The organism is Acinetobacter sp. YH12039 (assembly GCF_013420015.1).
Classification (GTDB): Bacteria; Pseudomonadota; Gammaproteobacteria; order Pseudomonadales; family Moraxellaceae; genus Acinetobacter; species Acinetobacter amyesii.
In genome coordinates this window covers 1-50,741 of the sequence record NZ_VOZA01000025.1, presented here as the reverse complement: position 1 = coordinate 50,741, position 50,741 = coordinate 1, and the positions used below count along the sequence as shown (strand labels likewise).

The 50,741-nt window shown below is 41.0% G+C and carries 41 protein-coding genes and 1 pseudogene; 26 read left to right on the top strand and 16 right to left on the bottom strand.

The genetic code is table 11. The features are described from left to right. Positions 1–191 (top strand): annotated as a pseudogene (locus FTT98_RS17975) (DDE transposase); the annotation flags it as partial. Positions 192–238: 47 nt separating this feature from the next. Here FTT98_RS17975 and lysS read toward each other — a convergent pair. Then, positions 239–1,765, bottom strand: coding sequence for a lysine--tRNA ligase (gene lysS, locus FTT98_RS11335; RefSeq protein WP_078193012.1), 1,527 nt, complete (start codon positions 1,763–1,765; stop codon positions 239–241). Positions 1,766–2,225: 460 nt separating this feature from the next. Here lysS and FTT98_RS11330 point away from each other — a divergent pair, with 460 nt between their 5' ends. Then, positions 2,226–2,738 carry a YqiA/YcfP family alpha/beta fold hydrolase gene (locus FTT98_RS11330; RefSeq protein ID WP_180177387.1) on the top strand — a complete coding sequence of 171 codons (513 nt, stop codon included), beginning with the start codon at positions 2,226–2,228 and terminating at the stop codon, positions 2,736–2,738. Between the two features lie 80 nt (positions 2,739–2,818). Here FTT98_RS11330 and FTT98_RS11325 read toward each other — a convergent pair whose 3' ends face one another. Next, entirely contained in the window at positions 2,819–3,364 is a 546-nt protein-coding gene (locus FTT98_RS11325) for an adenine phosphoribosyltransferase (protein WP_078189930.1), read from the bottom strand. A gap of 527 nt (positions 3,365–3,891) precedes the next feature. Between FTT98_RS11325 and rubA the strand changes: the two genes are divergently transcribed. The 5 genes from rubA to FTT98_RS11300 all read left to right on the top strand — a co-directional run bounded on the left by rubA (position 3,892) and on the right by FTT98_RS11300 (position 8,596). Next, positions 3,892–4,056, top strand: a complete 165-nt coding sequence (gene rubA / locus FTT98_RS11320; protein ID WP_005179369.1) for a rubredoxin RubA — start codon at positions 3,892–3,894, stop codon at positions 4,054–4,056. Positions 4,057–4,134: 78 nt separating this feature from the next. Beyond that, complete coding sequence (locus tag FTT98_RS11315) at positions 4,135–5,313, top strand: NAD(P)/FAD-dependent oxidoreductase (RefSeq protein WP_180041174.1); 1,179 nt, start codon at positions 4,135–4,137, stop codon at positions 5,311–5,313. 58 nt (positions 5,314–5,371) lie between these two features. After that, positions 5,372–6,310, top strand: coding sequence for an alpha/beta fold hydrolase (locus tag FTT98_RS11310; protein ID WP_218948613.1), 939 nt, complete (start codon positions 5,372–5,374; stop codon positions 6,308–6,310). An 11-nt stretch (positions 6,311–6,321) separates the two neighbouring features. Continuing rightward, a complete protein-coding gene (oxyR, locus tag FTT98_RS11305; RefSeq protein ID WP_168379234.1) occupies positions 6,322–7,227 on the top strand; it encodes a LysR family transcriptional regulator OxyR in 906 nt (301 codons plus the stop codon). 757 nt (positions 7,228–7,984) lie between these two features. Continuing rightward, complete coding sequence (locus tag FTT98_RS11300; protein WP_168379235.1) at positions 7,985–8,596, top strand: response regulator transcription factor; 612 nt, start codon at positions 7,985–7,987, stop codon at positions 8,594–8,596. Between the two features lie 89 nt (positions 8,597–8,685). On the opposite strand, the gene ppk1 is transcribed toward FTT98_RS11300, so the two are convergent. Both ppk1 and mtgA read right to left on the bottom strand, forming a co-directional pair. After that, positions 8,686–10,767, bottom strand: coding sequence for a polyphosphate kinase 1 (gene ppk1, locus FTT98_RS11295; protein ID WP_180041176.1), 2,082 nt, complete (start codon positions 10,765–10,767; stop codon positions 8,686–8,688). A 146-nt stretch (positions 10,768–10,913) separates the two neighbouring features. Continuing rightward, positions 10,914–11,591: a monofunctional biosynthetic peptidoglycan transglycosylase gene (mtgA, locus tag FTT98_RS11290; RefSeq protein ID WP_078193019.1), complete on the bottom strand. Its 678-nt coding sequence runs from the start codon at positions 11,589–11,591 to the stop codon at positions 10,914–10,916. Between the two features lie 78 nt (positions 11,592–11,669). On the opposite strand from mtgA, the gene FTT98_RS11285 reads away from it, so the two are divergent. Continuing rightward, positions 11,670–12,494: a rhomboid family intramembrane serine protease gene (locus FTT98_RS11285; RefSeq protein ID WP_180041178.1), complete on the top strand. Its 825-nt coding sequence runs from the start codon at positions 11,670–11,672 to the stop codon at positions 12,492–12,494. A gap of 129 nt (positions 12,495–12,623) precedes the next feature. On the opposite strand, the gene FTT98_RS11280 is transcribed toward FTT98_RS11285, so the two are convergent. Next, entirely contained in the window at positions 12,624–15,125 is a 2,502-nt protein-coding gene (locus FTT98_RS11280; protein ID WP_180041180.1) for an ABC transporter permease, read from the bottom strand. Continuing rightward, positions 15,122–15,853 (bottom strand): ABC transporter ATP-binding protein, encoded by a 732-nt coding sequence (locus FTT98_RS11275; RefSeq protein ID WP_180005271.1) that lies wholly within the window; start codon positions 15,851–15,853, stop codon positions 15,122–15,124. The genes FTT98_RS11280 and FTT98_RS11275 overlap by 4 nt, the downstream gene beginning before the upstream one ends. Positions 15,854–15,864: 11 nt before the next feature. Here FTT98_RS11275 and FTT98_RS11270 point away from each other — a divergent pair, with 11 nt between their 5' ends. Continuing rightward, complete coding sequence (locus FTT98_RS11270) at positions 15,865–16,494, top strand: arylesterase (protein ID WP_078193022.1); 630 nt, start codon at positions 15,865–15,867, stop codon at positions 16,492–16,494. A gap of 82 nt (positions 16,495–16,576) precedes the next feature. Here FTT98_RS11270 and FTT98_RS11265 read toward each other — a convergent pair whose 3' ends face one another. Next, positions 16,577–17,191 (bottom strand): carbonic anhydrase, encoded by a 615-nt coding sequence (locus FTT98_RS11265; RefSeq protein WP_078189941.1) that lies wholly within the window; start codon positions 17,189–17,191, stop codon positions 16,577–16,579. A gap of 334 nt (positions 17,192–17,525) precedes the next feature. On the opposite strand from FTT98_RS11265, the gene FTT98_RS11260 reads away from it, so the two are divergent. Continuing rightward, entirely contained in the window at positions 17,526–18,566 is a 1,041-nt protein-coding gene (locus FTT98_RS11260) for an alpha/beta fold hydrolase (RefSeq protein WP_180041182.1), read from the top strand. A gap of 46 nt (positions 18,567–18,612) precedes the next feature. Next, positions 18,613–19,620 (top strand): hypothetical protein, encoded by a 1,008-nt coding sequence (locus tag FTT98_RS11255; RefSeq protein WP_180010102.1) that lies wholly within the window; start codon positions 18,613–18,615, stop codon positions 19,618–19,620. Positions 19,621–19,657: 37 nt separating this feature from the next. Here FTT98_RS11255 and FTT98_RS11250 read toward each other — a convergent pair whose 3' ends face one another. Together FTT98_RS11250 and nfuA are read right to left on the bottom strand one after the other, a co-directional pair. Continuing rightward, positions 19,658–21,853, bottom strand: coding sequence for a TonB-dependent siderophore receptor (locus FTT98_RS11250; protein WP_180041184.1), 2,196 nt, complete (start codon positions 21,851–21,853; stop codon positions 19,658–19,660). Positions 21,854–22,085: 232 nt separating this feature from the next. After that, on the bottom strand, positions 22,086–22,724 hold the full coding sequence (nfuA, locus tag FTT98_RS11245) for a Fe-S biogenesis protein NfuA (protein ID WP_078189947.1): 639 nt from the start codon (positions 22,722–22,724) through the stop codon (positions 22,086–22,088). Positions 22,725–22,882: 158 nt separating this feature from the next. On the opposite strand from nfuA, the gene FTT98_RS11240 reads away from it, so the two are divergent. The 3 genes from FTT98_RS11240 (at position 22,883) to FTT98_RS11230 (ending at position 25,698) form a co-directional block, all read left to right on the top strand. Continuing rightward, the gene (locus FTT98_RS11240; protein WP_180041188.1) at positions 22,883–23,500 is read left to right on the top strand and encodes a rhomboid family intramembrane serine protease; all 618 of its coding nucleotides are present in this window, start codon (positions 22,883–22,885) and stop codon (positions 23,498–23,500) included. 248 nt (positions 23,501–23,748) lie between these two features. Next, entirely contained in the window at positions 23,749–23,928 is a 180-nt protein-coding gene (locus FTT98_RS11235) for a hypothetical protein (protein ID WP_180041190.1), read from the top strand. Positions 23,929–24,147: 219 nt separating this feature from the next. Beyond that, entirely contained in the window at positions 24,148–25,698 is a 1,551-nt protein-coding gene (locus tag FTT98_RS11230) for a hypothetical protein (RefSeq protein ID WP_180041192.1), read from the top strand. Positions 25,699–25,862: 164 nt separating this feature from the next. Here FTT98_RS11230 and FTT98_RS11225 read toward each other — a convergent pair whose 3' ends face one another. After that, the gene (locus FTT98_RS11225) at positions 25,863–27,482 is read right to left on the bottom strand and encodes an inorganic phosphate transporter (protein WP_180041210.1); all 1,620 of its coding nucleotides are present in this window, start codon (positions 27,480–27,482) and stop codon (positions 25,863–25,865) included. 479 nt (positions 27,483–27,961) lie between these two features. On the opposite strand from FTT98_RS11225, the gene metH reads away from it, so the two are divergent. The 6 genes from metH (at position 27,962) to FTT98_RS11195 (ending at position 37,455) form a co-directional block, all read left to right on the top strand. Then, a complete protein-coding gene (gene metH, locus FTT98_RS11220) occupies positions 27,962–31,651 on the top strand; it encodes a methionine synthase (RefSeq protein WP_180041194.1) in 3,690 nt (1,229 codons plus the stop codon). A gap of 91 nt (positions 31,652–31,742) precedes the next feature. Further along, positions 31,743–32,087, top strand: a complete 345-nt coding sequence (locus FTT98_RS18355; RefSeq protein ID WP_180041212.1) for a lysozyme inhibitor LprI family protein — start codon at positions 31,743–31,745, stop codon at positions 32,085–32,087. A gap of 72 nt (positions 32,088–32,159) precedes the next feature. Then, positions 32,160–32,615, top strand: a complete 456-nt coding sequence (locus tag FTT98_RS11210) for a hypothetical protein (RefSeq protein WP_180007440.1) — start codon at positions 32,160–32,162, stop codon at positions 32,613–32,615. A gap of 421 nt (positions 32,616–33,036) precedes the next feature. Then, positions 33,037–34,767, top strand: a complete 1,731-nt coding sequence (gene dhaK, locus FTT98_RS11205; protein WP_180041196.1) for a dihydroxyacetone kinase subunit DhaK — start codon at positions 33,037–33,039, stop codon at positions 34,765–34,767. A 222-nt stretch (positions 34,768–34,989) separates the two neighbouring features. Next, complete coding sequence (locus FTT98_RS11200) at positions 34,990–35,667, top strand: DUF421 domain-containing protein (protein WP_180041198.1); 678 nt, start codon at positions 34,990–34,992, stop codon at positions 35,665–35,667. 600 nt (positions 35,668–36,267) lie between these two features. Continuing rightward, positions 36,268–37,455, top strand: coding sequence for an ammonium transporter (locus FTT98_RS11195; RefSeq protein WP_180041200.1), 1,188 nt, complete (start codon positions 36,268–36,270; stop codon positions 37,453–37,455). Between the two features lie 75 nt (positions 37,456–37,530). On the opposite strand, the gene FTT98_RS11190 is transcribed toward FTT98_RS11195, so the two are convergent. Continuing rightward, positions 37,531–38,229: an HAD family hydrolase gene (locus FTT98_RS11190; protein WP_180041202.1), complete on the bottom strand. Its 699-nt coding sequence runs from the start codon at positions 38,227–38,229 to the stop codon at positions 37,531–37,533. 172 nt (positions 38,230–38,401) lie between these two features. On the opposite strand from FTT98_RS11190, the gene FTT98_RS11185 reads away from it, so the two are divergent. Next, the gene (locus FTT98_RS11185; protein ID WP_180041204.1) at positions 38,402–39,109 is read left to right on the top strand and encodes a phosphatase PAP2 family protein; all 708 of its coding nucleotides are present in this window, start codon (positions 38,402–38,404) and stop codon (positions 39,107–39,109) included. Between the two features lie 46 nt (positions 39,110–39,155). Here the strand turns inward: FTT98_RS11185 and FTT98_RS11180 are convergent, their stop codons facing one another. The 5 genes from FTT98_RS11180 to FTT98_RS11160 form a co-directional block, all read right to left on the bottom strand. Beyond that, complete coding sequence (locus FTT98_RS11180) at positions 39,156–40,475, bottom strand: ATP-binding protein (protein WP_180041206.1); 1,320 nt, start codon at positions 40,473–40,475, stop codon at positions 39,156–39,158. 19 nt (positions 40,476–40,494) lie between these two features. After that, positions 40,495–41,163 (bottom strand): response regulator transcription factor, encoded by a 669-nt coding sequence (locus FTT98_RS11175; protein WP_078189962.1) that lies wholly within the window; start codon positions 41,161–41,163, stop codon positions 40,495–40,497. A gap of 3 nt (positions 41,164–41,166) precedes the next feature. Further along, complete coding sequence (locus FTT98_RS11170) at positions 41,167–42,837, bottom strand: phosphoethanolamine transferase (protein WP_180041208.1); 1,671 nt, start codon at positions 42,835–42,837, stop codon at positions 41,167–41,169. 140 nt (positions 42,838–42,977) lie between these two features. Further along, positions 42,978–44,108, bottom strand: a complete 1,131-nt coding sequence (locus FTT98_RS11165; protein ID WP_180042234.1) for a porin — start codon at positions 44,106–44,108, stop codon at positions 42,978–42,980. Positions 44,109–44,235: 127 nt separating this feature from the next. Next, the gene (locus tag FTT98_RS11160) at positions 44,236–45,522 is read right to left on the bottom strand and encodes an MFS transporter (RefSeq protein WP_180042236.1); all 1,287 of its coding nucleotides are present in this window, start codon (positions 45,520–45,522) and stop codon (positions 44,236–44,238) included. Positions 45,523–45,690: 168 nt separating this feature from the next. Between FTT98_RS11160 and FTT98_RS11155 the strand changes: the two genes are divergently transcribed. From FTT98_RS11155 to putP, 5 genes are all read left to right on the top strand, one after another. After that, positions 45,691–46,326 carry a 1-acyl-sn-glycerol-3-phosphate acyltransferase gene (locus FTT98_RS11155; protein ID WP_180042238.1) on the top strand — a complete coding sequence of 212 codons (636 nt, stop codon included), beginning with the start codon at positions 45,691–45,693 and terminating at the stop codon, positions 46,324–46,326. Between the two features lie 61 nt (positions 46,327–46,387). Then, complete coding sequence (locus FTT98_RS11150; RefSeq protein WP_180042240.1) at positions 46,388–47,311, top strand: patatin-like phospholipase family protein; 924 nt, start codon at positions 46,388–46,390, stop codon at positions 47,309–47,311. A 99-nt stretch (positions 47,312–47,410) separates the two neighbouring features. Continuing rightward, positions 47,411–47,890, top strand: coding sequence for an NfeD family protein (locus FTT98_RS11145; RefSeq protein ID WP_180042242.1), 480 nt, complete (start codon positions 47,411–47,413; stop codon positions 47,888–47,890). 16 nt (positions 47,891–47,906) lie between these two features. Further along, positions 47,907–48,761 carry an SPFH domain-containing protein gene (locus FTT98_RS11140; RefSeq protein WP_078189969.1) on the top strand — a complete coding sequence of 285 codons (855 nt, stop codon included), beginning with the start codon at positions 47,907–47,909 and terminating at the stop codon, positions 48,759–48,761. A 211-nt stretch (positions 48,762–48,972) separates the two neighbouring features. Beyond that, positions 48,973–50,463: a sodium/proline symporter PutP gene (gene putP / locus FTT98_RS11135; RefSeq protein WP_180042244.1), complete on the top strand. Its 1,491-nt coding sequence runs from the start codon at positions 48,973–48,975 to the stop codon at positions 50,461–50,463. Positions 50,464–50,741 lie beyond the last annotated feature (278 nt).

The window sequence follows — 50,741 nt, the reverse complement described above, 5'->3', positions numbered from 1 at the left end:
CATCTATTGCCCTTCTTAATTTACTCAGATTCGACTCTTTGGCTTCTGCAGGTAATCTCCCCAAACATCTGGAAAGTTTAATGGAGAAATCTAATCGGTATGTTATACCTGAGAGAAGAGTGAGGAGCTATCCAAGGGTTGTAAAAGGAAAACCTCAAAAATACCCAAGAAAAAGCCAGTCAATCTCTTAACTGACTGGCATTACGCATTAAGCGGGTTTTTTATTTCAAAAACTAAATTAGTTTTTATGACGCATATGAGGGAATAAGATCACTTCACGAATACTCGCAGCATTCGCAAATAACATCACCAAACGGTCAATACCAATCCCCTCACCCGCTGTAGGAGGTAAACCGTATTCCAATGCTTCAATGAAGTCTGCATCGTAATGCATTGCTTCATCGTCACCCGCATCTTTTTCAGCAACTTGGGCTTGGAAACGTTCAGCTTGGTCAATCGGATCATTTAACTCTGAGAAACCATTTGCCAACTCACGACCACCGATGAAGAATTCAAAACGGTCCGTAATATGTGGATTTTCATCATTACGACGTGCCAATGGTGAAGTTTCCGCTGGGTATTCTGTGATGAATGTCGGTTGACGAAGTTCTGTTTCAACAGTTTCTTCAAATACGATGGTTTGAAGTTTGCCTAAACCAAAACCAGGTTTTACTTGCTCTTTCAGTTCATTTTTAACGAAGTTTGCAAGGAACTCACGATCAGATACATTTTCAGCAGTGAACGTTGGGTTGTGTTCAAGAATCGCATCAAACATCGAAATTTTCTTGAATGGACCTTTGAAACTATACACTTCATCACCATAAGGCACATCAGTCGAACCTAAGATGTCGATGGCCAATTTTTCAAGCATATTTTCTGTCAAAGCCATCAGGTCTTTGTAGTCTGCATATGCTTGGTAGAATTCAATCATGGTGAATTCTGGATTATGACGTGTTGATACACCCTCGTTACGGAAGTTACGGTTAATTTCGAACACGCGCTCAAAACCACCAACGACCAAACGTTTTAAATAAAGCTCAGGCGCAATACGTAAAAATAAAGGCATATCTAATGCGTTGTGGTGAGTTTCGAATGGACGCGCAGATGCACCACCCGGAATCACATGCATCATTGGTGTTTCAACTTCCATGAAACGCTCATTGCTCAAATATGAACGAATACCTGACACCACTTTTGCACGAATTTCAAAAGTTTTACGTGTTTCTTCGTTCATGATGAGGTCTAAATAACGCTTACGGTATTTAACTTCAGTATCAGTCAAACCATGGAATTTGTCTGGAAGTGGACGGAGTGATTTGGTTAAAAGCTCAAAATGTTCAATATGAACATAAAGGTCACCTTTACCAGAACGACCAATATAACCTTCAATGGCAATAATATCGCCCAAATCGAGTGCTTTAATTGTTGCAAGAACATCAGCATCCAACTCTTTACGTGGTACATAAAGCTGGATACGACCAGTCATATCTTGGATTACGATGAATGAACCACGGTTCAACATCACACGACCAGCAACTTTTACATAAACCTTTTCGCCTGCTTCAATTTCTTCTTTTGATTTTTCAGCGAATTGATCTTGTAGGTCTTGTGCATAGTGTTCACGCTTAAATGTGTTAGGCCACGGGCTAACACCTGTTTCCTTGGCGTGCTCTTTGATGTGCTCTAACTTGGCATGACGCTGTGCAATTAAATCGTTTTCGGAAATGGCTTGTTCAGAAGTCGATTGAGCGTTATGTTGCGTCATCTCTGTCTCAAATAGTTAAAAAACGGAAGTTGCATAGCATAGCAGATTTCCTTTGAATTGAGCAGTAAGCAATGTGCGCATTTTTTCAATAAGTTGAAATTTATCAAAGTAAGTTGTTTTGACAGCTATACCTTCAGGTTTGCTTAATCCATACCTTTCAGATATGCACGAGATAAAAGTTAAATATTTAAACTTAGCAAGCCAATATTTAGCGATATTACAATGACAACTACGCACTTTAAAATATTTATAACTATCAATATATTGAAATATATTTCAATAGCTTAATTCAACCTTTTAATCTATTTTCTTTAAGACTAAAGTCTTTTAAATGCCTACAAATTAGACCAAAAGCTAAATTCTCTTTTTGACGATTCTCTCTACAATGAAGTCATAAAATTGTTGAAAAATAAAATATTCAACACATCCAAAATGTCTGAAAACAGTGTGTAGAAAAACAATGACTTCCTGCTTATCGAAAATTCTGTTTTTACATGGATTGGATTCTTCCCGTGAATCCACTAAATTCCATGCCATCGATGCAAAACAAAAATTCTGCATTGAAGTGGACTATCGCAACTTAAATTTTCAAACTGTTGCGGACTTTTATCATGAAAGTATTGAAACCATTAAGCCTGATATCATCGTCGGTCATAGTCTCGGGGCATACTGGGCTTTGAAAATGTCGCTGTTTCATCGCATTCCTTGTGTGATTGCTAACCCGAGTCTGCATCCAGACTTTCGCGACGACTACCCTGCAATTAATGAAATGGATTTGGATCACGATATTCCACAAATTGCATATATCGAACGTGGCGATGAAATCTTAGATATGTATGAAGCAGAACAACAACTCGAAGACTATATGCAGGTTCAAGTCATGGATGGTGGACATCATCGCCTTCAATGCCCTGAAAATATTAATGATTTAATCCAACATCTCGAATTAAACTATTTAAAAAAATCATATTAATCATAAGCAGCAACGTCGTTTTTATCAGACATAAAAAAGCCCTGTCATAGACAAGGCTTTTTACATTTTAAAGCTGACGCTTAGGCAGCATCTGCTTCAGGACGTGTTTTATCATCTAAAACAGACCAGATATTTAAACCTAAATCTTTATGCAAGTCAGGCAAATCTAAGAAAATGCTTGCGCCTAGAACTTGGTGTTTACATTTTTCAGCCAATTGTTTCACTGCACGAAGCGTACCGCCCGTCGCCAATACGTCATCCACAATAATCACTTTTTGTGATTCGATTTCAGCTGACATTTCAAGACGATCTAAACCGTATTCAAGGCTGTAACCCACACCGACCACTGGTGGTGGTAATTTGCCGGCTTTACGCACCAAGACCAAACCTTTACCCGTACGCTGAGCAAGTAAACTTGCCAAAACAAAACCACGCGCTTCAACTGCAATAAAGCTATCTACTTCTGCCAATTGCTCGGCTGGAATACTTGCAATTAGGGCATCAGTTAACGATTCGATGTTATTCATAAATAACGGCGTAAGGTCAAAGAAGCAAATTCCTGGTTTTGGGAAATCTTGGACAGTACGAATGTTAGACCACAATGCCGCAGCAGTAGAATTACTCATAATAGGAGAAAATAAATTAAGGAAGGAATGTGTGAATTTTAACGCGATTTGAGAGAAAAGAACAGCTAACCCCCGACTAAAATGCATATTTAAGATACAGCAAATTTACATAAGTTATTGATTATTAATATTGTATTTATTTAAAAAATATCAAATATATATTTTCCTAATCATAAAATAAAAGATTTTAGAGTTTTTTTCTGCAAGACTTTAGTCTATGAGGGTATAAAAAGCGGTATTTAGAACCCAATTCACGGAAATGAATTCCAATATAGCTTTCAATAGGCATAAATATTATCAGACAATTTTTCTCAGATCTGGGGTTTTGATGATATTTATTGTCCCTCACTGCCATTCTGCTTTTAATTTCACTCATTAAACTCTTAGCCACTTTACTTTATCGTTAGAACTGCGTAAAAATTTAACATAAGAGTCTACTGTATAAGGCTAATTAACCTTAAGGTATAAACTTATACAGTTATGAAGTATTTACTGACTTAATTTTGTGTCAGTTTTTGGAGAATGGAATGAAAAAGTATCAGTGCATCGTTTGTGGATGGATTTATGACGAAGCAGAAGGCTGGCCACAAGACGGTATCGTGGCAGGAACGAAATGGGAAGATATCCCAGATGATTGGACTTGCCCAGACTGTGGCGTCTCAAAAGTAGATTTTGAAATGGTTGAAATCTAATAAATAGAATCTAAGGCCATCATCGTTATGGTCTTTTTTTTGTCTTTAAAAAAATATGAAATGTGTTTGGAGTTGAGTATGCACCCTATTGTCATTATTGGTTCTGGTATGGCGGGATATGCCGTTGCACGTGAATTTCGAAAGTTAAATACTGAACTAGAACTTATTATGATCTGTGCGGATGATGCCATTAACTACGCTAAACCGACATTATCCAATGCGCTCGTTGGTAATAAAACTCCTGAGCAAATCCCTCTAGGGGATGCCGAAAAAATGTCGGCTCAACTCAATATGCAAATCATCAATATGAGTTGGGTTAAATCCATTGATGCAGCAAAACATGAGCTTACTATTGAAAGCCAAAATGGAACTCAAACACAACTATATTCAAAACTCGTTTTAGCAGTCGGCGCAAATCCAATTCGCTTAGCTATTTCGGGTGATGGCAGTGAAGACATTCACGTCGTCAACAATTTAGATCACTACAAAGCTTTCCGTAAACAGCTTGCAGCACGTGAAGATAAACGTGTGGTGATTTTAGGGGCAGGCCTGATTGGCTGTGAATTTGCCAACGACCTCCAAAATACTGGGGCGAAAGTATCGGTGGTCGATTTAGCTCCGCAACCTTTGGGTCGCCTACTGCCGTCTCATGTTGCAGCTAAATTCCAAAGCAATTTAGAAGAAACGGGTATTCAATTCGTTTTAGGTACGACAGTCGACAAAGTGTCACGTATTGAAAATGGTGACTATCAAGTGAGCCTTGCCAATGGTCAAAGCTTAGTGGCAGATGTTGTGTTGTCTGCGATTGGTCTACAGCCTGAGATTAACTTAGCAAAACAAGCCGGCATTCACACCAGTCGTGGCGTATTAACCAATAAAGGCTTAGAAACCAACTTGGCAGATATCTATGCTGTCGGTGACTGTGCTGAAGTCAATGGTACCCTTCTGCCATACGTGATGCCGATCATGCAACAAGCACGTGCTTTGGCAAAAACCCTCAATGGTGAACATACCGCTGTGCATTATCCAGCTATGCCTGTAGCCGTTAAAACACCTGCAGCACCTTTAACTGTCCTTCCTGCGCCTATTGATGTTGAAACTCAATGGGAAACAGAAGAGCTTGAAGATGGCATGATTGCCCGTGCGATCGATCAAGATGGCGTATTACGTGGATTTGTACTGCTCGGTGCAACTGCTGGGAAGCAACGCTTAACTTTGACTAAGCAGGTTCCGGACTTGATTCCTGCTTCAGTTTAGGGTTTAAATACAAGGACGTCCTGATAATAATAGACGTCCTTTTTAAAGGAAAATAACAATGAATAGTGCCCTTCAGTTTAATATTTCACCTTATGCCTCTTTTATGCATGAAACTCGCGTTGAGTTAGGCAATGGCATTGAACTTCATGTCGAGGTGGGTGGTCATCCTGAAGATCCTGCAATCTTATTGATTATGGGACTCGGCGCACAAATGTTGTATTGGCCCGATTTCTTTTGTAAGTCCCTAATAGACCAAGGTTACCGTGTTATTCGCTTTGATAATCGTGATATTGGTCTGTCGAGTAAAATTCGTAACCCAGGCCCACGTCTTAACACCTTTAAACTGATGGGACGTTTTGCCTTAGGTCTAGAGAATCAAGGTGCGCCTTATGATCTATACGATATGGCAGACGATGTTGCACTGTTAATTGATCGTATGGGACTTGATAAAGTCCATATTTTAGGCGCTTCGATGGGCGGCATGATTGCTCAAATCGTGGCGGCACGCTATCCAGATAAAGTGCACAACTTAAGCTTACTTTTTACCAGTAACATCCACCCCTTACTTCCACCGCCATTTCCAAAGCAATTATTTAGTCTAATTGAAAAACCTGAATCTAACGATGAAGATGGCATTATTAACCATAGCCTGAAAGTTTTTAATATTATAGGCTCTCCAGGCTATATTAATCAGCTTGAAGCGATACAAACTGCACGTAAACTCTATAAACGGAGTTATTACCCAGCGGGTGTACTTCAACAGTTTTTAGCAATATTATGTACAGGTTCCCTGCTGCAGTTGGATAAACAAATTCAGCATAAAACCATTGTGGTTCATGGAGCTCGTGACCGTTTGCTGCCGCCAAGCCATGGTAAGGCCGTTGCAAAGGCTATTTCAGGTGCTAAATTTGAATTAATTGATGGAATGGGGCATGATATCCCACCGCATTTTATTCCATATCTTAGCGGTTTGTTTGCTGATCACTTTAAATCATAAATTAGGACACTATGGCTGCATTACCATCCTTAAGACAGCTGTCATATCTAGTAACACTGTCAGAAACGCTACACTTTACTGAAGCTGCGCGTCGTTCTTTTGTCACCCAGTCTACTTTGTCTGGCGGGATCATGGAACTTGAGCGTTTACTAGGTGGCGTATTGGTAGAACGCGACCGTCAAAACGTGCGTTTAACTCCTCTTGGCGAACAAGTTGTCGGACGAGCCCGAGTTCTATTGGCAGATGCGCAAGACCTAATGCGTTTAAGTCGTGAAATGAGCGAACCTCTAACGGGTGATTTACATCTAGGGGTCATTCCTACTATTGCGCCATTCTTACTTGCGCCATTATTAGAAGAAGTGCATAAGCAATTACCAAAAATTCAATTGCACTTACATGAAGCACAAAGTGAAAAAATTGTTGAGAAACTCGAGCATGGTAATCTAGATATTGTATTACTTGCCCTTCCTTTCGATACACGTAGCTTGAAAGTTGCAGAAGTAAACAAAGAAAAATTGTTCTTGGTGTACAACAAAACTGACCAAAATGCAGCTCAAGCAAAATCTTTAGACGACTTAGATTTATCTCGTTTAATGTTGCTTGAAGAAGGCCATTGCTTACGTGATCATGCTTTGAGTGCTTGCCCGATTGGTGAACGTAAAAATGACCACCGTTTAAAAGCAAGCTCATTGCCAACTTTGGTTGAAATGGTTTCCGCAGATTTAGGCTTTACCTTATTGCCTGAAATTGCAGTTCATACCAATATGATCAAAGCCAATGAAGATTTGGCTGTGAAAGAAATAGAAGCTAGTCCTACACGCACATTAGCATTGGTAACGCGTAAAAGTACGCCGCTTCAAAGTGAATTTGATGTATTGCTTCAAATCTTGCAGAAAATCACCAGTAATCTGCACTAATTCAATCCATGAATATTAAAGAGAGCCCTGTGCTCTCTTTTTTATTTTGCAGAAATTAATAACCCAGAAATAATAATATTGAGATGAGTTTAAAAATTGAAAATGATGAAATACAATATCTAGAAAAAAGAAAAGGCTAACCCAAATAGGTAGCCTGATAAGGTAATATATGACTTGATGTATATCTCAATTCATCGCCTCGATAATATCTTCACACTAGCCAGATAAGTAAGAAGATTAATACATCTTAGTAAAATATAACTTTCGTTAAAATCACTAGTTTCAGGTATTTTAGATAAAGTACGTCTGATTCATTTTCAAAGAGCTTTTTTCATAATTATGTTTTGTGCTATAAAATAAACATTGATGAGAAATAAATCACATTATTTCAAATAGTCACTAATATTCATGTTTAAAATAACTAAGCAATAGGTGAATATTAACTCACATCAGAAACAGTTCAATTTATTAGTTGTCAAAATACTGTTTTCACATTTCAATTATTATTTTCAATTCGAATCGAAATATGATGATTATTTAATCAATATTCTAAAAATAAAAACAAAAAACTATAAATCTTTGCATTCCACATAATGAAAAACACAAAAAACCATACATTAATTAAATTCTATTATATCACAATAACTTAATTATACTTTGATGTATAAATCACTACTTCTAGGTATATTTTTCTAATTCACTTTCATGCACATTATGGAAATGCAATTTGATTAAAAATAATAAATGAGCGAAATGTATGATGAGTGAATTTTTATTGCCAGTACCCGTTTTGATCATTGATCATCAATCAATGACTTCAAAAACAGTGCTGTTTAACATCTTAGGAGACCTCGGTTATCCTGAAGACCTCATTACATTTTCAGAAAATTTAGCAGATGCGGAACAACAAATTTTCAATCAATTGCCAAATTTAATCTTTTTAGTGGTCACGCAACAGTCTGATATCTCATTCATACATAAAATTAAGAAAATCTATCCTTCAAGTAATCTCATCATTTTAGTCAATGAACAGTCTGCAGATTTAACTTTACATGCGATTCAGTTAGGTGCAACTGCCTATATGTTGATTCAACAACCAATTGAAGACACTTATAACCAACTGAAAACCATTTTAAGAGGTGGCGCTGCCCTTCATCCTAGTTTTGCTAAATTTTTATTGAGTGAAACTTTTAGTCCGCAAAATGCAGCGCCGAAACAGCTCAGTCTAAATCCAGCAGAATATCAAATTTTGGATATGGTCAGCCATAGTGCGACTCAAGAGCAGATGGTCAATGAATTAAAACTTTCAACGTATCAAATTGATGGTTTTGTCAAAAATATCTATAGAAAAATTTGTAGCTACAGCTAAATTTAGCTGAGATAAACGATTCAAAAACAATCTAGAAAATTTAAAAAAAATAAAGGGAGCATTGCTCCCTTTATTTTTGTTCAACACATTTATTTAAATGCGTCTAAAAGCACATGCTGTGAATTATGTGCTTCCTCGCCCTCTTGGACATGGGTACGAATCCAACGCCCATCACTTTGGAGCAACCAAGCTTGCTGATTATCTTTTAGATAATTCACTAAACCTAATTGATAAATACGCTTTTTCAAGGCTGGATCTTCAATTGGGAAACAGGCTTCCACACGATTAAATAAATTACGATCCATCCAGTCTGCACTTGAACAGTAAATCCGTGCATCGCCATTATTACTGAAATAATATACTCGGGTATGTTCTAAGAAACGGCCAACAATAGAACGTACACGAATATTTTCAGACAGCCCCGGTAAACCTGGACGCAAACAACAAATAGAACGAATAATTAAATCAATCTGTACACCCGCTTGTGACGCTTCATACAGTTTATTGATCAACTGAACTTCAGTTAATGCATTAACCTTGACAATGATTTGCGCAGGCTTACCTGCTTTAGCATTAGTAATTTCATTATCAATATAATTAATCAGTTGAGCATGTAAGGTAAATGGCGCATGCAGCAGTTTTTTCAACTTCGCCATTTTTCCCATACCAGTCAGCTCTTGGAAAATACGATGTACATCCTCACAGAGTTCTTTATCGGTAGTTAACAGACCATAATCGGTGTAGATACGCGCATTGCCCGCGTGATAGTTACCCGTACCTAAATGTACATAACGCACCAATTTATTATTTTCACGGCGTACCACCAAAATCATTTTGGCATGGGTCTTATAGCCCACGATGCCATACACCACCACTGCACCCGCTTCTTGTAATACATTGGCTACAGCAATATTTGATTCTTCATCAAATCGTGCACGAAGCTCAATTACTGCGGTGACTTCTTTGCCATTACGTGCAGCTTCTGCTAAAACTTGCACAATTTCAGAGTCTGCACCACTTCGATAAAGCGTTTGTTTAATGGCCAAAACTTGCGGATCACGTGCAGCTTCACGCAGTAAATTAATTACCGGTGCGAATGATTCAAAGGGATGGTGTAGCAAAATATCTTGCTTTTGCATCGCACTAAAAATGTTTTCAGATTTTTTGAGTACTTTCGGTATAACAGGAATATGCGCGTCATAACGTAGATGTGGACGTTTAAAGTTTGACAGTAAACGTGCAAGGTTAACTGGTCCATCTACTTTATAGAGTTGCTCTTCTTCTAAATCGAACTCATCAAGCAAATATTCATAAATATGCTGCGGACAATTTTCTGTCACTTCCAAACGAACGGCGCGACCAAAACGACGTGAATTCAACTCACCTTTCAGAGCTTTAGCCAAATCTTCAACATCTTCATTCAAAGCCAAATCGGCATTACGCGTCACGCGGAATTGGTAGCAACCCGTCGCCGTCATACCGGGGAACAAGTCAGAGACATGTTCATGAATAATTGCCGATAGCATCACATGATGCTCTTTACCACCGGTTAATTCATCAGGGAGTCGAACGACACGCGGCAGCGAACGTGGTGCAGGTACAACGGCTAAGTCAATCTGACGACCAAACGCATCCTTCCCCTCTAGAGTCACAATAAAGTTCAGCGACTTATTCACTAAGCGTGGGAATGGATGTGCCGGATCTAAGCTAATTGGCGTTAAGACTGGAGCAACCTGTTCTTGGAAATATTTTTTTACCCATGCCGACTGTGCAGGGGTTAACTCACCACGACGCAAGAAGCAAATGTCTTCTTCACGCAATTTGGGTAAAATTTCTTGATTTAAAATACGATACTGGCGCTCAATTGCCGCATGCGCTGTCGCAGAAATTTCATCTAATACTTGTTTTGGTGTTAAGCCATCTGGACTGCGGCTTTCATTGCCTAAGTCTAGTTGCTCCATCATTCCCGCAACACGAATCTCAAAAAATTCGTCTAAGTTACGTGAAAAGATCAGCAAGAAATTCATGCGTTCAAGTAATGGATGTATCGGATCAACCGCTTGTTCGAGCACACGCAGATGAAAGTCGAGAATCGATAACTCTCGATTGATATAACGATCATTATAAGTATATTCAGTTGGTACTTGCGCGACTTCAGCTGCGGTATTCATTTCAAACCCATATTAAAAAATGTGTGCTGTACTCAGTTTAGTATGCTTCAAATTTGTGACAATTTCATAAAAAAAGCCCATAAAGATGAGCTTTTTGTTGTAATTCAAATCGCTGCCATGCCATTTGACAAGTGTTTAGATCATTCTTAATCTGGGATATGGCTATAACGCATATATTTTTGGATCATACGTTTACGATAATTCAGCTTACGATCTTGTCGATTTTCATCATAATATTTTGGATTAGGTAAAATAGCCGCAATAAATGCCGCTTGCTCTCGGCTCAAACTCCGTGAACTTTTACCAAAATAGTGCTGTGTTGCAGCTTCTACGCCATAGATATTGTCCCCAAACTCAACCGAGTTGAGATATACCTCTAAAATGCGTTGCTTCGTCCACATACGTTCCATCATCCATGTTGCAACAGCTTCCTGCCCTTTTCGGATAAATGAACGCTTATTATATAAAAATAAGTTTTTTGCCAATTGCTGAGAAATGGTAGACCCACCTGCAACCACTTTGCCTTTATCTTTATTGCGCTCTAAGGCATTTTGCATACCCTCCCAATCAAAACCTTTGTGTTGTAAAAACTTGCCATCTTCCGCGGCAACAACTGCATGTTTGACATAATCACTGATTTGGTCGTAATCACGCCATTCGTGTTTAATCGGTTTGGAGGGCTCAGACCAATAATCTAATCGCATCATCATTGTCGATTCCACAGGATGTGTACGCCACCACACCAGACTACCAAAGATCCAAAGCTGCACCAAAAGCACAAGACTGACAAGAATTAACAATGTACGAACAATAAAGGCTTTCATGTCAGTGTGTTACTCCAGAAATTCTGTTTTTTCATGTTAAGCTTATTTTTAAATATTTTGACACAGTACAAGAATAGCATGTCTGAACTCAGCCCTCCTGCTGTATCAACCCGTAAGCTGCAAATCCAACTGTGGTGGATCACAGCACTCTTAATTACCATCAATGTTGGACTCTTTGGCTGGCAAGTGTTGCATGGAATGAACGTAAGCCAACCCGACACACTGGATGCTTTGCGTTGGGGTGCTGATTATGCACCTTTAACCTTTTTAGAGGAACCCATCCGCTTATTCAGCAGTATGTTTTTTCATTTTGGCCTGATTCACCTGATGTTGAATATGTGGGCTTTGTATATTTTTGGCAGTGTTGCCGAGCAAATGTTAGGTCGTTTCTACTTCCTCGGCCTGTATGTTTTAGCCGGACTGATGGGAAGTTTGTTGAGTGGGTATTTAACCATTCAAGATAGCTATGCATTATTGGCCGAAGGTGCAGCCAATCAGCAGCTTTTCCCGAGTATTGGTGCAGGCGCATCGGGTGCAGTGATGGGACTGGGTGCCGCGTTGACGATTATTTCGCTGCTCCCCATGTTACCTAAACAGCAATTTTATCTGGATAAAAAAACTTTATTAATGGTGATGGGAATTAACCTCGCGATGGGCTTTATGATTAGTGGAATTAATAATGCCGCGCATATTGGCGGCATGTTGATGGGGGCTGCGTTGGCTTTCATTTGGTATGTGGGACAAAAAGTACATCAATCCCTAATCATTCAAATGATCGGTCTAATCGCCGCAACTGTCGGATGCTATCTGTTTTATCTACATTGCCAACAATTAATCCAACCGATATTACCGCTTTGGGAACACTTTATCCTGCTGATGAAGCAATCTCTCGCAGCACGTTAAACAGTGGAATGAACCCTGTGGCTATCAACACAGATATGTTGAAAACACATCAAATCATGTCTAAACCTGAACTGCGCACTGGGTTCCTGCTCCACTCTTAACTTGCTCGGCTGTTAAACATCTCCCCCCTTAACTATTCAGTTCACGCAAACTTTCTAAGGGTGGGATGTCGCAAAGATAACTTAAGCGATAACGTCCAATCAATGTACAGACTAAGGTCATGACCAGTGGGAGGATCAACCAAATTTCTGCATGTAGCTGGATGACCAGTTCCATTTTATAACTGACAATCGCACTGATTACTTCGGCAAAAATACACGCCACGACACCTGAAATTAGCCCCATCAAACCAACTTCCAAACTGAGCATCGACTTTAGCTTTTGCTTGGAACTGCCGAAGGAACGCAGTAATGCCACTTCTTTTTTACGTTCATCCATAAATAAATTCAAACATGCAACCAAGACCAAAATGCCTGAAATACTGACCAACAGCGCCAAGATGGTAATAATCTGAACCAATACGCTGACGATGCGTTTGATCTCATCCAAAATCAGACTGACATCAATAAACACGGTATTCGAAAACTGCTGAATTAGACCAATTAACTGATTTTTATCTTGCGGTGGAACATAGAAACTCCCCAAATAGCTGCCGGCATTTTCATCCATGGTTTGGGGAGAAAAAATAAAGAAGAAGTTTGGACTAAAGCTTTCCCACTCCACACTGCGAAGGTTAATTACCTTGGCTTGTAAAATCCCTTCAGGTAGGCTAAAACTCAGTCGATCTCCAATTTGAATACCCAGCTCTTGTGCGGTTTTCACTTCTACCGATACTTCATTGACCTGTTGAAAGTGCTGACTGCCCGCGATAATTTGATTATCTTTCGGAAAAGTTGCAGCCTGCGTAAGATTTAATTCACGGCGTAATGAATTATTGCTTTTAATTAAGGCATCCGAAAAAGGGAGATCATTTTTGGCAACTAAACGCCCACGAATATTCGGGTACATCGGCGTCCCTTGCCAACCATGCAGCTTGAGTTGTTGATTAAAATCCTGTAACTCAAATGGCGGTAATCCATAGACAAATTGGTTAGGTGTTCCTTGTGGCAATTGTTGTTGCCAACGTTCCAGCAAATCCGTGCGCAATACCGCTAAAACCGTGATCAGACTTAGCCCTAATGCCAATGCAGTAATTTGAAATGCCGTTTGATACGGTGTACGTATATATGCTGAGATTTTCGTCCCCCAACTTTTCAAAGCCTTTAAACTGAGCCAGACCATCATATATAGGCCAACACACAGGAAGATGATGGCGCAAATCAGCCACAGGGAGAGTTGAAAATTTTCAGTTAAAACCACACAAAACACCACCAAACTGAGTGTTCCGAAACTGAGCATCCAAAGCATGGAACGTACAGAACGCTCTTGTTGTCGTATCACCCGTGCTGGCGGTGTCCCTAATAATTGCCAAAGACTTGGAAGAACAAATCCTAATAGCACAATCGCACTGGTGAATATTGCAATTGGAAGCGGGCCAAGCAGCATGGAAAGGGCTGAAAACTCTAATTGTAAATTTGGAATCAACTGTAGCATCAGTTGCAATAAGCCATAACCCAATCCCAGACCAATCAAACTTCCAAACAGGATTGAAAGCCCGAGTACAACCAATAGTAAAGCCAAATAAGCACTTAATATTTGCTGTTTGGTCGATCCAATACAGCGCATCAGTGCAATGGCATCCTGATTTTGTTGGACATAGCGCTGACTGGTTAATGCGATGGCGATGCCACAAAGTAGGATGGTTAAAATATTGGCCAGTTGTAAAAACGTTTCTAGGTTGGCAATCGGCTTCATCAAGCGAGTATTGCCTTCACTGGCATTTCTCAATTTCAAACTGCTTTGAGCCGCATCCTGAACCTGCGCTTGATCTGAATTGGCAGCACCACTTTCTGTTTGATCGCCAAATTTCTGCTTATACAGTTTTTCAAAGCGCTGGGTATTTTGTGCATCTCCTGCCATTAACAGGCGATATTCAATCCGACTCCCGACTTGGATGGCATTGGTTCTCGCCACCTCAGATTGCGCAATCATAACCGTCGGTGAAAAACCACTGAAGCCAAGCTCTTGATTGGTATCATGAATGATTTTGGCACTGACTTGAAAAGCAGCATCGGCAATATTAATCTGATCTCCAACCTTTACACCCAATAAATCCATGGCACGAGGACTTAACCAGACCTCACCTGCTTGTATGGAACGGTTTAGTTTCGGTTCTGTTTCGAGTTCACCTCTTAATGGAAATGCAGCATCAACGGCTTTGACATTGACCATGACAAATTGCTGATCAGTGTGCGCCATGCTGCTAAATAGCGTGACATTCGATTGTTTTAATTGCTGTGCTTTGGCTTGTTGTCGCCACTCTTGTGGAATTGGTTCATTGCCTGTCAGCACCAAATCTGCTGCCAACATTTCAGCAGCTTGTAGCGCTACAGCATTTTGAATTTGTACATTACTAAACTTTAAAGCCGTGGTGGCACTGATCGCCAAGGTTAGTGCGATCAATAATAAATACACACCCGTGGTTTTAAAACTCAGCTGTAAGAGTGGTCGAAACAGTGCCAAAAGATTCATGCAGCATCTCCTGTTCGATGCTCAATCAATTGACCATTGACCAATTCAAAATGGCGCTGACATTGACGGGCCAAATCGGCATCATGTGTCACCAATACCAATGTGGTTCCCATTTCACGATTTAACTGAAATAACAATTGTTCAATTTCCTGTGCCGTTGCACTGTCTAAATTGCCTGTCGGTTCATCTGCAAAGATCAGATCGGGTTCACTCACCAAAGCACGGGCAATCGCAACCCGTTGCTGCTCACCACCGGATAAAACTTTGGGAGCTTGATGCGCTTGGCGTTCTAGTCCGACCTTTGCTAACAGTTTTAATGCTTTTTCTTCGGCGGCTTTGACCTGAAAATTTGCTTTTAGCCGTAGCGGCAGCATGACATTTTCCAGTGCCGTTAAATGTGGCAACAACTGGAAAGACTGAAAGACAAATCCAATATGAGCCAAACGGACTTGAGCACGCTGTTCTTCATTTAATAGATGAATGTCTTGACCACAGACCCGTAATTGTCCCGAACTGGCCTGATCTAAGGTCGCCAAAATACCCAACAAGGTGGATTTACCTGAACCAGAACGACCAGTAATCGCAACTTGTTCCCCTGCAAAGATTTCAAGATCGAGTTGTTCGAAGATCGATAACTGTTTTTGTGGAAGTTGTATCTTTTGTGTCAATTGCTGTGCAGAAATAATCGCCTGTGGCATGATGTCAACATCTGTCGTGAGTTGGGTCATATCTTCCCTATATGCAAAATCGCATTCAAAATAATCGTCTATTGAGTTACTTGCTGGCTATTGCACTGATGTTCTGCCCGATGCTGCTCTCTGCCAAAACCATCATGATTTTGGGCGATAGCTTAAGTGCAGGTTATGGTGTTTCAGTGCAGCAAGGTTGGGTCCACTTATTACAAAAACGTCTAGACCAACAGTATCCGAAACAACATAAAGTGGTCAATGCAAGTGTCAGCGGTGAAACCACCAGTGGTGCTTTGGCACGACTGCCTAAACTGTTGCAAACTCATCGTCCAGACCTTGTGGTGATTGAGTTAGGTGGTAATGATGGTTTACGCGGACAGCCCCCTGCACAAATTCAAAAAAATTTAGCGCAGCTGATTCAAAAAAGCCAACAGGCCAAATCGAAAGTCATTTTATTTGGAATGAAAATTCCACCGAATTATGGCAAGGCATATAGCCAAGCTTTTGAAAATAACTATCAAGTGTTGAGCCAACAGTACAAAGTCAAATTATTGCCTTTCTTTATGCAAGGGGTTGCGGGACATAAAAACTTAATGCAACAAGATCAGATCCACCCGAATGCCAAAGCGCAAACAATTTTGCTGAACAATGCTTATCCATTGATCAAAGCAAGTTTATAAATTTAGTTGGTGAAAATCGGTTCATAAAAAAGGCGCTTCATTTGAGCGCCTTTTTTAATATCTTGTCTTTACTGTAATTTGCTTAGAAATCGTAGAAGCTTACTTCACCTGTTTCGAGTGAATACTCAGCGCCTACCACTTTTAATTTGCCTTGCGCAATTAAGTTTTCGAGGACTGCTGAACCATGACGAAGTTGATTCACTGATGCAAAAACGTTTGAACGTACTGCATGCATTGAAAGTTTTTCAAGGTCATCTTTCAATTCAGTTTGCATGAGTATTTCTACAGATGGACGAACGCGGTTCACAATCGACATCAAGTTTGCTGATGGTGGTGTCGCAGGATTAGTTAAAGCTTCAATCGTAGAATGAATCGCGCCACAGTGTGTATGACCCAATACAATGACCACAGGACATCCAAAGCTTTCTGCTGCAAATTCCACGCTACCGACTTGAGACGGTGCCACAATATTACCTGCAACACGAATCACGAATAAATCGCCTAAGCCTTGGTCAAAGACCATTTCAGCAGGAACACGTGAGTCTGAACACCCTAAAATAATCGCAAAAGGTTCTTGGCTTTCGGCCATTTCAGCACGTTGTTGATGCGTCAAAAGCTTCGGGTGATTCGTTTCACCGTTTACAAAACGTTGATTCCCTTTCTTTAAACGATCTAAAGCTTCTGCTGCTGCTAGCATGTTCTAATTACCCTTATCCGAAGTTGCAATATTTTAATCCCAGTCGAATCGATTGTCACTTGCAAAAACAATTGCTGTGAATTTTTTCTACGACGATGCATCTTGATAGAAAATGCTACTCCACATTCATCAAAAAAAATTATTTTTTCTGTAATGGTTCACATTATTAAAACGCAAGTTTAACCACGTCAAAAAAGCAATGGATGACAAAGGTCATTTTTAATTTACAATATATTTCATAAATATACGCTTTTACTATTTCAGCCCATTCTGATAATAGTCATATAAATGATCTAAAAAATATATCGATTCGATTTAACTGGGGTAAACGTCAATGAAAGGAAATCATTCACGCGTTTTTGGCTTTTTTAAGCTAGCAACAATTTGCTGTATGACGTTTACTGCCAACCATGCTTTGGCTACAAATCCATCTCCCATCAGCAAAAACTTGGCCGTACCCTCTATCGTGCAAAACTATTTGAGCCAAGAGCGTAAAGCGGCAGGTTTAGTCACACACAGTGTTCAAGTCGGCAATGTGAATTGGAGTTATAGCGAAGGTGGTCAACGCTCTAAACCCACCATCTTGCTGATTCATGGTTTAGGCGGCTCACGTGATAATTGGAACCGTGTTGCGCATTATTTAACACCGAACTATCACGTGATCATCCCCGACCTTCCGGCCAATGGCGATACCCATGTCCCTGTCGATTTTGATGTCTCTGTCCCGAATGTCACGGAACAACTACGCCAGTTTGTCCTTAAAATAGATATTGAAGATAAACTGAATGTTGCAGGTCACTCATTGGGTGGTTCCATTGCCACGGTATATGCCTCTCAATATCCTTTTGATACCCAAAGTTTATTTTTACTCAACAGCGCGGGCATTTATAAACAAGCCAATACCAGTTATACCCGCGACCCGTATAAACTTAAAAATTTAATCGTTTCAAAACCGGGTGATTTAGATGATGTTATGCATAAACTCATGCAAAATCCGCCCAATGTTCCAACACAGCTTAAAGAAGCGCAGGAAAATATCTTAATTGCGCGTGCGCCCTTCACCAGTAAAATGATCGATCAAGTCGTCACGCTCAATCGAATCTACACCCCTGAAACTTTTGCTCGTTTAACCCGAACGGTGGAAGCCCCAACCCTGATCCTTTGGGGCAAACAAGATAAAATCTTTAATGTTGAAGTGGCTAGCGAACTCAAGTCTTTACTGAAACGTGCGGAAACCCCAGTGATATTAAATAACGTCGGTCATATGCCAATCTTAGAAGCCGAACAACAAGTTGCAGACCATTACTTGCCTTTCCTTGCGAAAAGTCAAAAGTTTAAAAACCCTTTGGTAGATAAACTGATTCAGTTAAACTGAGCATTCGCCATTTTTAGATCCCCATCACTGGGACTTCAGGGAAAGTATGCAGAAAAACCCGATGATTGAGCAGTTGATTGACGCTCAACTGAACTTTTTAGATCAGAGCTTTTCACACAATGATACCGTAGCCACTGAATTCACCCATTTTTATCAATGGTTTCGTAAACAATCTTTGCAGCAGATTTGGAGTTTTGATCAAATCAATGCCTTGTTGCAGAAACAAATTTTAAATACCCCTGCAAGTCAATTTCTGATTGAGCAAATTGCTGAACATATCAAATTTGCACTGATTCATCCTGCAAATGACAGCACCACGATTGCCGAAATCATTCCTGTGTTGACCATTGATAAAATTGCACAGTATGTGGCGAGTAAACAGGGACATCGTCAACGTTTAATTCATACCATGGTCAACAATCCTGCATTTTCAGCCATGATCAGTCAGTTGATTCAACATGCGATACAAGATTATTTAGACAACTCAGTTATTGCGAAATCTGTCCCCGGTGTTTCACGATTTATGAAAATGGGGAAATCGGTACTGGAAAATGTCACTGATACCAATTTAGATAATGCAGTCAGCAAATACTTACAAAAGAATATTTTAAAGCTCAGTCAAATGAGTGAAACCGTGTTAAATCAGCACTTTGATGATCATAAGCTGTACCATTTTCAAGCCAATTTGTGGCATAAAATTAAAGCGCTGCCAGTTTCAGTATTAAAGAACTATGTTGAAGTTCAGGACTTGCCGCAAACAGTTGCCATGGGTCATGAAATTTGGGACTTTATGCGACAGTCTGAGTATATGAAACAGCAAGTGCATGATGGCGTATACGCTTGGTACGTGCGCAATGCAGAACGCCCTTTTGATTTATTGCTACGTGATTTAAATATTGATGAAGCACTGATTCAGCATGAACTTCAAAACTTACTCAATCCTATCGTTCAACAAATGATTGAGTCGGGTTATTTGCGTGAGCGTTCACGTCTCTATTTAGAACAATTCTACTACTCAAGTGAAGCACTGAAAATTTTAAATATCCAAGCATAAAAAAAGCCGCGTGAAGCGGCTTTTCTTTTGGAAATACTTAGAATTGGTATTTCAAACTTGCATAGTAAGCTCGACCCGGCTCGTTATATGTTTGGTTGACCGTTTTATCACGCAGTTTTTGCTCATCAAATAGGTTATTCACACCGATACGAGCACTCAAGTCCGCATTAAATTTATAACCAAAGTTAATGCCTGCAATGCCATAACTTTTCACGCTATCCATCGCCAAGCCATTTTTGCTTTCAAGACTAGTTTCTGCATATTGACGTGGTTTTTGACGACCATATTGGGTATAGACAAAGTTACTGTCTAATCGATCCGTGATGTTGTAGTTCAAAATAGAGTTTATGGTGTAATTTGGAATCACTGAAAGTGGATTGCCAGTACGTTTATCTTCAGAGTTGATCATATAGGTGACGTTATTGGTCCACGTGATATCACCCCAGTCCAAAGAAATACTTCCTTCAACACCTTCCACCAAGGCTTCTGGCGTATTCATCCAACGCAGTACATTATATGTTGTTCCATTTACTTCTAGTTCTTCTAGACGTGTATCCCCTGCAACGATCTTATTTTTATAATCATTACGGAACCATGCAAAGCTTGCATTTACGATGTCTTTTTCAAACTGTACACCTAATTCTTTATTCACTGAAGTTTCAGGTTTGAGATCACCATTACCTTGTAATAAACATTGGCTCAGCCCAATTGGACAGCCATTACCGCGAGTGCTTAACAGATAACCTTCCGCATTTTGGTACATATTGGGTGCTTTATACGCCTTAGCTACACCACCTTTTAGTGTCCAATAGTCACCAAGCTTTTGCGTAATATTGAGACTTGGACTCCAGCTATCGCCTGATTTGCTATGATTATCATAGCGTAGTGCCAAAACGACATCGGTGCTTTCGCCCAAGTTCATATTGTTTTCAATATAGGCCGACGCAATCCGTGAATCCATTTGTGAACGGTCACCAGAGGTCAACACATCACCAAAACCGCCTGTGCCAGCTTGTGTATTAACCGTATCGGTAAAGTCATCTTCAACCCATTCAGCGCCTAAAGTTAATACTTGTGGGACATACCATTGGAACGGCAGATTGGCTTCTGCATTAAAGCGAATGGTTTCTAGATATGACGTTTGTTTATTTTCAAGATTATTAATCTGTCCCTCAGTACTACCGCCTGTTCCTTCAGGTAGGCGTTTATTTTTGGTTTTGTCATATTGCGCAATGAGTTTACTATCGCCCCAACCCCACGTACCTTCATGGGTTAATGCAAAACTATCACGATAAATGGTATTGGTTTCTTCACCAATTAAAGCCGATAGAATAGGCGCTTTGTTTGGATCGGCTGGATCAAATACACTGTTTTGACTGTCACCTGCAAAACGGTTGCCTTGGCGGCCAACACTTGCGTCAAACATCAAGACTTGTTGATCGTTCAACTGCCAAGCCAAACGCCCTGCAATATCTTTATTTTCAACGCCTTCTCGACCCGCCATACGCGCGCCATTGTCCATTAAGGCATTAATATCCGCAGCATCTGAATCGGTTTTGTTATAACTACCGTATAACCGATATGAAAGGACATCTTTGAGAATTGGCCCGCTTAAGTTAAAGCTTTCACGGTGACTTGCGCCCTCTTTAGCGTCTTCAGGTTGATTGGTAAAAACTTCCACAGAGCCATGCACGTCGTTGGTCACTTTCTTGGTTTTAATATTGACCACACCACCCATCGCACCTGAACCATAACGCGCTGCTGCTGGACCACGCAGCACTTCAATCGATTCAATAGCATCTGCAGGTACCCAGTTCGAATCGCCACGTGTATCACGCTCACCGCGCCAGCCATAACGTACTGAGTTTCTCGAATTTACAGGCTTACCATCAATTAAGATCAACGTGTTTTCAGGCCCCATTCCACGGATATCAATCTGACGGTTATTACCACGTTGCCCGGTGGCACTGTTACCAGTCAAATTTACACCCGGCATACGGCGCACATATTCTGAAATATCATTAACAACCGGTATTTTTTCTAAATCTTCTGCCGTAATTTTTGAAGCACCTAATGATTGTTTAACTTGTTCTGCTGCAGTAACAACAATGGTTTCCATCTTCGTTACGGATTCATCTGATGCTTCAGTGTGCACATCTTTTGCATGCGTCAAACTTACCAATGCACAGAGTATTGAAAGTGTAAGCGTTGATTTTAATAGTTGTTTGGTCATTGAGTGCTTCCAAATGAACGTATTTATGGAGAAATCTTGAATATTGTGTTGCACATTGTAACTACCACGAACAATATTGCAACTAATTTTAATAATCATTCTCATTTATATTTGTGATATCACTTATCATCTCACTGTAAAAACCTCAGAAACCATTTAAAAATCTTCGTTTTATTTGATTTAGACAATAAAAAAGCCGCATCATTGCGGCTTTTTTATAACAATACTGAACTTATTTGAAATAAGCACCTTCAGTATTACTGTGATCCGTTTGGTCAACAACGCGCATTAATTCAGGTACATGCTGCTTCAATGTTGTTTCAACACCTTGTTTCAAGGTTAAATCGATTGAAGAACAACCTTGGCAACCACCACCGAATTTAAGCACTGCAGTTAAACCATGCTCTGCATCTTCAACCACTTCTACCAATGCACAGTTACCACCATGACCGGCAAGGCCAGGATTAATTTCTGACTGTAGAACATAAGTGATTCGCTCTTCTACAGAGGCATCTGGACCCACACGTGGCACTTTTGAGTTTGGTGCACGGAAAGTTAACTGACCACCAAAACGGTCTTTGTTATAGTCAATTACCGCATCCAAAAGATATGGAATAGACGGTGTGTCAATAAATGCAGGGAAATCTGGATAGTCTTGTTTATAGTCTGTAGGCACAACTTCTTCTGGTGCACTGTAAGCCATACAACATTCAGCACGTGGCGTACCCGGATTTTCCACAAAAACACGTACACCAATGCCCGGTGTATTTTGTTTATCCAAAAGATCTTTCAAATACTCTTGGGCATTTGGAGTGATCAATAGGTTTGGAATTTCTTCAGCAACTGCTGTGCTGTTGTTCTCAGTCGACATTACAATATTTCCTCAAGCTGAAGTCGCTATTTTAACTTAAGATGCGGGGCATTAGAAAAAAATCAACTAAAATTGTCGGAATTATTCTGAAAGTTCACGCTTTAAGCCGTTTTAATGGCATTATTGAGCATAAATTTTAACAAGTAGAATAGTCATATATGTTGGGTCTACCCTTTAACCACACCGTGACCATTATCCTGATTACGGTGGTGATTTCACTGATTGCATTTTCAAATCAGAAAGTGATGAATCGTTTGTTATTTTGGCCGCCAGCCCTCAGTCGTGGCGAGTATGACCGATTTATTAGCAATGGCTTTATTCATGCAGATGGTGCGCACCTATTATTCAACATGATTACCTTATTTTTCTTTGGTAGCGTGATTGAAAGTTTTTATCGCCAATATTTTTTCGACATGGGCTTTGTGCTGTTTTACTTGGGCGGTTTGATCGCTGCGATTATTCCGAGTTATTTAAAACATAAGCATGATACCCATTGGGCAAGTTTAGGGGCTTCTGGGGCGGTATCTGCGGTACTTTTTGCGTATATTTTGTTTGAACCGTGGAAACTGATTTTTGTATTCTTTATTCCTGTTCCTGCGATTATTTTTGCCGTGCTTTATGTGGCTTATAGTATTTGGTCAGGTAAACGTGGCAACAGCAACATTAACCACAGCGCACACCTTTGGGGCGCAGCGTATGGTGTAATCATGACGATTATTCTTGAACCGAAGCTCATTCCACATTTCTTAAGTCAGTTATTAAACGTTCCTTTCTAAACGTTAAGTCTAAAAAATCAGCTGGATTTAACCTGAAAATGACAGCCTAAACCGTTTCAGTTTAGGCTTTTTTTATTGTGCTTCGTTAAACCGAAATGTCCTTTAATTTTTTTCTTTAGCCAATTTCCCACATCTACAACACCGCACTTTAAATATCGAACTATACAATTTCACAGCAGATTGAAACGCTATCTATCCTTGCCCTGATTTAAACTGAAATGACACAGAATAAAAAAAGGAAAATTCCAATGAAAATAGTCCTGATGTTCTCAAGTTTGCTGTTGACCTGCGTGTTGAGTGCTTGTGCCGTTCACACCCGTGAAGGCAGTATCGTGGTCGACCCAGATCGTAAACACTATCCTTATAATTATCCAAATCGCCATGGCGGCTTTTGCCCGCCCGGACAGGCTAAAAAAGGCCGTTGTTGATTTGCCGTTACTGATTTAATAGCCTCTTCTTTTAAGCCTTCAAACCGAAGGTTTTTCCAATTCCGACAATAAAAATTGACGCTGTATATTCTACGAAAGTTCACAAAAGCACATGACAAATCATATAAATCTGGCACTTTATGCCACCCTATTTTTTAATTTGGCATAGATAATGTATACATCTGTATATTAATGACAAAATTAGCTGAGATATTTTGCATGTCGAATTCAACTGAAGGTCTTCAATTTCCCATTTCGGCTTCAAACCAAAAGCCGAGTACATCTAAAACTGGTCGTGAAATTATCGCTGAAGCCTTAGCTGCAGTTGACCATCACTCTTCTGTACGTGCAAAACAAGAAAAAAACTGGCGTAAAAAATATCCTGAATATTTTAAAGCCTTGGTTGAACATGGGATTCAATCATCTGAAGCCGCGATCAACATTGCTGAGCAAGGTTTAAATAAAGCGCATCACGTCTTTGAGTTTTATCGTGATCAAGGAAAGCATACGCTCAAAGATGCAGTAGCTTTGACTGCACATCCGCTGCATACCGTGAAATTAAAAGGTGAAAGTAACGCTGCACCTGAGTGGTATGTGCCCTATCATGGTCAAAAACTTCAAGGTGAGGCTTTACTGGCTCAGATTCAAAAATGGCAAGATGCTGGCATTATTGAAGCAAGTCATGCCGACGCATTACGTGAAGCCATTGCACACCCAGAATGGTTCGATTTGTCAGATCGGACAATGGTGCTTTTTGGTGCTGCCTCCGAAGCTGGCCCTCTGACGTGGTTAGCAAAATGGAAAGCCAATATTGTGGCAATTGACCTGAATAATGAACGTGTTTGGGATCGAATCTTAAGCACGGTTCAGGCCGGTAATGCCACTTTATATGCACCAAGTCTCGACGCTGTGCATGAAGACACACCCATTCGAGAACTAAAACACAAATTGGGCGCCAATTTACTGACACACATTCCTGAAATTGCACAATGGCTTGCACAAAGTGAACATCAACTAGATCTGGCTGCAATTGCCTATTTAGATGGTGAAAAGCATGTTCGTGTTGCAATGGCCATGGACAGCATCATGGCCTATGTCAGCCAGCAAAAAGCCGACACCAGCTTGATGTTTATGTGTACTCCGACCGATGTCTATGCGGTGCCAGAAGAGATTGTTACGGCAGCGCAAGCCAAATTCCAAAACCGTGCTTCTGCACAAAAGCTTTTGACGCAAAGCATTGCCAAAGTCACAGGTCAGCATTTCTTTAAGCAAAATAATGAGCAAACCACCACAGCAGACAATGGAAAATCCTATGGTATCGCTGACTGTTTGGTGGTGGAACAAGGTCCTAACTACGCACTTGCAAAACGTATTCAACAATGGCGCGCAACTGTCGCACGTCAAAATGGTCAGCGGGTTAGTATCAATATTGCGCCATCCACCACGACCCGCTCAGTAACGAAGAATCCATTATTAAAGGCAGCATTTAATGGTGCGAGTTTATTTGATGTGGAATCCTTCCAACCTGAAACCACCAATGCACTCATGGCAGCTTTATGGATTCACGACTTGAGAAACCCTCAATCGGTTGCTAACCCTGAAACAGCGCTAGACCATCCATTAGAACTCTTGATGCATGGTGCCAACCATGGTGGCTTATGGCGTGTGGCTTATTTGGCGCGTACCGCCTTACCTTTTGCAGCGCTGTATGGTTTCGCTGAAGAAAAACTGCCCGTGAAAAAAGTATTGGGGCTGTTTAAAAAAGCGTAACGGCATTGGTTCAAATAAGTGTTGAACTTTGCAAAGTTTCAACTCGCTAGTTTGATTGTTCTAATTCAGCTCAGTCACCCCATTCAAATCGGTGATGACTGAGATAAAGCCATAAAAAAACGCTGCCGAAGCAGCGTTTTTTTTATACCTAAAATTTGAGTTGCTTAGAACACTTTCAAGAATAACCAGTACAAGCAGCCTGATAGACAGATCGTTGCAGGTAAAGTAAAGACCCAAGCCGATAGAATGGTTTTCACTGTTGCAAAGTTCAGACCCGATTTATTCGCGACCATGGTACCTGCAACCGCAGAGTTAAGTACGTGTGTAGTCGATACTGGCATACCAAAACCATCCGCAGCAGCAATCGTTGACATAGCAACAAGCTCGGCAGACATACCCTGACCATAGGTCATGTGGTTTTTACCAATACGCTCACCTACAGTCACGACAATACGTTTCCAACCCACCATGGTTCCAAGACCCAGTGCCAATGCAACAGCGACTTTCACCCATGTTGGAATGTACTGTAAGAACGAGTCTAGGTGACTACGATATTCTTTCACAGTCTTTTGTTCAGCTTCTGCCATTGCTGGTAGTTGGTCAGCTTTATCTAGACGTTTAAAAGCAGTAGTACTTAAGTACATGTCATTACGAATCGAAGATACTTCTTGTTCAGGAATATCTTTTAAGTCGCCATACTGTGCAACACGCTCACCTAAATGATCGGTCAAACTTGCCAAAGCTGGCACAACTTCTGGGCTGACTTCTTTGGTTTGAATGTATTTGGTGAGTACATCACGTGCTTGTGCATCAGGAATGTCATTATGCTCTGCGTAGATCGCAGTCGCAGTTTGAGCAGATAACTGATGGAAAGATTGAATATGTTGATTATCTAAGTTCTTATTCAATGAATAAGCCAATGGCACACATCCGATCAAAATCAGCATGATCAGACCCATACCTTTTTGACCATCGTTTGAACCGTGCGCAAAACTTACACCTGTACAGGTAAAGATCAAAATTGCACGAATCAGTGGTGGTGGCGGCTTATTGCCTTCTGGTGGTTGAAACAGTTCAAGCTGTTTGCGGAAAATACGCTTGACCAATAAGAAAACGAGAGCCGCAAATGCAAAACCAATCAGTGGCGAGAACAATAACGCCTTACCGACTTTAAGCACCTGCTCCATATCTACACCGCTCGCACCACCGCCTGCATTTAACAGGTAGTTCATGATGCCAACGCCAAGAATAGAACCAATCAAAGTATGCGAACTAGACGCAGGGATGCCTAAGAACCAAGTTCCTAAATTCCACAAAATCGCTGCGATCAACATAGCGAAAACCATGGCAAAACCTGCACCTGAACCGACATTCATAATCAATTCAACAGGTAATAAGGCAATAATGCCGTAAGCGACTGCACCACTGGCAACCATTACGCCTAGGAAGTTACAGAAACCCGCCCACATTACCGCAACCGGTGCTGACAAGGCGTTGGTATAAATCACTGTTGCTACTGCATTTGCAGTGTCATGGAAGCCATTTACAAATTCAAAGCCAAGTGCGATGAATAAGGCTGTGCCCAATAAAATCATTGAATAAAGACTTAAAGGCGGAACATGCGCTAAATCGGCAGTCACCTGAAAACCAATATAAATCAACGTTGAAATAATCAGCGTTAAAAATACCGGCATAAAGAATTTCGGTGTAGGCACATGAACATTCGTGGACTTTTGAGGAGTCGACGTGTGCGCTGAATCTACGGGAGTTTGTTTAGAATTCATGCAGGCAGGAATAGAGGATTTTAAAATCCCCATATTGTTCAATTTAATTATGACAATTATATGACAAAGCGGTGTCATATAAAGCAATTTTTCATGCTTTATTTGTTTTTTTTAGGTGTTTAAAACCGACTCCTACACTCTACTTTCATAAAGTAAATCAGTTATTTAATCTACGTATTTAAACTTTATTTTCTTTGAAACCCAATGTTTCAGCTTTTATTTCATCTGTCATGTTTTTTTGTCATATTGCATAGCCCTGCTGGATGTTTTTTAATCTTGCCTGAGCAATATGACAAATTCATGAAGCTTTCCATACATTTATATGAAATTGGAATATGAAATTATCAAGTTGCAATATTGATCATTAATTCAACAAGCTAATAATTGCGCGCTGTGAAGATGGTTGAATATCAATAAAACTGCAATGAATTCTGTTAATATATTTGCCGATTTTATATTCCATCGGATTGGGGTTATTTATGTCCACGCTTGCCACCCTAAAAGAGCTGCTCGCTCAACGGATTCTGATTATCGACGGTGCAATGGGCACCATGATTCAGCGTCATAAACTCGAAGAAGCTGACTACCGTGGTGAGCGTTTTGCAGATTGGGCATCTGACCTCAAAGGCAATAATGACCTATTGGTGTTGACGCAGCCGCAAATCATTCAAGGCATTCATGAAGCCTACCTCGATGCTGGTGCAGACATCATTGAAACCAACAGCTTTAACGGCACAAAAGTTTCAATGTCTGACTACCACATGGAAGATTTGGTATCAGAGATCAACCGTGAAGCAGCGCGTATTGCCAAAGCCGCTTGTGAAAAATACTCAACGCCTGAAAAACCGCGTTTTGTAGCAGGTGTGCTTGGGCCAACTTCACGTACTTGCTCAATCTCGCCAAATGTAAATGACCCAGCATTTCGTAATATTACTTTTGATGAGCTTAAAGAAAACTATATTCAAGCTGCGCATGCTCTGATTGAAGGCGGTGCCGACATTCTGCTCATCGAAACCGTATTCGATACTTTAAACTGTAAAGCTGCCATTTTTGCAGTGAAAGAAGTCTTCAACCAAATTGGCTACGAATTGCCATTGATGATTTCAGGCACCATTACCGATGCCTCAGGTCGTACATTAACAGGCCAAACCGCAGAGGCGTTCTGGAACTCTGTGCGTCATGGTGATTTATTGTCGATTGGCTTTAACTGTGCCCTAGGTGCAGATGCCATGCGTCCGCACGTCAAAACCATTGCTGACGTTGCTGATACTTTTGTTTCGGCGCATCCGAACGCTGGCTTACCAAATGCCTTCGGCGGTTATGATGAAACCCCTGAAGAAACAGCTGCCTTTATTAAAGAATTTGCAGAAAGTGGCTTGATTAACATCACTGGCGGCTGCTGCGGTACTACGCCAGATCATATCCGTGCTATTGCCAATGCCGTAAAAGACATTGCGCCACGCCAAGTGCCAGAAACCAAACCCGCTTGCCGTCTCAGCGGTTTAGAGCCGTTCAACATTACAAAAGATTCGCTGTTTGTAAACGTCGGTGAACGTACCAACGTGACAGGTTCTAAAAAATTCCTACGTTTAATCCGTGAAGAAAACTTTGCCGAAGCTTTAGAAGTTGCACAGCAGCAAGTTGAAGCCGGTGCTCAGATTATCGATATCAACATGGATGAAGGCATGCTGGATTCAGAAGGCGCAATGGTGCATTTCCTGAATCTTGTAGCCTCTGAGCCTGAAATTTCACGTGTGCCTATCATGATTGACTCATCAAAATGGGAAATCATTGAGGCAGGCTTAAAATGTGTACAAGGTAAAGCGGTTGTTAACTCGATTTCTTTGAAAGAAGGTTATGACGAGTTTGTACACAAAGCACGTTTGTGCCGTCAGTATGGCGCTGCCGTGATTGTGATGGCCTTTGATGAACAAGGTCAGGCAGATACTGCTGCACGTAAAAAAGAAATCTGTAAACGCTCATACGATGTACTGGTAAATGAAGTGGGCTTCCCTGCTGAAGACATCATTTTTGACCCGAACGTGTTTGCAGTCGCTACAGGTATCGAAGAACACAACAACTATGCTGTGGACTTCATTGAAGCGACTGGCTGGATTAAGCAAAACTTGCCACACGCGATGATTTCAGGCGGTGTGTCTAACGTATCGTTCTCATTCCGCGGTAACGAACCCGTTCGTGAAGCGATTCACTCCGTGTTCTTATACCATGCTATTCAGCAAGGCATGACCATGGGTATCGTCAACGCAGGTCAAATGGCGATTTATGATGATATTGACGCTGAACTAAAAGCTGCCGTTGAAGATGTGATTTTGAACCAAAACCAAGGTGAAAGTCAGCACGATGCAACTGAAAAGCTGCTTGAAGTAGCTGAGAAATACCGCGGTCAAGGCGCTGCGCAAAAACAAGTTGAAAACTTGGAATGGCGCGAACTTCCAGTTGAAAAACGTCTTGAACATGCTTTGGTGAAAGGCATCACAACCTTCATTGATGAAGATACGGAAGAAGCGCGTCTAAAATCAGCTCGTCCGCTAGACGTGATTGAAGGCCCGCTGATGGACGGCATGAACGTGGTTGGTGACTTGTTCGGTTCGGGCAAAATGTTCCTGCCGCAAGTGGTAAAATCTGCACGTGTGATGAAGCAAGCTGTGGCTTGGCTGAACCCGTTCATTGAGGCTGAAAAATCTGGCGGTCAGTCTAAGGGTAAAGTCCTGATGGCGACTGTGAAAGGCGACGTACATGACATCGGTAAAAACATCGTAGGCGTGGTACTTGGCTGTAATGGTTATGACATCATCGACCTTGGCGTGATGGTGCCTTGCGAGAAGATTCTGCAAACCGCCATTGATGAGAAAGTTGACATCATCGGCTTGTCTGGCCTAATCACTCCGTCATTGGACGAAATGGTTTTTGTTGCTAAAGAAATGCAACGTAAAGGCTTTAATGTTCCGCTAATGATTGGCGGTGCAACGACTTCTAAAGCGCACACTGCAGTAAAAATTGACCCGCAATATTCAAATGATGCTGTGATTTATGTTGCCGATGCATCGCGCGCGGTAGGTGTAGCGACTACCCTTCTTTCTAAAGAAATGAAACCGAAGTTTGTTGAGGAAACCCGTGCTGAATATGAAAAAGTGCGTGAGCGTATTGCCAACAAACAGCCAAAAGCAGCTAAGCTGACTTATGCTGAATCGGTTGAAAATGGTTTGAAAATCGATTTCGCTGCCAATGCGCCTGTGAAGCCGAACTTTATTGGTACGCAAACGTTGACCAATTATCCATTGGAAACATTAGTTGAGTACTTTGACTGGACACCGTTCTTTATTTCTTGGAGCTTGGCGGGTAAATTCCCTGCGATTCTGACTGATGAAGTGGTGGGTGAAGCAGCAACTGACTTGTATGAACAAGCGCAGACCATGCTGAAAGATATTATTGACAACAAACGTTTTGATGCACGAGCTGTGTTTGGTATTTACCCTGCTGCCCGTTCAGGTGCGGACACGGTTCAAGTGTTTGATGAAACTGCGAAAACAGTGACGCATACTTTTGAGCATATTCGTCAGCAGTCTGACAAAGTGACAGGTAAACCAAACTTGTCATTGGCGGACTTTATTGCGCCTAAAGGTGTCGCAGAAGACTACTTGGGCGGTTTCACTGTATCGATCTTTGGTGCAGAAGAAATGGCCAATGAGTACAAAGCTAAAGGCGATGACTACTCTGCAATTCTTGCACAATCTTTAGGTGACCGTTTTGCGGAAGCGTTTGCGGAACATTTGCATGAGCGCATTCGTAAAGAGTTCTGGGGCAACCAAGCGTCTGAAACCTTAAGCAATGAAGAATTGATTAAAGAGAAGTATGTGGGCATCCGTCCTGCACCGGGCTACCCTGCTTGTCCTGAGCATTCTGAAAAAGCGCCATTGTTTGATTGGTTAGGTTCTACCGATAAAATTGGTACGCAATTGACTTCTAGCTTTGCAATGTGGCCGCCTTCATCTGTCAGCGGTTTCTACTATGCAAACCCTGAAAGCCAATACTTTAACGTGGGTAAAATCGCAGGCGATCAGCTTGAGGATTATGCAAAGCGTAAAGGCTGGACTTTGGATGAAGCGAAGCGTTGGTTAGCGCCGAATTTGGATGATTCAGTTCAATAATTAGTTTGAAAAAATCCCCTCGTGTGAGGGGGTTTTTTATTTATAATCAAAAATCTTAAAAACACATAAACGAATTTTATAAAATGAAAAAATATTCTTACTTTTAGTTTTACCTTTTATTTCATCTTTTGCTTTTGCAGAATGTAAGACAAGTAATGTTTATGATGAAATTGCCTGTTATGAAAAAGAATTAAAATCTAATAAAACCAAGCTCAACCAAACTTATCAAAAGCTTTATAACACTATGGATGAGGAAGGTCAGAAAATTTTAGAAACCTCTCAAAAGAATTGGTTGTTATATAAAAATAGTCATTGTGATGAACTCGTATCTTATCTATCTAGCAGTGTACAAGGTGCAGGATCTAAGTTAATCAATCTATCATGCAATGCCGATCTTATTGACCAGAGAATCAAGCAATTAAATCAGTTAGAATAATAGCCCCCCTACCTTTAGCCTTTAAAAATAAAATGAACTTTTTTTAATTTTGTGAATAGTTGGTGGCTCGAAATGATTATGGAAATAAGCTTTGGTATTGTGTGTTTAATAGGATCCGTTTTTGTATGGAAATACACACATTCACTAATTTGGATTATCATTTTTATGTCATGCTTTGCACACATGGGATCACTTATTATTGATCATTTTCGTACGCAAAAAATTAATGATGCCATGCAATCAAAACATAAAGTCAAAAAATGCGGCACATATACAGGTCATTCAACAATTCTGCGAGGAAGTCATCGCAACTCATGGCAACAAATTATTTTCCATTTCACAATGTTAGATGGTAAAAATCTTAGTTTCCCTGAATCAGATCAAATTTCTATGACTGGAAGCCATTTTGAATATTTGGAAAATCCACCACAATCAGTTTGTTTAACCTATGCAGAAAATTATTCAGATAGATTTGGTTATTATTTTTTGACTGATATCCATTTCAACAAAAACTTAATTAAAAAATAATCTATCCTAGTAAAACAATAGACATGTCTTAAAAAATGAGAATCTCACTAAATCAGATGTATTGGGATTCCTTTATAGGAAATTTCAAAAAACGCTAAAAGACCACTCATCAATCCGTCCTAGCACCTACCCATTCCTCCTCCCCCTTGCTAAGCAATGCGTCTCATCCCAGAGTGAGAGGGAGCTTTCATTGTGAATTAAAAACTTTATGAATTTATTAATGGATATTACCCCTATAATAACCTTTAAGCATTGATTTAAAACAAAATGAAAGTAAGGGTTAGGGAGAGGTAAAGTTTCAAAAGCTCAATCTATACTTTCCAAACCATCCGTTTTTACATTATTTAATCAGCAAAAAACTTCAAATTCCTGAATAATTAAAACTTAGAACTCTCCCCTATAAATACAGATTGGTACATCCATGAAAAAACTCATGAACGGTGCAGAAAACATCGTAATTGAAATGTGCAAAGGCTTTGTTCTTGCCCACCCAGAACTCGCATTTAACGAGTCACACAAAATCATTTCACGTAAAGAAAAACACAATAACGTGGCACTTATCAGTGGTGGTGGTAGCGGTCACGAACCTGCCCATGCAGGTTTTGTCGGTACAGGCATGTTAGACGCTGCCGTATGTGGGGACGTGTTTGCATCTCCATCGCAAATTCAGGTCTATAAAGCCTTACAACACGTCGCAACCGACAAAGGCGTGTTGATGATCATCAAAAACTATTCTGGCGATATGATGAATTTCCAGAATGGCGCAGCCCTTGCAACTGAAGACGGCATTAAAGTTGACTATGTAAAAGTGGCAGATGACATTGCGGTTAAAGACAGCCTATATACAGTCGGTCGTCGTGGTGTTGCAGGCACAGTATTTGTACATAAGATTGCAGGCGCAGCAGCATCAAAAGGCTTAGAACTTGCAGACGTAAAAGCGATTGCTCAAAAAGCTGCGGACAACGTCATTAGCCTTGGTTTTGCTTATAGCTCATGTACTGTTCCAGCCAAAGGCACGCCAACGTTTACTTTGGCTGATGACGAAATGGAATATGGCGTCGGCATTCACGGTGAACCCGGCATCCGTCGTGAAAAAATCTTGCCATCCAAAAAAATGGCACAGCGCATCGTGGATGACCTGTTCCTTGACCGCCCAGACATGAAAGAAGTTGCAGTCTTGGTCAATGGCTTTGGTAGCACACCGCTGCAAGAGTTGTATGTCTTTAACCATGATGTATGCGAACACCTTGCACGTAAAGGTATCAAAATTTACCGCACATTTGTCGGCAACTATATGACCAGTATCGACATGAATGGTGCATCTGTGTCCTTGCTTGCTGTCGATGATGAATTGAAAACTTACCTCGATGCAGCAGCCAACACCCCTGCATTTAAAATGGATGGTTCAGCAGCACAGCCTTTAACTTTTGCAACTAAAAATGCTGCTACCGAAGCTGTGGTGAACACCCAAGTTGAAACACAGCCTGAACATGCGGTGATTAGCAATGAACAATTCACCATCGAAAACATGCGCTATATAGTGGATGTGATGTCTGCCTGCATCATTAGAAATGAAGTGCCATTCTGTGAACTAGACGCGCATGCAGGTGACGGCGACTTCGGTATGAGCGTGGCGAAAGGCTTCAAGCAATTAAAACGTGAATGGCAAAGTCTAATTCAAGCGCAGCAGATGGATGAATTCATGCTGAACTGCTCAATGATCATTATGGAACACTGTGGCGGTGCGTCTGGCCCAATCTGGGGTTCAGCATTCCGTGCGGCAGCGAAATCAATTCAAGGCAAATCAGTTTTAACTGTCGCTGATTTCGCAGAGATGCTGCAAGCAGCAGTCAAAGGCATTCAAACTACAGGTGAACGTTCATTTGGACGTGGCGCAGTGGTGGGCGATAAAACCCTGATTGATGCTTTAGTACCATGTGCAGATTCATGGTCTGCCCATACCGATAAATCATTTAAAGAAAATTTTACATTAGGTGCAAAAGCGGCAGTTCAAGGCGCTGAAAATACCAAAGAGATCGTGGCGCGTATGGGACGTGCGGGAACTGTAGGCGACCGTAGTCTTGGCTATCCAGATGCAGGCGCACATGGTTTAGGCGTGATCTTTACGGATATTGCTGAACATATTAAATAACTGAACGTTTTAAAAAATTGCCAACCCACATCAAAAGCATCGATTCGTCGGTGCTTTTTTATGACTATTTTAAAGCACTTTTTTCATCAAATATCTCATGCATACAATACCGTTAGCATGAAATCCATTTTCAAATAATACTTAAAAATTAACACAATTGAGCTGCTTTACCGCCCAGCGCTTTGCTAAGTTAAAACACATAACGATTAAAAAGGATGAGACATGGATTTAAATCAAATATTCATCCATGACACTAGATGGACTTTTGCTGCCGAAGTGATTTTGCGTAGCGTCACTATGTTCGTTTTAATCATCGTATTCTTACGCCTTACAGGGAAACGTGGCGTTCGTCAGTTGTCTATTTTTGAGGTCGCGATCTTACTCGCTTTAGGCTCAATTGCTGGCGATCCGATGTTTGATGAGGAACTCCCCCTCTTACAAGCGCTCATTGTGATGACGGTGGTGATTGGTTTATACCGAGTAATCACTTGGCTAATGATGAAATACCAACCCTTTGAAGATTTAATTGAGGGTAAGGCCTTATACATTGTTGAAGATGGTGAATTGGTCTTAGAGAAAATCAAACAAGGAAAAATGTCGCATGATGAATTTTTATCTGAAATGCGCCAGCAAAATGTTGAACATTTAGGGCAAGTCCGCGTCGGTCTATTAGAAAGTGATGGCAAATTTAGTATTTTGTTTTATCCACCTGAGCAGGTACGTTATGGACTGCCACTATTTCCGAAACCCTACAAAGCGGTTCGAGATATCAAAATGCATCAGCTGTATGCCTGTACGCACTGTGGCAAAACCATGTACATTCACGGTGCTCAGGATACCTGCCCGCGCTGCGGATGTTGTGACTGGGCTGAAGCGATTAATACACAGCGTTTAGCTTAAGCATTCAACGCTTAAACTTAAAACTCCTGTGCCGCTTCAATTAAACACGTCATCAAATACAGTTAGATCCAACGACCATCACCACAGATTCACCCCTTGAATGTTTTTCGCCATCTAAAAGTGCAGCAGCAGAGATTTCATTGGTTAATATCTGTGCATTAATTCAGTTCAGGCAAGACATACAGATTTCAAGTTTTAATGACCCCAAGATGCTCAGACAGACTACCAAAAATGTATCATTCGTCAATTTTCAGTTTCATTCTCGCACTAACATCTATCATTCAGATAAAAATACAAAATAATGGGCTGCCCTGAATTAACTCAGAAATGGCGCTATTTGTTTTTCATTTTTTAAACAGATTCAAAAAACATAGTTTTTCACTTAATAATCATTCATTTAATTTTCTCATTGCAAAACACAATTGCACCACTTTGGTGCATTATTATTACACTCATGCAAGTCTTTGCTTTATATCGAGTCTTCTACATTTTTTAGTTTTTTTAATCAAAATTTCCCTCTCTCACTCCTCTTTTCGAAATTATTCCGCTCGATATACTGAACTTCTTTTCGTGAACTAGCGCACTAAACTGGAACACCTTATGCAAAATATAGATCTCCTCTTTCTCCTTCTTGGTGCAGTCTTGGTTCTTGCCATGCATGCTGGCTTTGCATTTTTAGAATTAGGTACAGTACGACATAAAAATCAGGTCAATGCGCTGAGTAAAATTTTGACTGACTTTTCTATTTCCGCAATTGCATACTTTTTTGTGGGTTATTACATCTCTTATGGTCAGCACTTTTTCCATATTGGGGACACTTTAGCAGCCGATCATGGCTACAACTTAATGCGTTGTTTCTTCCTGCTGACTTTTGCCGCAGCCATTCCAGCGATTATTTCAGGTGGTATTGCTGAACGTGCAAAAATGCGGACTCAAGCGATTGCCACATTATTATTGGTCGCTTTGGTCTATCCATTCTTTGAAGGCATGGCATGGAATGGTAATTTTGGGCTACAAGCATGGTTAGAACGCACATTTGGCGCAGCCTTTCATGACTTTGCAGGTTCGGTCGTGGTACATGCCATGGGCGGTTGGATCGCTTTAGCTGCAGTACTTTTACTCGGTGCGCGTCATGGTCGTTACAAAAAAGATGGCCGTATCAGTGCGCATCCACCTTCAAGTATTCCTTTTTTGGCACTCGGTTCTTGGATTCTCATTGTCGGTTGGTTTGGCTTCAACGTAATGAGTGCTCAACGCCTTGATGCGATTTCAGGATTAGTCGCGATTAACTCTCTCATGGCGATGGTCGGTGGCACATTGGCGGCAAACTTCATGGGTAAAAATGACCCGGGCTTCCTTCACAACGGCCCATTAGCAGGTTTAGTCGCTATTTGTGCAGGTTCTGACGTGGTTCACCCTGTAGGCGCATTAATCATTGGAGCAATTGCTGGAGTTATTTTTGTAAAATTATTCACTTACACGCAGAACAAACTCAAAGTTGATGATGTACTCGGCGTTTGGCCACTACATGGTGTCTGTGGTGCTTTCGGTGGTATTGCAGTGGGTGTATTTGGACAAAAATGGTTGGGCGGTTTAGGCGATATTTCAATGATCTCCCAATGTATCGGTACGCTGCTGGCGATCGTGATTGCATTGGCAGGTGGTTTCATCGTTTATGGTCTACTCAAAGTCACAATGGGCATTCGCTTAGATCAAGAAGAAGAATTCCGTGGAGCAGACTTAAGTATTCACCGTATTTCGGCAAACTCTGAAGAAAACATGTTCTAAACAGCACAATCTAAAGCGGCATTTATGCCGCTTTTTTTACCCTGAACTTCGCTTAAAGCTTGAGTTTAAATCACCTTATTTTAGAAAATCTAAGACCTGATCCAAATGCTGAATTTTATTGGGAATGCTGTGCTGTTGTTCTGCACTTAAAGCATGAAAGCCTTCAAGCAAAACGGCAGACATCCCTGCTTGGCTCGCACCATAAATATCATTGACAGGATGATCACCAATAAATAAACACTCGGTTTCCGTCACGCCCAACTCACGACAACTATGCTGAAATATTTCAACTTTGGGCTTACTGATCCCGGCACTTTCCGAACTGATGATCTGATCAAAATACGATGCAAAACCCAGTCCATTTAAAATGTTCAGGCGTGTGGCATGTCCACCATTCGACACCACCGCCAATTTATACTGCTGTTGTTTTAGTTGCTGCAGCAAGCTCAATGCTCCTGGCATCGCCACGGCAAACTGACCGAAGTACTGAAACCAAAATTTTGTGAGCTCATCAAAATCGGGTTGATGTATCCAATCCAGCTCCGTTTGTAGAGCATAAGCGACAGATGCCCCAATACTGGGATGAGTAAGGAGTTCTTTTTTCGGATATCCCCCATTATCTATACGGTTAATAATACGTTTAATCTGTACAAGGTCTACCTCCGCCAGCGTCGACTGATAAGACTCGGCTAAGTACTGCGTATACGCCTGAACGCTGTGATCTCGGTGAGTCAAAGTATTATCTAAATCAAAAAGGACTGCACGTATGCTCATAAATCTTTATTACTGAGTTTTCAAAAACTTTAACACAAAGCCTGTTCTGCTTTATGCACCTTCTTCACTATCGATATCGATACAGTTCAAATACCCAGTTAAGTCTGATTTAAGTTTCGTGGTTTCAAATAGCTGCATTCAAACAAAATAATTTCAGCACATCACACGACTTATGCTCTCGAACCGTTCCTTTTTATTACGACAAGCCCTGTTGCTCACGCTCAGTATGATTGGCCTACTTTATTTTTTCCCCGTTGGTGGTTCGCTCGACCAAACTTTTATTCAGCCTTCGGTCGACCTACATGGTGGTTTTCCTCATCGTAATGATTGGGCACTTGCGGTGCTGAACCATCGCTATATCAAGAATATCGTCATAGGCGTGTATGTTCTCTATATCACAGCATGGATATGCAGTTTTAAATATCCGCATCTGAAAGCACGTAAGTTTGAATTCGGTTATTTTATCGTAGTGGCTCTACTCAGCACGGCAATCATTGGGTTGCTCAAATCACAATCTGCGCATGCCTGCCCTTGGAATATGACCGTCGCTACAGCCCATGGCTTTTCTTGGGATTTTTCAGCACGCCAAGGACACTGTTTTCCCGGTGGCCATGCTGCAACTGGTTTTGCCTTAATTACAGGATATTTTGTTTATCGAATACATCGACCTGCCCGTGCGTACTTCTTTTTATCTGCAGGGCTGATTTTAGGCTTTGCTTTTGGCTGGGCGCAAATGATGCGGGGTGCGCATTTTCTGAGTCATAACCTTTGGACCGCATGGATCATTTGGGCATTTAATTGTGTCATGTATGTGTTGTTTTCTCGCCATCTCACTACATCAACTACGCAGCAAAACAGCAAAGCATTTACATGGATCTAATCTTTAAGTATCTAAATTGAGCTTGATCCGAAAATGATTGAGTCACTCATGATTCACTGAATGGGATCTGTAAACTCACTTTCAGACCACCTAGTGTTTCACTTTGAGAAAACTCCAATTCCGCACCGATATGTTTTGCGGCTTTATCCACGATCGCTAGCCCTAAACCACTTCCAGTTTCTTCATGATTATAAATTCGATAAAAGCGTTTACGAATTTGCTCATATAAAGCAGGGTCGATACCAGGCCCGCTATCTTCAACCTGTACAACCGCCTGCCCCGCATGTTCAAAGACGGAGACATTAATCATGCCCTGTGCAGGGGTATATTTGATGGCGTTATCAATCAAATTAAAAATGATTGAATGTACGGTTGGCTCAAGACTATATAAGGCAATGCGCTGTTGTCGCTCCATGCCAAGGTCAATATCTTTTTGCATCGCCAAATGCACCAGTTGCTCCACGCAATTGGTTGCGACTTGCTTCAGATCAAAATGTTGTTTGCGCTCAAGTTCAAAGACCGAGGCGTCTTGTTTTGCCAAACTCAACAATTGACTGACCAAATGCTGAATACGAATTAAACCTTTACTCAAATTTTGTAGAGCGTCATCTTGTGGAAATTTTTGTAGCAAAATCTGCATTTGCAAATTCAGTGCGGTAATTGGGGTCCGTAACTCATGCGCTGCGTCGGCAATAAACTGGCGTTGTTCCTGCTGCGACAACGAAATTCGTTCAAACAACTGGTTCATTTCAATGATAGTCGGTGCAATTTCCTCTGGATACGGCATTTGAGAGATTGGAGAAAGTTCAAAGGCATCCCGTTTTGCCAGTTCTTTTTTAAATTTTTCCAGTGGGTTTAAACTGCGTTGAATCAACCATCCCAAAGCGAATAATGCAAAAGGTATAAAAACCAAATAGGGAATAAACATGCTGCTGGCCAATTCTGCTGCAAGATGCTGCCGAACCGACTCTTGCTGACTGACCTGAATTTGCCGATCTGCGAGTGGCAAAATATAGGTATGCCACTCATCCTGTTGGGTACTGTGGGTATAAAAACCGGCTTTGGGCTGAGGCGCGACCAATAATTTTAATTGATGAGTTTGATGTGCATTGGACTGATAGGTCCACACATCAACAAATAAATCTTCTTCATGATAATGCTTATGTTGATCAAATTCGCTGCGAATAGGCTGCGGATCATGCTCTGCAACACGTTCCGCCAAATTTTGCATTTGCGCATCTAAAATTTCATTAATTTCTTCAAGTGCAATTCGATAAGCTGAAAACACCAAAAGACAGCCCAAAAGCATACTGAAAACAGACACATAAATAATTAGTCTCTTTTTCAGAGAATAAGGCTGCTGCATGGTCGATAATTCCTTTGCCTTAACCGAGTCGATAACCTAAACCACGAATGGTGCGAATAAAATCTTTGTCTAATTTTGTTCTGAGATGATGCACATACACTTCAATGGTATTACTGCTGATATCACTATCAAAATCATAAAGCTTATCTTCTAAATTGGCTTTTGAAAAAATCTTATTCGGATGCGTCACTAATGGAATCAATATGGCCCATTCACGGTTAGATAAATCGACATATTGCCCCTTATAGCGTGCAAGATGCTGCTCAATATCTAAAATCAATTCACCATGTTTTAAAATTTTCTGTGGTGCTTCGACTGAACTCAGCCCTGTGCGTCGAAGAAGCGCATGAATCCGTGCAAGTAATTCATCAAACTCATAAGGCTTAATAAGATAGTCATCTGCCCCATGGTTTAAACCATCTACACGATTTTGTAATTGATCACGTGCCGAGATGATTAATACCGGCAATTTGGGCTGCATTTGACGAATTTGTTTCAGGACTTGCATACCATCCATCATCGGCAAACCCAGATCTAGCAAGACGATATCAATTCCCCCTTGCATTATGAGCTTTAAGCCATCGATACCATTATTCACCCACTCGACTTCAAACTGTTGATAGTTCAACAAAGTTTTAGTCGATTCGGCAATCATGAAATCATCTTCAATAATAAGTATTTTGTGCATGGCTTAAGTCCTGCGCTGTACTGAAGTACATTGTTGCAACATATTGTTTTTTTCATCAATCACCTGAGTCTGCACATCGAGCAAACTCAATAGCGATGGAAATAGATTATCCTGACTTAATTTTTGGCTTTTTTGTGCCATTAAACAAGTATATTGCGCTGAATTATTTTTTTGCCACGCCGGTGAAAACCACATCAACATCGGTACATGGGTTTGCTGTGACGGTGCAATTGCGTATGGAGAACCATGTAAATATAAGCCATGCTCACCGGTCGACTCACCATGATCAGACAAATACCACAGTCCTGTTTGATAATTGTCAGTCACTTTTAAGGTGTTAATCAATTCACTCAGCACATGGTCGGTATAGATAATACTGTTGTCATAACTATTTATTAATTCTATAGAGCTACATCCCTGTATGGCATTGCTATTACAGGTTGGCTTAAATTTTTGAAACGCTGCGGTACTTCGTTTGAAATAAGCAGGGCCATGACTGCCCATTTGGTGTAATACAATCAAACGGGGAGTTGGATCTGCTTTGGGGATCGAAGCCAAATATGCCTTCAAACCATCCACTAAGATTTCATCATGACATTCGCCATCGGCATCACACCACTTTTTCTTCAGCGCTTCAGGAAATTCATATTTTTCAACACGTGTGCATGTGCCCTTACAGCCTGAATTATTATCTAGCCACGTCACCTTATAGCCTGCACGCTGTGCAATATCGAGTAAACCTTCGCGATGACTTGCAAGCTGTTCATCATATTCGGTTCTCGGCATACCTGAGAACATACAAGGAACAGACACAGCGGTTGCGGTGCCACATGAGCTGACTTGGCTAAAATTGATAATATTTTGCTGACTGAGTTCAGGATTGGTATTTTTAGCATAGCCATTGAGTGAAAAACTTTCCGCGCGCGCAGTTTCACCAACCACTAAGACCATCAATTTTGGTAAGCTTTTGGCGCTTACGTTTTCAACCATATGTGCATCTTCACCATAGTTCAGCAATGGCAAATTCTGTTTCGGTGCTTTTTTGTGATAATAGGAAAATGTCGAAGCGATACTGTTTTGTGGTGAGAGCATGCCTTTTAAGTCACGATGCTCACGAAAGATCGCAGCATAATCGACAAAATAAACAAACAGCAAAGCACCCAAAAGGATGAGCGATAGCACTATATGTAGACCCTTTTTGGCTACGACCGTGCTTAGGGCTTCTTTATGCAGTGGCAAAAGCCAGATCAATAGCACTGGCAAAATAACCAGTCCAAAGACCCAGATAAAAAATTGTGGCGAGATTAAATCCTGCACTTCCTTTACATCTGTTTGCATCATGTTCTGCACTTGGTCAGATGTAATGGTCACGCCTAAACTATTGACGAAATAGGCACTCAAGCCACCAATGATCAGCAAAACACTCGCCAAAAGTTTTGAATTCCATCGCCATTGCAGGAGTTGCATCAGCACATTATAAAGTGCCACTACCACCAGTACGGTTGCCGCTAAAAATAGTCCGGCCTTCAGCCCCGTATAAGGTGTGAGCTGCTGGATTTGCTGATAAAACGCGAGGTTCAAAACCACCCCAAGCCATAAGGCAAGCACGAGGTTAAATTGACTTAAACTAAGTCTTGGAATTTTTTGCTGTATTTTAGCTATGACCTGAAGCATATTGGCATCAATTATTGATCTTTGATGCCCTAATCTAAAAATTCAAACTTAAAAATCACTTAAAACTGATCAAAACCAAGCAAGAAAAATCAAAAAAGGCGATGTAAAACATCGCCTTTTGAACAACTTAAATCAAAGTTTTAGAATTTAAATTCTAGACCTGTACCTAGAACAGGTTGTTCACTTTCATTCGAACCTTTTTCAAGTGCTAAGTAACCTGCATAACCATAAGCTTTCACTTGTTTGCTAAATGCATAATCCGCACCTGCAATGAATTGCTGAGCTTCGTAATCCTCACCTGCTTTATAAGTCGTGGTATTTTGACTATATTGTGCTTTTACTGTCCAAGCTTTTGCAGAAGGTAGATTGTATTCTGCGCCGACTAACCAACCTTGAGCATCATCAATATTTGCTGCTGCAACATCATTACCTTTAGCAGCCTCAACCTCTGATGTTTGATACAGTGCTTTGAGTGCCAAACCACCCTCAAGATTTACACGACCAATCGCACGAACGGTATTTGCTGCAGCAAATACTGAAGTTACTTTTCCATCTTTATCTAATGCAGGATGCACCTCAGGCGCGCTTGCATTTAAGATCCCTACACCACCAAAGTTCGATGGAATGGCTTTGTCATAGGCTAAACCTGCAACAACAACAGGGCTGTCATAGACAACAGACGCCGACCAAGCATCGCCAAGACCACGACCTGCAGTTTTTACTACACCTTTATCACTCTTGATTCCTGAAGACTCACCTGTTGCAAGCAATGCATTAACTTTAATTGCACCTTCAGCAATTTTAAAAGCTGGTGATTCATAGACAACAACGTTATCTACACGGTTTTCACCCGTCATGATGCCTGTAACATCAGCACGGTTACCCACGTAGTTGTTGAATGTATCAACCGGACTAGACAATTGTTTTAATGGTGTATCATGTGCACCGACTTTCAATGTACCAAGTTTCGCATCTTTCAAACCAACGAAGCGGTTACGCTTAGACCAGTCATCGCCTTCGCCGTCTGAGTTAAATGCCCATTCAATTGCATAAACTGCGCTTAAACGGTCAGTCAGTTTTTCATCGCCCTTTAAACCCAAGAAAGAACTGTTTGAACTGATTTCAACAACATCTTTGTCTGAAACACCCGTTTTATTATCTTCAGGTAAATAATCAACAGACGCATCAATTTCACCGTAGAATGTTGGTGCTGCAAAGGTTGACCCAGCCAAAAGGCTCAATGCGATAGCCGCTGCTAACTTAGTTTTCATCAAAAATTTTCCTTAAATTATTTTGTAACAGATATTACACACGCGAAACATATTACAAAATTATTAAAATAATATTTGCATTGCTCTTTTAGTGCTTTAGCTGATAAAAAACAACCAAAATCATGATTTAGAAGTGATTTTGGTCATTTTTTGATGCTTTTCCCCAAAATAGAATCGGGACTAAGCTCAATGCAGCCAAACCTGTGATCCAAAATAAATAAGTGCTATAACCCAACTGATCGGCCACTATGCCACTGATGCTATACAGCCCCCCACTCACCGTAGCCATAATGGCAACCTGAAATGTAAAGTCCGTTGCTGCAAATGCTTTACGACTATATTGCATCACCAAAGTCAGCATGATCACGAGCAGCATGGCTGAAATCATGTCTTCGGCAGCATTGATCCCATAGATCAGCCATTCATGGACGGGCCGTTTTGCCTCGAACTGCAAAGCCAGCCATGCATAGGCCAATAAACTGAATATTTTCAATACCGAATAGAAAACCAAGGCTTGCGCCCGAGAAATATACTTCAAGCTAAGACCAGCAAGCCCCGCCCCAATTAAAGCAGCCACTGCACCTAGCATGGTGACATACAGACCAATTTGACTAAAACTCAATCCTAAATCGACCATCAGTGGCTTAAGTAAAGGACCTGCTAGACCATCTGCAAGCTTAAAACTCAATAAGATCATCAGCCACAGTGTGAGAGTTTTAGTTTGAGTAAAATAAGTCAGATACTGGCGAATGGCGTAGAACAAGCCTGAAGTATGTTTATGGTTGTTATCATTCTCTGGACTAGATTTTATGTTGATTGGTGGCTTTGAAGGTTCTCGATACAGAAAAATAGGAATCGTATTGATGAACACCAATGCCGCTAAAAACAGAAAGGTGGCTTGCCAATCCAACCAATCCAAGGCCCAAAGTACAGCGCCACCACCGACAATAAAGCCGAGTCTTGAACCAATCACCTGAAAGGTATTGCCCCAGTGCTGTTGGTCAGTTTTTAAAATATTGACAGCCAATCCATCCGTTGCAACATCTTGAGTTGCACCGACCAAATTCATACTGAGTAAAGCCACAAAAAACAGCAGCAAATACATTGGTTCATTCAAGCTTTGGATCGGCAAAAAAGACAGGAAGACCAAGACCACCACGGACAACAACTGCATTGGAATAATCCAACTCCGATAGTGCCCTTTGGACCTTGAACCATGTCGATCAATCCACGGTGCCCAAAAAACTTTGATCGACCATGGCAGCATGAGTAATCCAAAGCCACCAATATGTGCCAAAGATACACCTTGCGCTCTTAAAATCACTGGTAAAGCATGCGTCATAAAACCGACAGGTAACCCTTGCGCCCAATATAAGGAAAACAGTAAAAGATAGAGCTGACGAAGCTGGATCATAAGTTCCTAAATGTTGAATGCGCTGAAGTTACATTTAGAGTAGTCAAAATACGGCTATTTTGCCAATGATCTAAAAAAATCATCGACCTAAGATAAGGTCAATGCTGATGCCATACTTTTAAATGTGCATCGCATCGAAAATGGATTTCACCTATATAAGAATATGCAATGAATCAAAAGACTCAATTATTTCCGGTTTTGCCCGATCAAGTCCCATCACGTGGTTCCACCCTGAGCCGCGCAATTTTTAAAAAACTTTTTTTGGCACAAGGATGGAAATTTGACGGCGAATTTCCCAACCTTGCCAAAGCTGTAGCGATCATTTCTCCGCATACTTCTAATATAGATGCATGGCATGGTTTTCTCGCCTTGCTTGGGATCGGGATAAAAATAACCATTTTTGGTAAAAACACCCTTTTTGATACTCCCTTAAAACCACTTTTGGATTGGGTCGGCGTGATCCCAGTACAGCGTGAAAATCCACATGGACTGACACGTGAAATTGCTGAGATTGTCCAAGCGACAGATCAAATTTGGATTGGAATGGCACCTGAGGGAACACGAAAAAAAGCCGATAAAATCAGGAGTGGTTTTTACTATATTGCCTATGAAACACAGATTCCTATCGTGATGTTTAGCTTTGATTATGCAAAGAAAACCATTCATTGCTTGGGTGTTTTTGAACCGAGTGGAGATTTTGAAACTGATCTCGAAAAAATTTTGAAGATATATGACGGGAAATTTTCCCCGAAAAATCCCGAATGGTTGGCCTTGCCGTTACAAAAGCACTGGAAAAAGCCCTAGTCAAATGGCTATTTTTTTGATGTGATGTGCACTTTGTATATTTAACCATCAGATTTCACCCATGAAACTTTTGCATTACCTGATTCCTAGCCTCTTCGTATTAGCACTCGCTGGCTGTGATTCCGCAACCAAAACGCCTGCAACCACGACACCTACACCTGCCAAAGCACGTGAACCGGTGATCGCGATTGCGCTCGGTGGCGGCGGTGCCAAAGGTTTTGCTCATATTGGTGTGCTTAAAGTGCTCGAATCGCACGGTATTAAACCTAAAATTGTGACTGGGACCAGTGCGGGTAGTTTTGTCGGTAGCTTGTACGCCAGCGGTAAAACACCTTATCAAATGCAGCAATTGGCCCTGAACTTTAAAGAGTCCGATATTCGTGACTTAACCTTAAATAGCCAAGGCATTATTCAAGGGCAAAAACTGCAAGACTTTGTTAATAAAAACGTCGGCAATAAATCGATTGAACAATTTCCAAAACGCTTTGCTGCTGTAGCCACCCGTTTGGATAATGGCAGTAAAACTGAATTTAATCGTGGTAATGCAGGCCAAGCGGTACGTGCATCGTGCAGTATTCCGAATGTATTTGTACCTGCGACCATTGCAGGGGTGAAATATATCGATGGTGGCTTAGTCAGCCCGATTCCGGTGAAAACCGCACGTGATATGGGAGCAGATATTGTGATTGCAGTTGATATCTCTGCGCGTCCTGACGGTAGCAAAGCCGTAAGCATGTTTGGTTTACTCGATCAAACCATTAACATCATGGGACAACAAAGTATTAATGAAGAACTGAAAAATGCCAATTTCGTGATTCAACCTAAAGTAGGACATATTGGTACACTCGATTTAAAGTCGAGCAATGCAACGATTTTAGAAGGTGAAAAAGCCGCACAGCTCAAAGTGAATAGCATTATTAAGGCGATCGATAACTTTAAACAGTCTCCTGCGGCCTTTAAACCAGCACCAAAAGCGAAAATATAATTCAACGATTTTTTTTATATTCATTGAGTTATACATCTGCTACATTGATATAGATACTGGTTCATCTATATCAATTCACCCTTATATAAGAGTAGATGTATGGAATTTATTTTAGAACCTTGGCACTGGTTTGTATTGGGCGTCGCTTTGATGCTTTTTGAACTGATTTTGCCGTCTTTTGCTGCGCTCTGGTTTGGCGTTTCCGCAATTTTGGTTGGGATCTTATATTGGATCTTTCCATCCATGGACTTTAATGTGCAAATTGTGGTTTGGATTATTTTTGCCGTGCTCTGCACATTTTTGTGGTTCAAATTTATTAAGCCTTTATCCATTGATAAAACCAAAGCTGGTCTGTCCCGTGAAGCGACGATTGGCCAAGTGGGTATGGTGATTCAAACCCAGCTCAATCATGGCAGCGTTAAAGTTCGCTTCCCGATGCCTGTTTTAGGTTCAGACGAATGGCATTGCCGTACCCAAGATGCACTTCAAGTCGGTGATCGCATTCGCGTGACCGATATTTTAGGCAATGATTTAGTCGTCCAACTGCACAGCAGCAACCACCCCGCTGACAATCCATAAATAAGTGAGAAATGACATGTCTGGTGTTTCTATTGTTTTTTTAGCGCTCTTAGTTTTTGTAGCCGTCACCATTTTTAAAGGTGTTCGTATTGTTCCCCAAGGTTATAAATGGATTGTTCAGCGTTTAGGTAAATACCATACCACGCTCAATCCGGGACTGAACTTTGTGATTCCGTATGTCGATGAAGTGGCGTATAAAGTCACAACCAAAGATATCGTGTTAGATATCCCCTCTCAGGAAGTGATCACACGTGACAACGCGGTACTGCTGATGAATGCTGTGGCTTATATCAATTTAACCACACCTGAAAAAGCAGTTTACGGTATTGAAAACTACACATGGGCGATTCAAAACTTAGTTCAAACCTCTTTACGTTCAATTGTCGGTGAAATGGACCTCGATGATGCACTGTCATCGCGTGATCATATTAAGGCTAAACTTAAAGCTGCTATTTCTGACGATATCTCTGACTGGGGTATTACGCTTAAAACTGTAGAAATTCAAGATATTAAACCTTCTCATACCATGCAAGCGGCAATGGAAGAGCAAGCTGCCGCTGAACGTCAACGTCGTGCGACAGTGACCAAGGCAGACGGTGAAAAACAAGCGGCTATTTTGGAAGCGGATGGTCGTTTAGAAGCTTCTCGTCGGGATGCAGAAGCTCAAGTGGTACTGGCAGAATCTTCACAGCGTGCAATTGAAATGGTGAGTTCAGCCGTCGGCGATAAAGAAATTCCAGTTGCGTACTTACTGGGTGAACAATACGTTAAAGCCATGCAAGATATGGCTAAATCTAATAATGCCAAAACTGTGGTATTACCTGCGGATGTACTCAACACCATTCGTGGTGTGATGGGACGTAATAACTAAATCTTCACATTAATAAAAATGGGTCGTGACATACGGCCCATTTTTATGCCCAAAACAAAAAAGAAGGCAAAGTTTGTGAATTTATGTTTAAATTTCACGTTATTTTTTTGACGTTTTAGGACTTATCGTTCGATTTCACCTACTTGGCTTAGGCAAATCCCATTGAGTCCCCTAATTAAACGCAATTGTCCAACGCCAAAGCGGATACCGTATGAGCTCCCTGAATCCCACCCTAATTACCTTTCTCTTTTATATTGTCGCCATGGTCGTGATCGGTTTACTTGCATACCGTGCGACCAGTAACTTTTCTGACTACATTTTAGGTGGCCGCCGATTAGGGAGCTTTGTCACTGCCCTTTCTGCAGGTGCATCGGATATGAGTGGTTGGTTGCTCATGGGTCTTCCGGGGGCGATTTACCTTTCAGGTTTATCTGAAATGTGGATTGCAATTGGTCTGATCATCGGTGCTTGGCTCAACTGGCTACTTGTGGCAGGTCGTCTCCGTGTACATACCGAAGTTCAAAATAATGCCTTGACCCTACCTGACTATTTCTCAAATCGTTTTAACGATCAAAAGAAAATCTTACGTATCGTGTCTGCTGTGATTATTTTGATTTTCTTCGCAATTTACTGTGCTTCAGGCATGGTTGCAGGCGCTCGATTATTTGAAAGTATGTTTGGTATGTCGTATAGCACTGCGCTTTGGATCAGTGCCATTGCAACGGTGAGCTATGTGTTTATTGGTGGCTTCCTTGCTGTCAGTTGGACCGATACCATTCAAGCGGGCTTTATGATTTTTGCCTTGCTACTTACCCCTATCGTGGTCATGTTGTCATTCTCTGATTTAAGCCAGTTCACTCTGGCACTAGAAGCGGCACGCCCTCAAGCGATGAATGTATTTGCTGACTTAAGTTTTGTCGCAATCATGTCTTTATTGGCATGGGGCTTAGGCTATTTTGGTCAACCGCATATTTTAGTGCGCTTCATGGCAGCTGATTCTGTTAAATCGATTCCCAATGCACGCCGTATTGGTATGACATGGATGACACTCTGCCTCGGTGGCGCAGTTGCAGCAGGCTTCTTCGGTATTGCTTATTTCCAACAGCATCCAGAACTAGCAGGTATCGTTACAGCAAACCCTGAAACGGTCTTTATGGAATTGACTAAAATTCTATTTAACCCATGGGTTGCAGGTATCGTATTGGCTGCGATTTTAGCTGCGATCATGAGTACCTTAAGCTGTCAGCTTTTAGTCTGCTCAAGTACATTAACTGAAGACTTTTATAAATCATTCTTACGCAAAAATGCTTCACAAAAAGAATTGGTTTGGGTCGGCCGTATTATGGTGTTAATGATTGCGTTGCTTGCGATCTATATGGCGGGTAATCCTGACTCTAAAGTCCTTGGTCTCGTCGCATATGCATGGGCAGGCTTTGGTGCTGCATTTGGCCCACTGATTATCATGTCATTGTTCTGGAAACGCATGACACTCAATGGTGCTTTAGCAGGTATGGTGGTTGGTGCTGTTATGGTTATTCTATGGAAAAACCTCTGGGGCGACACAGGCGTTTATGAAATTATTCCGGGCTTCATCTGCTCACTACTTGCAATCATCATTGTGAGCTTAATGGGCAAAGCACCATCTGCCGAAGTCACTGAAAAATTTGAAGAAGCAGATCGTATCTATAAAGAAAGTATTTAAGACCAATAGCACTTAAATTTAAGCTCTAAGTTTTAATATCTGCAAAAAAGGACGCCTAGCGTCCTTTTTTGTTTTTTATCATGTCATCCATTTTGATATTACTTAGATGTTTATTCACATCTGTCCCAAATGTACAAAATATAAAAATGCCCTTTGTACACGACAAAAAAAGATAACTCATTGAAATAATGGCATAATACTTGTTTTCTGACGACGAATATGATGACACATTTCAATGAGTTACATCTCATCTTAAACAAATATCTAAAGTGGAACAA

Bases quoted from the DNA above. Each gene is read 5' to 3' on its own strand.
- FTT98_RS11280 (WP_180041180.1), bottom strand. From the start codon at position 15,125: ATGAATCTTTTGGCACTGTTTCGACCACTCTTACAGCTGAGTTTTAAA.
- FTT98_RS11160 (WP_180042236.1), bottom strand. From the start codon at position 45,522: ATGATCCAGCTTCGTCAGCTCTATCTTTTACTGTTTTCCTTATATTGG.
- FTT98_RS11175 (WP_078189962.1), bottom strand. From the start codon at position 41,163: ATGCACAAAATACTTATTATTGAAGATGATTTCATGATTGCCGAATCG.
- FTT98_RS11230 (WP_180041192.1), top strand. From the start codon at position 24,148: ATGTCGAATTCAACTGAAGGTCTTCAATTTCCCATTTCGGCTTCAAAC.
- FTT98_RS11150 (WP_180042240.1), top strand. From the start codon at position 46,388: ATGAAACTTTTGCATTACCTGATTCCTAGCCTCTTCGTATTAGCACTC.
- FTT98_RS11200 (WP_180041198.1), top strand. From the start codon at position 34,990: ATGGATTTAAATCAAATATTCATCCATGACACTAGATGGACTTTTGCT.
- FTT98_RS11255 (WP_180010102.1), top strand. From the start codon at position 18,613: ATGCAGAAAAACCCGATGATTGAGCAGTTGATTGACGCTCAACTGAAC.
- FTT98_RS11270 (WP_078193022.1), top strand. From the start codon at position 15,865: ATGCAAAATCGCATTCAAAATAATCGTCTATTGAGTTACTTGCTGGCT.
- FTT98_RS11250 (WP_180041184.1), bottom strand. From the start codon at position 21,853: ATGACCAAACAACTATTAAAATCAACGCTTACACTTTCAATACTCTGT.
- lysS (WP_078193012.1), bottom strand. From the start codon at position 1,765: ATGACGCAACATAACGCTCAATCGACTTCTGAACAAGCCATTTCCGAA.
- ppk1 (WP_180041176.1), bottom strand. From the start codon at position 10,767: ATGAATACCGCAGCTGAAGTCGCGCAAGTACCAACTGAATATACTTAT.
- FTT98_RS11330 (WP_180177387.1), top strand. From the start codon at position 2,226: ATGACTTCCTGCTTATCGAAAATTCTGTTTTTACATGGATTGGATTCT.
- FTT98_RS11190 (WP_180041202.1), bottom strand. From the start codon at position 38,229: ATGAGCATACGTGCAGTCCTTTTTGATTTAGATAATACTTTGACTCAC.
- FTT98_RS11165 (WP_180042234.1), bottom strand. From the start codon at position 44,108: ATGAAAACTAAGTTAGCAGCGGCTATCGCATTGAGCCTTTTGGCTGGG.
- FTT98_RS11155 (WP_180042238.1), top strand. From the start codon at position 45,691: ATGAATCAAAAGACTCAATTATTTCCGGTTTTGCCCGATCAAGTCCCA.
- mtgA (WP_078193019.1), bottom strand. From the start codon at position 11,591: ATGAAAGCCTTTATTGTTCGTACATTGTTAATTCTTGTCAGTCTTGTG.
- FTT98_RS11240 (WP_180041188.1), top strand. From the start codon at position 22,883: ATGTTGGGTCTACCCTTTAACCACACCGTGACCATTATCCTGATTACG.
- metH (WP_180041194.1), top strand. From the start codon at position 27,962: ATGTCCACGCTTGCCACCCTAAAAGAGCTGCTCGCTCAACGGATTCTG.
- FTT98_RS11275 (WP_180005271.1), bottom strand. From the start codon at position 15,853: ATGACCCAACTCACGACAGATGTTGACATCATGCCACAGGCGATTATT.
- FTT98_RS11285 (WP_180041178.1), top strand. From the start codon at position 11,670: ATGTCTGAACTCAGCCCTCCTGCTGTATCAACCCGTAAGCTGCAAATC.
- rubA (WP_005179369.1), top strand. From the start codon at position 3,892: ATGAAAAAGTATCAGTGCATCGTTTGTGGATGGATTTATGACGAAGCA.
- FTT98_RS11310 (WP_218948613.1), top strand. From the start codon at position 5,372: ATGAATAGTGCCCTTCAGTTTAATATTTCACCTTATGCCTCTTTTATG.
- FTT98_RS11210 (WP_180007440.1), top strand. From the start codon at position 32,160: ATGATTATGGAAATAAGCTTTGGTATTGTGTGTTTAATAGGATCCGTT.
- FTT98_RS11145 (WP_180042242.1), top strand. From the start codon at position 47,411: ATGGAATTTATTTTAGAACCTTGGCACTGGTTTGTATTGGGCGTCGCT.
- FTT98_RS11170 (WP_180041208.1), bottom strand. From the start codon at position 42,837: ATGCTTCAGGTCATAGCTAAAATACAGCAAAAAATTCCAAGACTTAGT.
- FTT98_RS11180 (WP_180041206.1), bottom strand. From the start codon at position 40,475: ATGCAGCAGCCTTATTCTCTGAAAAAGAGACTAATTATTTATGTGTCT.
- FTT98_RS11300 (WP_168379235.1), top strand. From the start codon at position 7,985: ATGATGAGTGAATTTTTATTGCCAGTACCCGTTTTGATCATTGATCAT.
- dhaK (WP_180041196.1), top strand. From the start codon at position 33,037: ATGAAAAAACTCATGAACGGTGCAGAAAACATCGTAATTGAAATGTGC.
- FTT98_RS11225 (WP_180041210.1), bottom strand. From the start codon at position 27,482: ATGAATTCTAAACAAACTCCCGTAGATTCAGCGCACACGTCGACTCCT.
- FTT98_RS11265 (WP_078189941.1), bottom strand. From the start codon at position 17,191: ATGCTAGCAGCAGCAGAAGCTTTAGATCGTTTAAAGAAAGGGAATCAA.
- FTT98_RS11260 (WP_180041182.1), top strand. From the start codon at position 17,526: ATGAAAGGAAATCATTCACGCGTTTTTGGCTTTTTTAAGCTAGCAACA.
- FTT98_RS11315 (WP_180041174.1), top strand. From the start codon at position 4,135: ATGCACCCTATTGTCATTATTGGTTCTGGTATGGCGGGATATGCCGTT.
- putP (WP_180042244.1), top strand. From the start codon at position 48,973: ATGAGCTCCCTGAATCCCACCCTAATTACCTTTCTCTTTTATATTGTC.
- nfuA (WP_078189947.1), bottom strand. From the start codon at position 22,724: ATGTCGACTGAGAACAACAGCACAGCAGTTGCTGAAGAAATTCCAAAC.
- oxyR (WP_168379234.1), top strand. From the start codon at position 6,322: ATGGCTGCATTACCATCCTTAAGACAGCTGTCATATCTAGTAACACTG.
- FTT98_RS11325 (WP_078189930.1), bottom strand. From the start codon at position 3,364: ATGAGTAATTCTACTGCTGCGGCATTGTGGTCTAACATTCGTACTGTC.
- FTT98_RS11195 (WP_180041200.1), top strand. From the start codon at position 36,268: ATGCAAAATATAGATCTCCTCTTTCTCCTTCTTGGTGCAGTCTTGGTT.
- FTT98_RS11185 (WP_180041204.1), top strand. From the start codon at position 38,402: ATGCTCTCGAACCGTTCCTTTTTATTACGACAAGCCCTGTTGCTCACG.
- FTT98_RS11140 (WP_078189969.1), top strand. From the start codon at position 47,907: ATGTCTGGTGTTTCTATTGTTTTTTTAGCGCTCTTAGTTTTTGTAGCC.
- FTT98_RS11235 (WP_180041190.1), top strand. From the start codon at position 23,749: ATGAAAATAGTCCTGATGTTCTCAAGTTTGCTGTTGACCTGCGTGTTG.